The following is a 40,976-nucleotide window of genomic DNA, read 5'->3' as shown; positions in this document are numbered from 1 at the left end:
CCGACGCCATGAAGAAGGTCGGCAACGAGGGTGTCATCACCGTCGAGGAAGCCAAGTCGCTCGAGACCGAGCTCGACGTCGTCGAGGGCATGCAGTTCGACCGCGGCTACATCTCGCCCTACTTCGTCACCAACGCCGACAAGATGCGCGTTGAGATGGACGACGCCTACATCCTCATCAACGAGAAGAAGCTCTCCTCGCTGAACGAGCTGCTGCCGCTGCTCGAGGCCGTGGTGCAGACCGGCAAGCCGCTGGTCATCGTCGCCGAGGACGTCGAAGGCGAAGCGCTTGCCACCCTGGTCGTGAACCGTCTCCGTGGCGGCCTGAAGGTCGCGGCCGTCAAGGCTCCGGGCTTCGGCGATCGCCGCAAGGCCATGCTGCAGGACATCGCGATCCTGACCGGTGGCCAGGCGATCTCGGAAGATCTCGGCATCAAGCTCGAGAACGTCACGCTCAACATGCTCGGTCGCGCCAAGAAGGTGATGATCGACAAGGAGAACACCACGATCGTCAACGGCGCCGGCAAGAAGGCCGACATCGAAGCGCGCGTGTCGCAGATCAAGGCGCAGATCGAGGAAACCACCTCGGACTACGACCGTGAGAAGCTCCAGGAGCGTCTTGCCAAGCTCGCAGGCGGCGTCGCGGTGATCCGCGTCGGCGGCGCGACCGAGGTCGAGGTGAAGGAGCGCAAGGATCGCGTTGATGACGCGATGCATGCGACCCGCGCGGCGGTCGAGGAAGGCATCGTCCCGGGCGGCGGCGTCGCCCTGCTCCGTGCCTCCGAGCAGCTCAAGGGCCTGCGCACCAAGAACGACGACCAGAAGACCGGCGTCGAGATCGTGCGCAAGGCGCTCTCCGCGCCCGCTCGCCAGATCGCGATCAACGCCGGTGAAGATGGCTCCGTGATCGTCGGCAAGGTCCTCGAGAATAAGTCGTACGCCTACGGCTTCGACTCCCAGACCGGCGAATATGTTGACCTCGTCAAGAAGGGCATCATCGACCCGACCAAGGTGGTACGTACCGCGATCCAGAACGCAGCCTCGGTTGCGGCGCTCTTGATCACCACGGAAGCCATGGTCGCCGAGCTGCCCAAGAAGGGCGGCTCCGGTCCGGCGATGCCCCCGGGCGGCGGCATGGGCGGCATGGATTTCTGATCCAGCCATTCCGGCAAACGACAAAATGCGAAACCCCGGCAGCGATGCCGGGGTTTTGTTTTTCTTCGGTGGTCCCATCCCGGAGCAGCGCGGAGCCCGGAATGACAGTGGGGCTTCACCACACCTTCCCCAGCCGCTCCATGTGCGGTTCGCCGTGCTGGTCGAGCGACCAGAATATCCGCTTCACCTTGCCGACCAGATTGTCCATCGGCACGAATCCGATCGACGACATCACGCGGCTGTCACTCGAGTTGTCGCGATTGTCGCCGAGCACGAAGAAATGGCCCGGCGGCACGGTGTAGACGTCGGTGTCGTCGTAGTAGCCGTTGTCGACACAGTCCTGCGTCACGTAGGACGCGCCGTTCGGCAGCGTCTCGCGCCAGCGCTTGGCCTTCGCACCGTCATCCACGCCGCAGGTGGAGCCGGCGAATGCCTGCTTCAGAGCGACGCGCGTCACCGGGCGGTCATTGAGGATGAGTTGGCCCTGCCGCATCTGGATGCGATCACCGGGCAGCCCGACCACGCGCTTGACATAGTCGACCGCGGTGTCCTTTGGCGTCCGGAACACGACGACGTCACCATACTCGGGATCGGTGGCCCGGAAACGCCCGGAGATCCACGACGGCGCGAAGGGAAACGAATAACGGCCATAGCCATAGGCATATTTTGCAGCAAAGACGTAGTCGTCGACGACCAGCGTCGGCGTCATCGAGGCGGACGGGATGTTGAACGGCTGAAACAGGAAGATGCGAAACAGGAACGGCGGCGACCACAGCACCGGAATCAGGAGGATCAGGATGACGATCGCCTTCCATTCCCGCGCTTTGGCCTGCGGGTGGATGGTTTCCTGAAGAGTGGTCATGCGCCTGCCCTGATCAAGCCCGTAGTCGTCGCGAGATTACGCAACCCTCGCGCGTACGCTATCCCATAACTTGGTCGCGCCGCGCGCGGATCGCGTTCACGGGTCGCAATCAACCGCGCGCGAGATCGCTGAAGCAGCGGCGGATCCATTCGATGGTGAGCCGCGTCGCCGGATCGCGCTTGAGATGGTTCTGCACCAGCAGCCAGACGTCGCGGCGCCCAGGCAGCAGCGTGGCGCGCAGGCGGCGATCGCCGAGTAAGTCCGCGCAGACATGCTCCGGCAACACGCCGGCGGCCTGATGCGCGCGGATCAGGTTACGGATGACGCGAACGTTGTCGGTAACGCAGCGCGCGTGGGCTTGCTTCATACGCAGGAATTGCATCTCGGGAATGGCACCGAGTTCGTCCGGATAGGCGCACAGCACCGGCTCGCCTTCGGTCGTGACAGGCTCAAAATAATAGAGCTTGACGTCACCGAGCCTGGAGATCGCGAAGTCGCCCTTGTCGGGCTTGCGCAGCCGGATAGCGAGATCGGCTTCCCAGCGCGAGAACTTGACGTTCTCGCTCGAGGTGAGGAATTGCAGCGTCAGGCCGGAATTGGCGCGCAGGAAGTCGCTCGCGCGCGGCGACAGAACCTCCTCGGCAACCGTGTTGGTGGAGGCGATACGCAGGCGTCCCACCGGGCCTGCAAGAGTCTCGCCGACGCGACCGATCTCGGCGGCATGTGCGGCCATCGCCTCGACATGCGCCAGCACCGCCTCGCAACTCCGCGTCGGCCGGCGCTGGCCGTCCACCGCATCGAACAGCGGCACGCCGAGATCGCGCTGGATGCGCGCGAGCCTGCGGCCGACGGTGGTCTCGTCGATGCGCAGCCGCGCGCTGGCGCCGGCATAGGTGCCCTCGTCCCTGACCGCGGCGATGATGCGCAGATCGTCCCAGTTCATGGCGATGAGCCTAGCAGGCCCGACGGGCTCCTGCAAATTTGCAGCCATATGCTGCAATAGTCCTGCACATTGGCAGGCCGCCGCCGCGCTACTGTGGCGCCTCCGATATGCCTTAGGAAGGCCCGACCCGCATGACCGCCCCAAAAACCTTGCTTGAATTGTCCGGCGCCGATCTCACTCCGCCCAGGCTCGCCGATTCCTGCCTCGTGCTAATCGACATCCAGAACGAATATTGCGCCGGGCCGCTCGCCTTGCCGGACGCGGAGCCCGCAATCGCCGCCGCCGCGCGCCTGCTCGCCCGCGCGAGGGCGAGCGGCGCTGCGATCTTCCATATCGCGCACAAGGGACGTGCCGGCAGCCTGTTCGACCGCGAGGCCGCGCGCGGCGCGATCGTCAGGAACGTGGCGCCGCTCGCCAGCGAAGCCGTGATCGAAAAAGCGCTGCCGAACGCTTTTGCCGGCACCGACCTGCAAGTCCGGCTGGCCGCAACCGGACGCACGAACATCGTGCTGGCCGGTTTCATGACCCATATGTGCATCAGCTCGACCGCCCGCGCCGCGCTCGACCTCGGCCTGCGCACGACGATCGCAGCCGATGCCTGCGCCACACGCGATCTTCCCGACGGCCGCGGCGGAGCGCTCTCCGCAAGGATCATCCACGAGGTCGCCCTGGCCGAATTGTCGGACCGGTTTGCGATCATCGCACAAACCGAGACGTTGACCTGAAGGAGCGTAGGCGATGCTGCAACTCTATTTCTCACCGATGGCCTGCTCGCTTGCGAGCCGCATCGCGCTGATGGAAGCGGGCATCGAGGCCCGCTATCATCCGGTCCATCTCCAGACCAAGCAGGTCGTGGACGACGGCAGCGATTTCCTCGGCGTTTCCCCAAAGGGCGCGGTGCCGGTCCTGGTGCTGGAGAATGGCGAACGGCTGACCGAAAGCGCCGCGGTGCTGCAATACATCGCCGACCTAAAGCCGCAGGCGGGCCTTGCTCCCGCCTTCGGAAATCCCGACCGGTATCGGCTCCAGGAATGGCTCAGTTTCGTCGGGGCCGAGATCCACAAGGCGTTCCTGTTTCCAACCTTCTGGTACAAGGACGACGCCTCGCTCGCCAAGCCGCGTGCAAGGATAGCGCAGACATTATCGATGCCTGCCGCGCATCTGACGGACCGCGAATTCCTCGTCGGCGACAGCTTCACCGTCGCGGATGCCCATCTCACCTGGGCTTTGCTGTTGCTCCGTCCCGCGGGAATCGACGTCGCGCAATGGACATCGTTGTCGGCCTATCTCGCGCGCATGCAGGCGCGACCGGCCGTGCGGGACGCGATTGCGACCGAAATGGCCGTCCGCAAGACGTTGGCGGCGAGCCCGGCGTGACAGGATGTCACGGCCGGGAAATCTGAGCGGTGCTCCGGCAGGGCATTGATGTCGGCGCGGCATGCGCTAATCTGGAGGGATATTTTTCGACATTTCCTTTGGAAGGCATTCATGCGTGCTCTTTCCAGATTTTGCCCGGCCGGACTTTGCCTTGCCCTCCTGGCCTGCTGGCTTTCCGTTGCGCCGGCATCGGCGGAAACCCGCGTCGCCCTGGTGATCGGCAATGGCGCCTATGCCAGTACGGCGCAGCTTCCCAACCCGTCGCACGATGCCGAAGACGTCGCCGCCTCGCTCAAGCGCAGCGGCTTCGAGGTGCTCCAGGGCATCGACCTGCGCCAGGCTGACATGCAGGACCTCACCATCCGCTTCGCGCGCGCCGCGAGCAAAGCCGACGTCGCCATGTTCTACTACAGCGGCCATGCGATGCAGTACAACGGCGTGAACTATCTGATGCCTGTCGATGCCGTGCTGAGCGACGAAGCCGATTTGAAGCGCTTCGTGCGGGTGGACGACATCGTGAACGACCTGCAGCAGGCCAAGAACCTGCGCATCCTCATCCTCGATTCCTGCCGCGACAATCCGCTGGCCGAAACCTTGAAACGCTCCGCCGGCATGACGCGCGGCGCCTCGATCGGGCGGGGCCTGTCGAAAGTCGAAGCACCGCGCGGCACGATCGTGTCGTTCTCAACCCAGTCCGGGCAGACGGCGGCCGATGGCAGCGGCCGCAACAGCCCCTATACGACGGCGTTCCTGAAGCACATCGAGGAGCCGCAGGAGATCGGCGAAGTCTTTCGCGACATCAGCAGCGACGTCTACGATTCCAGCGGCAAGACCCAACTCCCGGAGCTGTCGCTGTCGATCATCGGCAAGTTCTACCTGAACGGACCGGTGTCGGTCACGGTGGCGCCGGCGGCGCCACAAGCCGCGCCCCGGGCTGACCCTTGCGCAGCAGCAGAAGCACACTGGAAGGCTGCCGACGGCATCGGCACGCTGGGCGCTTTCGAGGATCACCTCGCGAGATTCCCGAATTGCATCTTCGCCACGCTCGCCAAAGCTCGGATCGAGGGACTGAAGCAGAAGGTGGCGCTCGCGCCGTCAGGCAACGGCCGGAGCGGCGGAAGCAAGGATTTTGACGGCAGCTGGGACGTGACGTTGAACTGCTTGGCCACCGGCAAGGCGCAGGGCTTCACCAGACCTCTGGTCGCCACCGTCACGAACGGCGTGCTTCATGCCGAGGCGCAGGGTCCGGGCAACAACATCAACCGGCTCGAGATCGACGGCCAGATCCCGGCGGACGGCAAGACCACCTTGAGCGCGCGCGGCACGACGGGAGCGAGCGCGTACACGCTGAACAATCTCGCGCCCGGCTCGCCCTACGCCTTTACGGTCGATGCGCAGTTCGATCGCACCCGCGGCACCGGCAAGCGCAACGAGGCGCGGGCCTGCAATCTGGTTTTCGTCAAACGCTAGCTGCGCATCCCCGGCCGGTCACACGCCCGTCTGGCTGATGAACTTGGTGTTGAAATAACCCTCCATCGCCTCGGTGCCGCCCTCCGAGCCGTAGCCGGAATCCTTGATGCCGCCGAACGGCACTTCGGGCAGCGCCAGACCAAAACTGTTGATCGCCATCATGCCGGCTTCGACGGCCGAACCGATCGCGGCCGCCGTCTTGGCCGAGCTTGTGAAGGCGTAGGACGCCAGCCCGAACGGCAAGCGGTTGGCCTCCTCGACAACTTCGTCGAAGGATGAGAAGCGCGAAATCAGCGCGAGCGGGCCGAACGGCTCCTCGTTCATGGCGCGCGCATCCTTCGGCACGTCGCTCACCACGGTCGGCTCGAAGAAATGGCCCTTGTTGCCGACGCGTTTACCGCCGGTCTCGAGCTTTGCCCCTTTGCCGACGGCATCCTGCACCATGCCTTCGATGGCGGTGACGCGGCGCGGATTGGCAAGCGAGCCCATTTTGGAGTCGGGATCAAGGCCGTTGCCGACCTTGAAGGCCTTGGCGCTGTCGACAAAGGTGTCGACGAATTCACGGAACACGTCATCCTGGACCAGCATCCGCGTCGGCGAGATGCACACCTGCCCGGCATTGCGATATTTTGCCGTCGCCAGAATTTTCGCGGCCGATGCGACGTCGGCGTCCTTGAAAACGATCGCCGGCGCATGACCGCCGAGCTCCATGGTGGCACGCTTCATGTGCAGGCCCGCGAGCGCATTGAGCTGCTTGCCGACATGGGTCGAGCCCGTGAACGAGATCTTGCGGATCACCGGATGCGGAATGAGATATTCGGAGATCTCGGCAGGAATACCGTAGACCAGGTTGATGACGCCATCGGGCACGCCAGCGTCCGTAAACGCGCGGATCAGCTGTGCGGGCGAGGCCGGCGTCTCCTCCGGGGCCTTGACGATGATCGAGCAGCCGGCGCCGAGTGCGGCGGAGAGCTTGCGCACGACCTGGTTGATCGGAAAGTTCCAAGGCGTGAACGCCGCAACCGGGCCGACGGGCTCCTTGATCGCGAGCTGGTAGATGCCCGGGCCGCGCGCGGGGATCAGGCGGCCATAGGCGCGTTTGGCTTCCTCCGCAAACCACTCGATCACGTCGGCGGCGGCCATCGCCTCCATCTTGGCCTCGCCGAGCGTCTTGCCCTGCTCCATCGTGAGCAGCGGCGCGATCTCGTCATTGCGCTCGCGCATGATCGCGGCGGCCTTGCGCATGATGCGGCAGCGCTCGAAGGGAGCAACGTTTCGCCAGATCCTGAAGCCGGCGCTGGCTGCGGCGAGTGCCTCGTCGAGGTCGGACCGTCCGGCATGGGCGACGGTGCCGATCACCTCTTCAGTCGCGGGATTGCGGACCTCGATCACCTTGCCCGAATGGGCCGGTCGCCATTTGCCGCCAATGAAAAGCTGGGTGTTCGAATAGGCCAACGGATTCTCCTGTGGTCGCTTTTTTCTGCGTTAGGTCGGGATGGGAATAGCTCGGTCACAAATCGCGTCCGCCGCCTTTGTCATCTCCGGCCCCAGATAGGAGCGGAAGCGTGGCTCGGCGACCAGAGCGCCGAAATCGGCCATGCGTGTCACCCCACCGCCGGCCACAAAGAGGAATCGCCCGGCGATCTCGGCAAGGATGTCGAGGTGCCAGGCCGCCGTCGGATGCATGCAGAGCACGACCAGCCGCCCCTCGTCGCGCAGCTTGCGGAAGAAATCGAGCATGAAGCCGATATAGCCATCCTGCAGGTTGAACTGCGGTTCGTCGAACAGGTGAACCAGCGGCGTCCGGGTTGGCGACGGCGCCAGGAAGGCGGACGGAATGCGCTTCCGGAAGCGCCTAACCTGATAGGATTGGTGATAGTGGATCGCGAGCCGGTCGCGCTCGCGATATTTGACACCATGGATATCGGTGCCCGCGACCAGCACGCGCCCGGAGGTCGGGGCGTTCGAGCCCGTCATCATCTCGAACAAGGTCGTCTTGCCGGCGCCATTCGGGCCGACGACACCAACGATATCAGGTTCGTCCAGCGACAGGTTTGCCTGTAACGTGAATGTCGGTCGGCGGATCACGCGGCCCCGTGTATAGACCTTTCGAACGTCGTCGAGAACGAGCAGCGGTGCGGCCACTTATTGTACTCCCAGCAAGCACTGACGAAGCCCGCGGTCATCGCGCAAGGCCGCGGCCTCCCCGGTCCAGACGATCCGGCCGCGATCGATCACCGCGGCATGGTCTGCGACCGCCAGCGCGATCTCGGCGTTCTGCTCCACGACCAGCGAGGCAATGCCCTCGTCCTTCATGCGCAAGATCGTCGCGAGCACGTCGCCGACGATTTTCGGCGCCAATCCCTGACTCGGCTCGTCGAACAGCACCAATCCCGGCGAGCCGACCAGCGCGCGGGCGATCGCCACCATCTGCATTTCGCCGCCCGACAGGTTTTCGCAGTCGCGCTCCATGAGATATTCGAGCGGTGAGAAGATCGCAGCGGCCTCCTTGACGCTCCAGTGGCGAAAGCGCGTGCGCTTTTGCGCGATCGACAGGTTGCGCGCAACCGTCAATGTCGGACACAGCCGGCGGTCGTCGGGTACCCAGCCGATGCCGGCGCGCGCAATCTCGTGGGTCGGATCGCGCGTGACGTCGTGACCGTCGAAACAAACGGAGCCGCGGCGCGGACGCGTCAGCCCCAGAATCGAGCGGAGCATGGTCGTCTTGCCGGCGCCGTTAGGGCCGAGCAGCGCAAACACCTTGGCGTGCTCGATGGCAAGCGAGGCGCCGAACAGCGCCTGGGTCTCGCCGTAAAAGGTATCGACCGCGTCCACTTCGAGGATCATGCGAACTTCCCGAGATTGGAGCGCCGCACCCATTCGTTCTGCTGCAGTTCGTGTGGCGTTCCGCGCGCCACCACCTGGCCCCAATGGATGACCGAGATCCGGTCAGCCAACGAGAACAGGAACTCCATATCGTGCTCGATCGCGACGATGGTCAGCCGCCCCTTCAGGCGAGCAATCAGGGCTGCGAGCCGGTGCACCCCGTCGGAGCCGAGGCCGGAGGTCGGCTCGTCCAGGCACAGCACCCGGGGCGCCTGCGCCAGGGCGACCGCGATCTCCAGCGCGCGCCGGTCGCCATAGGACAGGTCCTTGGCGCGGATGTCGCCTTTGTCGGCAAGCCCGACTGCCGCCAGCGATTCAGAGGCCTTCGCGGCAAGCCGGCTGTCGCCCGCCGCTGCGCGCGCGACATCGTGGCCACGGGCGCGAAACTCGGGCAAGCCCATCATGACGTTGTCACGCGCGGAGAATTCGTCGAACAGTGTCATGATCTGAAACGAGCGGGCGATGCCCTTGGCGGCGATGCGGTGCGGGCTGAGGCCCGTGACATCCTCGCCGGCGAGCAGGACTCGACCACGATTCGGTTTCACCCGGCCGGTGAGGACATTGAAGAACGTGGTTTTGCCGGCACCGTTCGGGCCCATCACACCGTGAAACTCGCCCTCCGCAACCGCGAGATCGACGCTCTCCAGCACCACGCGGTCGCCGAAGCGGACATGAACGGCCGCGGCTTCGATCATGTTCATCGCCCGCTCCCGAACAGCAGCCGCATCGCCGAGGTACCGCGCTGCCGTAAGCCGCCGAGTGAGTGCTGCTGCAGGGCAGCGGATATCGCGCCGGCAATGCCTTCGGGGCGAAACAGCACGATGGCGATGAACAGCAGACCAAAATAGAGCATCCAGGCATTGGTCAGCGCACCGATCACGTCTCGGGCGGTGAGGAAGAGAAATACGCCAATCACCGGGCCCCAGAAGCTGACGAGGCCACCGCCGACGAGCGTCATCATCACGACGTAGCCGGATTGATGCAGGCTCATGACGTCGGGGAATGCGGCGAGCTGCGCCATGGCGAACAATCCGCCGGCAAACCCCGAGACGGCGGCCGACAGCGCAAAGATCGCGACTTTGTAGAGCCACACATTATAGCCGAGATGGCTCGCGCGAACTTCGCTCTGCCTGATCGCAGCGACCACGCGGCCATAGGGCGAGTGCACCAGCCTCCACAATGCGGCGGTGCCGACCGCAAAGACGGCGAGCACGAAATAGTAGAACGCGACATTGTCGGTGAGATCGAACGACACAAGCCCGAAATCGGCCGGCAACCGTTTGATCTTGAGAAGGCCGTCTTCGCCGCCGGTGATCCGGTGCGATTTGATCGCCAACGTCCAGAAGATCTGGCCGAAGGCAATCGTCATGAAGGCATAATAGATGCCGCGCCTGTGCGAGATGAACAGCGCCACCAGCACGCCGGCGAGACCTGCCGCCGCGGCCGCGGCAATCAGGCATATCCAGAGATTGGCGAGGATTCGAACTGACAGAGACCGAACGCGTAGGCGCCGATGCCGAAATAGGCACCATGACCGAACGACGGAAGTCCGGCGGTGCCCAGCACCAGGTTGAATGCGAGCGCATAGAGCGACCAGATCAGGATCTCGATCCCGAGATAGGGATAGAGCCCGATCCGCGTGATCCAGAGCGGCACCGTTGCAAGCACGAGCCAGAGCACCAGCATCGTCGGCGTCACGAGGCGCGCAGCGTCCGGTGAAGATTTTGGTCCCACAATCATTCCCTTTAGGCCTCGAGCACGCTTTTTTTGCCCCAGAGGCCGCGCGCGCGGAACGTCACGACGGCCACGAGCAAGATGTACATCGACAACAGCGACCATTCGGACGCGTAGGCGCCGGCAAGGCCGACACACAGTCCGACCAAAAGACCCGCCACGACCGCACCCCAAAAGCTGCCGACGCCCCCGAGCACGATCACCAGGAACGCAGGAATGACCGCATCGACGCCCATATGCGGGCGAATGCCCCAGATCGGCGCGACGATGATGCCCGCGATCGCGGCCAGCATCGTGCCGAACACGAAGACCAGCATCCGCAACCGCGACAGGTTGATGCCGAGCGCGCGAACGATCTCGCTGTCATGCGCGCCGGCCTTGACCGTCGCACCGAACGAGGTCTTTTCGATCAACAGCCAGACCAGGCCGATGACCCCGGCCGCGATGCCCGCTGCGTAGAAGCGATAGGTCGACCAGATCAGGTCGCCGAACAGGAAGCCGCCGTTGATGGCGGACGGCACCTGCAGCACGTAGTCGCGCGTGCCCCACACCAGGCGGATCATCTCTTCGATCACCATCGCGGCGCCGAAGGTCAGGAGCAGCCCGTAGAGCGGATCCTTGCCGTAAGTGCGCCGCATGCAGAGCTCGATCAGCATGCCGACCAGACTCACGATCACGGGAGCAATGATCAACGTCGCCGCATAGCGCCAGCCGAGCGGCAGCGCGAGCCACGCTTTCGCAAGTTCCATCGGCAATGGAGGGCGCGGCCCCGTGAGCTGCATGGCGACATAAGCCCCGAGCGCGAACAGGGAGCCGTGCGCGAGGTTGATCTGCTCCATCAGCCCGACGATGAGCATGAAGCCGAGTGCGATCAGCGCGAACAACAGGCCGAGCGTCAGGCCGTTGAGGAGATGCGGAAGAAGGTCGAACAAGGTTTTTGGCTCTCGCAACTGGCATGTGTCATCCGGGAGGCTGACGGTCCCGGAGGCGCGGCGCGCGAGATGCGCGCCGCTCGTTCTGCGATGTGACGCACCGTCTCTAGGAGTCGACGGTCGGCACCTGCTCGTAGGGGGTGAGCTTGCACTTGCCGGGTGCCGCATCATCGGCGGCCGATTTCGGCTCCGTCCAGCTGATGATCTCGAACAGATCGGTATTGTCGACCGGCTTGGCGTTGCGCCGCGCCAGATAGATCGTCTGCTGCATCTGGTGCGTCATCGGATCCATGTAGGCGTCGAAATGCTGCATGCGATCGGTCGCCGAGACCTTCAGGTTCTCGAGCTCCTTGATGATCTTGACGTTGTTGGTCGACCCTGCCCGCTCGATTGCACGCAGCAGTTCGCGCGTGGACATGTAGCCGTTGTAGGAGACGTTGCCCGGCACCGGGATCGGGCCGTCCTTGTTGGCGGCCTGCCACTTCTTGACGAATTCGGCGACACCTGGCAGCGGCAGCTTGTGATACCAGGTGGTGCCGAACACGCCGAACAGGCTGTCGGGCGCGCCCCACACATCGGGCCAGTCCTGCTGGTTGTTGATCCAGGCCGGCTTGCCGTCGAGCTTGAGCTGCGCCACCTGCTCGCGCAATGCCTTGATATCGTCGCCGCCAACTGCGGTCGCCACAACATCGGGCTTGGCCTGCTGGATCTTCAGCAGATAGGCAGTAAAGTCGCGCGTGTTCTGCGGCACCAGCAGATTGTCGAGGATCTTGCCACCGGCGCTCTCGACCTGCGTCCTGGTCGCGGCAGACGTCGTGTGACCCCAGACATAGTCGTTGGTCAGCAGCATCCAGTTCTTGCCGATGGAGTCCACCGCGTTCTTGACCGACGCCTTGGAAAAATTGGTGCCGTTGCCGTCCCATACGAATTTCACGCGCGAGCAGTTCTCCCCGGCTTCGCTGGGCGCGGAGGAATTGGTGTTCATGTAGATCACACCATATTTGCTAGCGACCTCTGTGATGGCGTTGGCGACGCCCGAATGCAGCGCGCCGATCAGGATGGTGCAGTCCTCGCGGGTGATGAAACGTTCCGCGACGCGGCTGCCCGTAGCTGGCGTCGTCTCGGTGTCCGCCGTGATGAACGTGACCTGGCGCCCGAGTACGCCCCCTTTGGCGTTGATCTCGTCGATCGCCATCTTGATGCCGCGGAAATCATCCTGGCCGCTGTTGCCGTATTGACCGCTGGCATCGCAGGTCAGGCCCAGCTTGATCGGTTTCGCGCCTTGCGCCCAGGCATGATTCTCCCGCCACGGCCCAAAGAAGCTTCCGGTGCCGCCGATGACACTCGCCATCAAGCCGCCCTTCAGAACGCTTCGCCGTGAGATCTGACGCCCTCTCATCGTGTCCTCCCGTTTCCGAAGTCTTTTGCTTCTTGTGGGATTAGAATATTCATTCCATATGTTATGTAAAGTAGAATATTTGATCCAAATGGTGAAATGCCGTTAAACAGGCGGCCGATCCGGAGATCCGACTCGATGAACAAGGCGGCTGGCGCCATGACTTATGACGAACTGCGCGGCGCGATCGCGCAGCGGCACCGGGCACTGTCCGGCCGGTTACAGCAGATCGCGGAGTTCGTGCTCGATCACCCGACTGATGTCGCACTCGGCACCGTGGCGGAGGTGGCGCAGCGCTCAGGGGTGCCGCCGTCGGCGATCGTTCGCTTCGCGCATGCGCTCGGGTTCGGCGGCTTCACCGAGATGCAGCAGGTGTTCCGCTCCCGTCTCGTCGCCGGCGTCGCGCCAAGCTACAAGGCGCGCCTCGCCCGCATGAAGAGCCAGGAGAAGTCAGTGCTCGGCCGCCAGCCGGCCGCGGTCTTGTCGCGTTTCGTGTCCGAAGCGCAATCATCGCTGGTCACGCTCAGCCAATCCGTCCATGCGCGCGAACTCGACGCCGCAACCGCGATCCTTGCCAAGGCACGTGACATCTATCTGCTCGGCCTGGGCGGCTCGTTCCCGGTTGCGATCCACCTCGCCTACGTGCTGCGCAAGCTCGGACGGCGCGTCGTCCTGCTCGACGGCCTTGGCGGCAGCATCCACGAGCAGTCGCACGCGGCGACATCAGACGACGCGCTGGTCGCGATCAGCTTCCGAAATTACTATCCGGATACGGCGCGCTTGTTTCCCGAACTCGTCGCGCGGGGCGTGCCCACGATTTCCATCACCGACAGCCTTTTGAGCCCGATCGTCGAGGGCGCGAGCGTCGTGTTCGAGATCCAGGACATGCCTGAGCCCGCGCTGCGTACGCTTGTCGCACCGATGTGCCTCGTGCAGGCGTTGGCGATCGGCCTCGACCTCGCCGCAGACTGACATTCACAACAGGAACAAGATCATGACATCGCATGACACCAACAAGCTTCTGGCAGGCAAAGTTGCACTGGTGACCGGCGCGGGGCGCGGGCTCGGCCGCGCTTTTGCAGAGAAGCTTGCCGCGCTCGGCGCTGACGTCGCCATCCACGGCATGCGCGAGAACGGGCCGGCCGAGTATGGCGAGGGCACCACCCTCACCGCGGTCGCCGTCGAGATCGGCCGCGAATTCGGCGTTCGCAGCCAGCGCGTGCTCGGCGATCTCACCAAGGGCGAGGACATCGCACGCGTCATCGCGGAGACCGAAGCGGCACTCGGCCCGATCGACATTCTCGTGCACAATGCCGGGGGCGATATCGCGGCCGGCGGCGGCAAGCCCGATCCGAACGATGCGGTGAATATCAAGGAGGCCGACGTGCGCGCGGTGCTGGAGCGCAATCTGCTCTCCACCATCCTGACATGCCAGGCGGTCGCGCGCGGCATGATGGAGCGCCGACGCGGCCGCATCGTGACGCTTGGCTCCGTCGCCGCTTTCAAGGGACGTACCCAAGGCTCGATCTATGCGGTCTCGAAGGCCGGCGTGGCCCATTACACGCGATGCCTGGCCGACCAACTCCGCCCCTACGACGTCGCCGTCAACTGCATCGCGCCCGGAGATACCCGCACCGGCCGCTTCCTCGGAACGCGTGCAGTCGACCCCGACAGAATGGTCGAGACCGGCACGCTCGACCGGATCGCAACCGTCGACGAGGTCGCGCGCGTTGTCGAATTCTTCGCAGGGCCCATGGGCGCCTTCGTTTCCGGTCAGGTGCTGCGGATCGACGGCGGCGGGCAGTGCTGGCCGGGCTAAAACGCACGCGCGAAGCGAAACAGAAAAGGGCCGCTGCAAGCGGCCCTTTTGCGTGATCTCGAATTGACTGAGCCTAGTCCACGCGCGCCAGCACCGCGAGCTTGCGGATGCCCTTGTTGCGGTAGGCGTCGAGGAACGCGTAATAATCCTTGAACGACACGCAGCCGTTGGAATCGCCGTTGGGCCCGAGCATGAAGGTATGCGCGAGCAGGCCGTCGCGGCCGTAGATCGCGCTCTCACCGCCAATCGGGGTCAGGCGCAGCGCAGGCACGCCGTGAAACAGCGCCTCGCGCGGTTTCAGCGTGTAGATATGCGGCGGCGTCACACCGCGCATGCGGACGCGCGAGGAGCGCGGGTCGTCGAGGTTGGAACCGAGGCCGGAATGCGCCTCGAGCTTGGTGCCGTCGGGCAAGTAAACCGTTTTAGCGGAGATGTCGTAGACCGCGGTGTCACGCTCATAGGGCGCCGAACCGCCGAGCATGGGGTTCTGCTCCCTCGGCGCGATGGAGGCGGTCACGCTGGCGTCGGCCGAGGCATAGGCGAGCAGCCCACCGGACGGCTCGCGCTTGCCCCAGAGCTTTTCCACCATCGACTGGCGCGGTCCGGTAATCGACATCACCGCAGCCTTGGCGCGATCGGCAATCGATTTTGGCTTCGCCTCAGGCGCCGGCACGATCTCGGCCGGATCTGCCGAGGCAAGCTGCAGCGGCGCGTCAGCGCCGCGCTTGGACTTCGCAGCGTCAGCGATCTTGGCGGGACCTGGCTTCAGGACTTCCGCGACCCTCGCGATCACGCTCGGCTTCGGCGCGTCCTTGGCTTCGGCGACCTTGGTTGCGGGCGCGGCGCTGGCCGCATTCGATGTCACGCCTTGGGTCGCAGCCGCGGCAAAGCGATCGTTGAACATCTCGCGCGAGATCGGCGCTGCCACCTGCAAGCGGTCGGGCAAGAGCGCAAAGGCCTCCTTGACGGCCTCACCGGCCTCGCGCAGCGCGACCCTGGGCGCCCGCTTGATCACGGGCTCGTCGTAGCCGCTGCTGCCGACGGTCGGATAGACGCTGGCGGCAAAGATGTTGCTGTAGATGGTCCAGCCGGCGCCAAGCACGACGCAGCCGATCACGGCGGCGCCAAGCACGTTTTGGGTGGTCATTTTCCGGGAAGGCTTCCGATAGGAATTGCTCGAGAATCCTTTGGACTTTCGTGCCGCGATGCCTTGCGCAGCGATACTCGTACTCATTCGCCTTGCGTCCAGAACGGTGTCACTCGGTCCCCCTTCGAAGCGCCGCTGGTCACGGTCCGGGAACAGCATCTCGCAGAGGGTCGGAGCGTCATTAAGGCCACTTTTAGTTAAATGCGGATTAAGTTCGGGCGGATGTGAGGCAACCCGTTCGGGTGTCCCATTTCGAGAAAAAAGCCCGCAGAACTACGGACTTAAGGGCGTCTGTTAACTATAATTCTCGGCGGGATTGGCGTTGCCGGCGACCGTCTCCGGCCGCATCTCTAAGGCCATCCAACCAAGTCGTTTTCGTGGTGTTCAATACCCGGAAGATAGCGGGGAAGCGTTGCGCGAGGCTGGTGCGCAAGCACCCTCTGCTCCGCAGCCGCAGCGCGGTTGTCAGCAGCTACACCGCGCACGCGAGCAGGTGCCCTGACCGAAAGTTGATCGCACCGCACTGGAAAAGGCCGCAGCGCGAAAATAGCTACGGCAACCGGCACTTTTCAGCAGCCTCTGCGTGTGATACGGTACCGTATCAAGATCGCCTTGAACTGTGCCGAGCACGCAAACGGAGGCTGGCATGAGAGAGTTCGTGCGCGCAGGGTTTTTCGCTCTGGCGGGGTCGTTTCTGTTGATCGGACACGCGATTGCCCAGCCTGCCGCCAATGTGGGCTGCACGGCGACGCCATCTGCTGCCGGTACGCAGACCTGGCGCTGCGACAACGGCATCACGATCGTTGCCGAAAGCGGTGCCAGATTTGAACTTAAGGACGCTAACCGCGACGGACATATAGACTCGGTGGAGTTGAGCAGCAAAGCGCTGCTGGTCGAGGTGCCCAAGAAGCCCGGCGGCAATCCCTTCAAGGTACTGACGCCGCAGGCGATCGCCGCGGTGCGCGGCACGAAATGGGCGGTCGATGTCGCAGAGGCCAAGACCTCCGTCTTCGTGGCTGACGGCCGTGTCGGCGTGAGCCGCAGGAATGGTGGGCGCAGCGTGGTATTAGACCGTGGCCAAGGCGTCGACGTGGAAGCCACAGGCCCGTTGACGGTCAAGACATGGGGCCAGCCGCGCGTCGACGCGTTGATGGCAAGACTTGGTCAGTAAGACTTGGCCAATGGTTCGGGTCACCTGGGCGCGGCGAACAGCATTTGGACGATAGAGAAATTGCAACACGACCACATGAGTAGCCGACGCGTTCAGATCCTGGTGGCACTCGTCCTCACCGCACTGTGGGGCGCGGGCATCTATGCCGGTCACGCCAACGGTCATCTGCGGTTTCTCGATCGCCTCGAGGCGACGCTGACGGATTGGCGGACGCAGGTCCGCGGCGTGCGGGTTCCGCCCGATCTCGTCACCATCGTCGCGATCGACGACACCGTCGTGAAGCGCGGCGGCAGCTATCCGCTGCCGCGCGCCGATCTCGCCCGCGTCGTCGACACCATCGTGCAGTTCAAGCCGAAGGTCGTCGCGATCGACCTGCTGCTGGTCGATCGCAGCGCTGCGATCGGCGACGCTACGCTGGCAAATACGCTGGCTACGGGTCCCATCGTCCTTGCCGCCGCAGCGATCTTCCCGTCCGCCAGCGAGACCGTGGAGACCAGCGGCCAAGGCCCCCTCGCCGCGCTGCCGCAGGCCGAGCGCTTCCTGCTGCCCTTGCCGGCGTTCGCCGATCATGCCGAGGTCGGCGTCGTCAATGTTGCGACCGGACAATCGGGCTCGCCGCTCTCGGTGCCGATGCTGTTCCGGACGAGCGACAAGGTCGAGCTGTCCTTTCCGTTGCGGGTCGCGGCGCGCGCGCTCGACAAGTCGCTGACGATCGCGCCGGACCATCTGATGCTCGGCGACCGCGCGGTGCCCACCGATGCCGACTTCGCGCTACCGATCACCTATTACGGCCCGCGCCGGACCATCCGCACCGTCAGCGCACAGAGCATCTTCGACGGCACGTTAAGTCGCGCGGCGATCGAGAACCGGATCGTCGTGATCGGGGCCTCGGTCGCCGGCGGCGGTGATTTTTACCCAACACCGTTCGATTCTCTAATGCCCGGCGTCGAAGTGGTCTCCACCGCGATCACCCATCTCGTCGCCGGGGACAGCATCGTGCGCGACCGCAAGGTCCACATCGCCGACGCGCTCATCGCGATCCTGCTGCCGGTGCTGCTGGTGGGCCTGCTCGCCTGGCGGCGCAGCGCGCTCGGCATCGTCGCCGCGGCCGCGGTGATGATCGCCTGGGCCGGGTTCAATCTGTTTGCGTTCACGCATGGCGTCTGGTTGAACGCCGCGACCACGCTCGCCGCGGCAGTGCCGCCGGTTGCGGTCTTTGCCGGCGTGCAATTGTGGGCGGGAGGCCGCCGCACGCAATATTTTGCCGCCAAGAGCCGGTCGCTCGCGCAATTCCAGGCGCCGGCCGTGCAGGAGTGGCTGGCGCGGGATCCGAATTTCCTGTCAACACCCGTCCGGCAGGACGCAGCAATGGTCTTCATCGATCTCTCCGGCTTCACGGCGCTGAGCGAGCGGATCGATCCGGGTGAACTCCAGGACATTCTGAAGGCGTTTCACGCGCTGATCGAGAAGACCGCGGTCGATTGCGGCGGCATGATCAGCGGCTTTCTCGGTGACGGCGCCATGATCCTGTTCGGCCTGCCCGGCGCGATGCCCGACGACGCCGCACGCGCGCTGAAATGCGCGATCGACCTGCACCGCGGCGTCGAACGCTGGATCGCGTGGTTGCCGCCCGCGATCAGGGATCAGCTCGGCTTCAAGATCGGCGCGCATTCCGGCCCGATCGTCGCCTCCCGCCTCGGCGAAAGCCATCAGCACATCACGGCGACGGGCGACACCGTCAACGTCGCGAGCCGGTTGATGGAGGTCGCTGCTAAAAACGGCGCGCGTCTCGCGCTCAGCGATACGCTGCTGGATGCGGCCGATTTCCAGGGCGCTCCCCACGGCGTTCTGTCGGGCCCCCTGCTCACGCAGGTCCGCGGCCGCTCCGGCGTCGTGAGCGTCTGGTTCTGGCGCGACCAGGACAGGCCGAACCAGGCCTCGACCAAGGCCGAGATGATCAACTGAACTTTCGTCGTCGTTCCGAGGAGAGCTACCGCGCTTCCGGCGGCGGCGAGCGGTCCAGCACGTCGCCCTTGGCGCCTTCGAGCAGATCGATGCTGTAAGTCTCGATCACGAGCGGGCCGCGCTTGCGCTGCAATTGCGCGACCTGCGTCACCTTGGCGAAGAGATCGTGGACGGCGGGATGGCCGTCAGAGCGCAGCTCGTCGACATAGATCAGCTTGCCCGCAAGCAGCTTTGGATCCGGCTCGGGCATGTTGGCCCAGCGGATGCGCTGGTTTTGCTGCGCCACGCAGCTGCCGCGCGGCAGATAGAAGGCGAGCCAGCCCGTCGTGCCGTAGTCCGGGGCAAGCACGCAGGTCGCGCCGTTGCGAGCTCGCACCGCTTCGATTTCGGCAGCGAGCTCGCGCCAGCCGACGCCGACGCTACGCACGGTCGCATCGCGGCGATAGCCGGACAGCCAGCCGGTATTGGCCTGCACGATCAGCGCGGCAAACATCACGATGCCGGTGGGTGCGGCCCAGCGCAGGCAGAAATCCACCAGGCGACGCTGCCGCGGCTTCCACTGCACCAGATTGGCGGCGGCCGCCGCCGCGATGACGAAAGGCGGGTAGACCGGCGCGAACCAGTTGGCCTCGACGCGGGCATGCAGCGAATGCCAGACGAAATAGGCGACGATGGTCCAGAACATCGTCTCGATCAGCACGCGCGAGGCCAGTGCGCCGGCCCGGCGCCAGGTCAGCGCGTGCAGCCCCATCGCGCCGAGGATGAACACCAGCGGGGTTGCGAACGCGATCTGGGTCGGAATCAGCTCGGCGATGAAGACCGGACGAAAATCCTCGATCCTGGCGCGCCCGAGCTGCTTTGCGAACGAGACCCATTGATGATCGGCATTCCAGAGGATCACCGGCGAGAACAACGCGAGCGCAACGAAACCGCCCAGATACGGCCAGGGCGAGAGAAACCAGTGCCGCAGTTTCGGCACGGCAGCGATCCAGATCAGGATCGCCAGCCCGAAGAACATCGCGGTGTATTTGGACAGGAGCGCCGCACCGACGGCTGCGCCGACCGCGAGCCACCAGATGCCGCGGCCGCTCTCCAGCACCTTGGCGAGAAAGAACAGCACGAAGCTGGAGGCAACCAGAAGCGGCGCATCGGGCGTGACAATCAGCGTGCCGACCGAGGCCAGCAGCGTTACATTGAGCAGGATGGCGCTGGTCGCGGCCACCCGCGCGCCGCCGATCAGGATCGCGGCGGAGCGATAGATCGCGTAGCTCATCGGCAGCGCGAGCAGGATCGAGACTAGGCGGACGCCGAGCTCGGTGTCGCCCGCGATCAGGGTCCCGGCGCGGATGACGTAGGCAACCATCGGCGGGTGGTCGTAATATCCCCCGGCGAGGTTCTGCGACCACATCCAGTAATAGGCTTCGTCGAAGGTGATCGGCGTGAACGCGGCTGCGACGAGCCGCAAGCCGACCAGCGCAAGGATCACCAGCGCCGTATTGCGGACGATCCGCGCGTCAGCCCCGCCCATGGTGAGCTATTTCTTGCGCCAGACGAACAGTCCGGACATCGCGTAGTTCCACACCACGCCCATCAGCGCCCCGGCCGCACCCGCAAGCCACCAGATCGGCTCCTGGTCGTAGACCGAGAAGGCGACGCCGACATTGGCGAGCAGGCCGACGCTGCACACGATGTAGAACGCGATCAGGCCGCGCAGCAGTGCAAAGCCCTTCAGCCGCTGGTCGCGGTAGGTGAGGAAGTTGTTGAGGACGAAATTGCTGGTCATTGCGACGATGGCGCCGGAGGCCTGCGCTTCCGCGAACGGCTCCTTGAACAGCTCGAGCGATATGAACAGGGTGGTGAGATGCACCACGAGGCCGATGCCGCCGACCATCGCGAACAGCAGGAAGCGTAACGAGACAGCATCGTTGGTGAACTTCGCCAGAACGAGGCCGAGAAAATCCAGCGCGACCATGGAATCGAGCTTGCTTTCGCCGTGCTGGCGCTCGCCGAACGTGTAGGGAATTTCGATGGCGCGCAAGGTGCCGTTAGCGCTTGCGACGAGGTCGAGCAGGATCTTGAAGCCGTGCACGGAAAGTTTCGGCGCGAGCTGCTCGAAGCGGTCGCGGCGAACCATGAAGAAGCCGCTCATGGGATCGGCGATCTCGACCCGCAGCGCTTTCCTGGCGAGTTCCGTTGCCAGCGCGCTGGCGCCGGCGCGCTGCTTGTTGAAGCCTTCGCTCTTGTAGCCCTCGATGTAGCGGCTGCCGACCACGAGTTCGGCCTGCCCGCTCGCGAGCAGCGACAGCATCTTCGGCAGTTGCGTCTCGTCGTGCTGGAGGTCGGCGTCGATCACGGCCGCATAGGGCGCGCTGGAGGCCAGGATGCCCTCGATGCAGGCCCCCGACAGGCCGCGGCGGCCGATACGGCGGACACAGCGCACGCGGCTATCGCGCTGGGCCAGCGCGCGCACGACGTCCCAGGTGCCATCAGGCGAATTATCGTCGACGAACACGACCTCCCAGGCGATGCCGGCCAGCACTGTCTCCAACCGCCGGTACAGCACCGTGACATTGTCGCGTTCGTTGAAGGTCGGGACGACGACCGACAATTCGGGCGCCGGCGAAGCCGCCCGTGGGTTATCGGAGCCCGGTCTGATCGCTTGATTCATGACGGCAGCGTATATCCGCCGCGTCCTGTGCTGCCAAGAACTTGCGCCAGCAAGCCGGGGTTTCTCTGGGGAGCGGCCCAAAAAGGGGTCCCAAAATGCCAACGACCCCGGAACGGCGGGCGGCGCGTACATCCGGCGCAGCCTGGGCTATTCCAAGGTCGTTCCAGCGCCGGAGTTTTTCGCTCAACGTCGCCGTTAGAAGCTAAATGGGAACGGCAACGCCGCTTTACAAGGGGCGAAAGAGGCCTTTTTCACGCCCTTATTGGTTCGGGACTTCCTTGATCACCGGCCCTCGCGGCACGGGCGCGGCAGGAGCCGCCGGCGCCGCAGCCCCGGCCGGCTCGGCCTTCGCAGGCTTGGGCGGCTTGCCGTACTGGCCGATCGGCCCAAAGACGACGGCGACCGCAAGCACAATCGCCGCGACGATCGCGCCCAAAATGCCCCCCACCGACTCAGACGACATGGAAACCCATCCCTGTTCCAGATGCGCCCAGTGATACCATGGATGAGCGCGCTGCCGGAAGGGCTTGCCGGACGCACCGGTTCAATGGGCTATTTCTGCGGCGGCTTGTGCTTGACGAAGGCCGTCACGATGTCCTTCTGCGCCGCCTCCACCGCCCTGTTCGCGGTCGCGAGATGGGCGCCGGCATCAATATCCGGATATTGCGCGGTGAGATAATCGAGCAGTGCCACCCGGTAGTATTGTCGCTCCGACGGACAGGCTCCGGCGACGGAGCGGCCAAAATCCTGTTCCGACAGGCCCTGATTGCCGACGCGCGAATATTCCCGCGCCAGGCAATGCCAATAATCGTCGCGGCCCTGCGTGGCGAGCTTCTGCGCACCCTTGGCATCGTCATCGTCGGCCATAACTGAAGATATCATGGCAGCAGATGTCATCATGACGAGCGCCGCTCCCACCATCAGCATCCGCATCTTGTTCTCCTTTTTTCGCAGATCCTATCGCGAGCTTAGACGGGACGTCGCAACTGGCCAATCACAACTGGTTTGATTAGGATGGAGGCCCTCCGCCCGCATCCGAGATCCTCCCGTGGCCAAAGCAAAAACCGCGTCCAAAAAATCCGGCAACATCTTCATCGGCATCGGCGGCTGGACCTTCGAGCCATGGCGCGGGGTGTTCTATCCGGAGAAGCTCACGCAAGCCAAGGAGCTGTCCTACGCCGCCTCGAAGCTGACCTCGATCGAGATCAACGGGACTTATTACGGCTCGCAGAAACCGGAGAGCTTTCGCAAATGGGCGAGCGAGGTGCCTGATGGTTTCGTGTTCTCGGTGAAGGGGCCGCGCTTCGCCACCAACCGGCGCGTGCTGGCCGAGGCCGGGGATTCCATCAAGCGTTTCTATGATTCCGGCGTGCTGGAACTCGGCGATCATCTTGGGCCAGTGCTGTGGCAGTTTGCGCCGACCAAAAAATTCGACGGCGCCGATTTCGGAAAATTCCTCGAGCTGTTGCCGCGCAAGCTCGAGGGACGCGCGCTGCGCCACGTCGTCGAGGTCCGTCACGACAGTTTCTGCACGTCGGATTTCGTCGCGCTGATCCGCGAATTCGAGACGCCCGTCGTGTTCGCCGAGCACGGCAAATATCCGGCGATCGCCGACGTCGCCGGCGATTTCGTCTATGCCCGGCTGCAGAAGGGCAATGACGAGATCAAGACCTGCTATCCGCCGAAGCAGCTCGATGCCTGGGCCAAGCGCTTTCAGGACTGGGCCGAGGGAAGCGAACCCGACGACCTGCCGAAGGTCGACAAGGCTAAGCCGAAGAAGGAGCCGCGCGACGTGTTCGCCTATGTCATCCACGAGGGCAAGGTGCGCGCGCCGGCCGGCGCGATGGAGCTGATCGCGCGGGTGAGTTGACGTGTCGCTAAAGGTGTCTCATGGCAAAGGCAAAAAAGCTCTTCACCATCGGCTATGAGCAGACGCCGCCGAAGGCAGTGCTCGACGAGCTGGAGCAATCCGGCGTCAAGCTCGTCGTCGACGTGCGCGCGGTGACGTCATCGCGCCGGCCCGGCTTTTCCAAGAGGCAGCTCGCCGCAGGCCTCGATGAACGCGGCATCGCCTATGTCCATCTGGCAGCGCTCGGCACGCCCAAGGAAGGCCGCCTCGCCGCCCGCAGCGGGCAATACGATGTACTGGAGAAGGTTTTCTCAAAGCACCTGAAGACGCCGGAGGCCAGGGAGCAGATGGACGAGCTCTCGGCGCTGGTGAAGAAAGCCGGTCCCGTCTGCCTGCTTTGCTACGAGCGCGACCACACCCATTGCCACCGCCAGATGATCGCGGAGATCATCGAGGAGCGCGATGGGGTAACGGTGAAGAATTTGGCGGGACGGCAGGCCTGAACGACTCTCTCCGTCATGGCCGGGCCTGTCCCGGCCATCCACGCCTTGCCACACAGCACGAAGAACGTGGATGCCCGGGCCTTCGCGTCGCCGAAGCGGCTTCGGCCGCGCAGGCGGGACAAGCCCGGGCATGACGATGGAATAGAGAGCTAACCCTCCCCATCAAGCCTCAACGTCCCTTCCATCATCTGCACGCAGCTGCCGCCGACATGGGCGGAGACGATCTTGCCGTCCTGCTTGCGCACGCGCGTCTGCAGGACACTGGGCCGGCCCATGTCAAAGCCCTGGCCGACCGTGAGCCTCAACTCGCCGTCGCGCCTGGGATCGAGATCGGCGAACAGCGCGGCGGCTGCGACGGTTGCGCTGCCGGTCGCGGGATCCTCGGTGAGGCCGCTGGCGCCGCGCATGAACATGCGCGCCTGGCGCTCACATGGCGCCTCCGCTGCGGGCACGTCACGGGTATAAAACCACACCGAGCGGGCGCCATCGCGTGGCAATATCTTGCCATAGACCGCGGCATCCGGCCGGGCCAGCTTCAGCGCCTCGCGCGAATGCAGCTCCATCACGAGAAACGCGTTTCCGACGGTGACGACGTGCGCTGCGTGGTTGTCGGTCTTGATGTCATCCGCGCCGAGCGAGATGCAACTCGCGGCTTCAGCAGGTGACAGTGGCGCATACCGCGCCAGCGGCTGCGGCGCGGTCAGCTCCGTTCTGACCACCCGGCCCTGCTCCCGCACGATCTCGACCGGCACGAGCCCCGCCTTCTCCTCGAACAGCAGGCGCGGTTTCGGCTCCTTCGCCAGCGACCCCAGCACGAAGGCTGTGCCGACATTGGGATGACCGGCAAAGGCGATCTCCAACACCGGCGTGAAGATGCGCACTTCGGCGTCGTTGGCCTTATCGCGCGGCGGCAGTACGAAGGTCGTCTCCGAATAGTTGAACTCGGTCGCGATCGCCTGCATCTGCTGCGTGGAGAGCCCGCCGGCATCCAGCACCACGGCGAGCTGGTTGCCGCCGAAGGCGCGGTCGGTGAACACGTCGACGGTGATGTAGCGGCGCTGCATCTTCGCTTCCTCTTCACGCAAGCGCAGCCGCGGTCGGCTGCATCGCCGGCACTCTACAAGCCGGCGACATCGCCCGTCATGCCCCAAAATAGAGTGCAATCGGAGCAATCGCGGTGACGCGTCGGAAGCCGAGAAGCGGCTTCCACCGTGCAAGTCCCAAAAGCTACCAAGGATATTTCATCACGCGCCTTCAACGACACGCGAGCCGCTTCAACGAAACGCGACTCACAAGTGAAGGCGCAGGCGGCGGCCCTCACCCCAGTTGAAACACCGCTACCTTCTGCTCATAGCCGCGCACCTCGACCTCGCCGAGCGCGACCGCATCGCTGCCGTCCTCGCCCAGCGCCTCGCGGACGGTCGCGGAGATCAGGAGCTGCGAGCCGAACTCCTTGTTCAGCGCCTCCAGCCGGGAGGCGAAGTTCACGGTGTCTCCGATGACAGTGTATTCCTTGCGCCGGGGCGAGCCGATATTGCCGGCGACGACCTCGCCGAAATGGATGCCGATTCCGATTCTGAGCGGCCAGCTCGTCTGCGCGTTGATGCGCTCCATCGCGGTCAGCATCTCGCGGCCCGCGGCGACCGCGCGGTGCGCGGCGTCGGAGGTCTCCAGCGGCGCGCCGAACAGGGCCAGAAAGCCGTCGCCCAAAAACTTGTTCACGATGCCTCCCTCGCGGTCGAGAATGTCGACCAGGACGGCGAAGGCGCCGTCGAGCCGGTCGACCACCTCCTGCGGCGTGCGCGACTGCGCGCCGGCGGTGAAGCCGCGGAAATCGACGAACATCACGGCGACGCGGCGGAGGTCGCCGGCGGCGCTCGTCCCCGCCGCCATCAGCCGCTCCACCACCTGTGGCGACACGTGCTGACCGAACAGGTTGGTTACCCGGTCGCGCGCGGTCGCTGCGGCAATGCTCGCCGCGAACTGGCGGCGGAGCTGCGCACCGACCGCGCCTGCAAGCACGCCGCAGATCAGGATGATGGTGCTTCGCACCGCGTGGAAATAGATCTGCGGCTCGCCGCTCCCGCTGGCGGGATCGAAGATCAGCGCCACAGCGAGCAACTCACCCGCAGCGACGAAGCCGGTGAAGGTGGACAGCCAGAAGTCGAGCCGCAGGGTCGAGAGGATGACGAAAATGAAATAGATCAGCGGCACGACGAAGCCGAGCGCTTGGCTCGCGCCCATGCTGCGGATCTGCAGGATCAGGATGACGGTCGGCAACGAGGTCTCGATCAGCGCGCCGATATAGCGTCGGATCACCGGCAAATCGCGGTCGAGCTTGAGGTTTCGCCTGATCTGGCTGTGGACCCAGACCTCGAACAGGATGAAGCCGGTCAGGAGACCATAGACCTCGGCAAGCCCCTCCGTGCCCCGCCAGACCCGCTGCACCACGGAGGAATTGACGAGGTAGATCGCGGTGAGGAACACGACGATGACGCAGCCCGTCGTGATCAGCGCCCTCACCCGCACGAGCTCGGTGCGCAGCACCTCGCGCGTCAGCTCGCGCTCGAAGTCTTCGGACATCACGGCATGCTGCCGGGCCTTCTTGCTCGCAAAACTGACCATTCCGCCCCCTTGATTCCAGGGGCATCTTGCCTCAATCCAGCGTGCGGCGGAAGCGCGTCACGGCGATGGTCATGGCGAGCAGCATCAGGACCGCCAGCGCCAATGCATCGAAACGCAAATTTTGCATGCTCGCGCCCTTCAGCATGATGGCGCGGACGATGCGCAAATAATGCGTCAGCGGCAGGCACTCACCGACATATTGCGCCCAGGCCGGCATCCCGGCGAATGGGAACATGAAGCCGGACAGCAAGATGCTCGGCAGGAAGAACATCATCGACATCTGCATCGCCTGGAGCTGGTTCTGCACCAGCGTCGAGATCGTGTACCCGATCGCCAGATTGGTCGTGATGAAGAGCGTCGAGAGCAGCGCCAGCAGGAACAGATTGCCGAGCACCGGCACGCCGAACAGGCCGACCCCGATGCCAATAATGAGAAACGCCTGCACGAACCCGACCAGCACGTAGGGAATGATCTTGCCGAACATCACCTCGACCGGCTTGATCGGCATCGACAGCAGGCTCTCCATCGTGCCGCGCTCGACCTCGCGCGTGACCGAGAGCGCGGTGAAGATCAGCATGGTCATGGTCAGGATGGTGCCGACGAGGCCCGGCACGATGTTGAGGCTCGAGGCGGCGGCGGGGTTGTAGCGGGCGTGCGCGCGGATCTCGAACGGCATCTCCGGGGGATCTCCGATGTAGAGATCGTGCTTGAGTGCGGTCTGCACGACCATGCCGAGCGAGCCGATCGCCGCGCTCGCCGCCACTGGATCGGTGGCGTCGGCCGCGACCAGCAGCGCCGGCTTATCGCCGCGCCGCACTGCCCGCTCGAAGCCGCGCGGGATCTCGACGCCGAACAGAACCTTGCCGGATTTCAGGAGATTGTCGAAATCTTCGACGTCGTGGACTTCGTAGAGAAAGCGGAAATAGGCGGTGTTCTCCAGCGCCTTCAGGATCGAGCGCGCGAGATCGGAATCCTCCTGAAGCAGCACCGCGCTCGGCAGATTGTGCGGCGTGGTGTTGATGGCATAGCCGAACAAGAGCAGCTGCATCACAGGCAGCATCACGATCATCGCAAATGACACGCGGTCGCGCTTGAGCTGGATGAACTCCTTGATCAGCATCGCATAGGAGCGCCTCCAGAAGCCGAAGCGCTCCCGGATCGCGTGCTGGGGTTCAGGATGATCGACCGCGCTCATTGGAAATTGTCCTTGGAACGGCTCATCAATTCGATAAACACGTCTTCCAGTGACGGCGATGATTTGTGCCAATGCAGTCCGCTTTTTTCGCGCCACGGCGCGATGCGGGCCTCGAGCGCGGCGACGTCGCGGCCGGAGACGTGCAGCGACGTGCCGAACGGCGCCACCATGTCGATTCCCGGCTTGCCGGTAAGCGCAGCCGTGAGCTCGTTCAGGTCCTCGCCCGTCACGGTGTAGGTCGTCAACGCGGATTTCGCGATCACCTCGTCCACGGTGCCATGCACGAGCAGATGGCCATAGGCGATATAAGCGATCTCGTGACAGCGCTCGGCCTCGTCCATGTAGTGGGTCGAGACCAGCACGGTGAGACCGTCGGCCGCGAGTGCATGAATCTCGTTCCAGAAATCGCGCCGCGCTTTGGGATCGACGCCGGCGGTCGGCTCGTCGAGCAGCAGCAGTTTCGGACTGGGCAATGTGCAGGCACCTAGCGCCAACCGCTGCTTCCAGCCGCCGGAGAGCTCGCCCGCGAGCTGTTCCTCGCGCCCCGCGAGCCCGATCCGCTTGATCATGTCGCGCGCGGCGCCGCGCGCGTCGGCAAGGCCGTAGAGCCGCGCGACGAATTCGAGATTCTCGCGCACCGACAGGTCCTGATACAGGCTGAACCGCTGGGTCATGTAGCCGACCTGGCGCTTGATCTTTTCGGCGTCCTTCAGGATGTCGTAGCCGAGGCAGGTGCCCTCGCCGCTGTCGGGTGTGAGCAGGCCGCAGAGGATGCGGATGGTCGTCGTCTTGCCGGAGCCGTTCGGCCCGAGGAAGCCGTAGATCGAGCCGCGTTTCACCTGCATCGACAGATCGTGCACGACCTCCCGGCCGCCGAACGACTTGGTCAGGCCCTTGACGTCGATCGCGATGCCATTGCCGCTCATCGTTTGTCCGCCACCGGAGTTTTTGGATTGAGATAGACGTCGATCGGCTGTCCGACGCGCAAGGCGTCGGGACGCGAAGGCCGCGCCTGGATCAGATAGACGAGCTTGTTGCGCTCCTCGAGGCTGTAAATGACAGGCGGCGTGTATTCGGCCGAGGTTGCGATGAAATAGATCTTTGCGGTGAGATCGGCGGCGCAATTGTCGCACGCGATCCGCACCGTATCGCCGATCGCAAGCTTCGGCAGCTCGGTCTCCGGCACGAAGAAGCGCAGCTTCATGTTGCCGGGGGGCATGATCGCGAGCACCGGCCGCTGCGCCGCCACCATCTCGCCCTCGCGAAAATAGATCTGCTGGATGGTACCGGCGACCGGCGCAAAGCCCTTGCGCCGCGCCATCCGCGTCTCCGAGGTCGCCACCCGTGCCTCGGCGACGCGCAAGGCGGAGACCGCCGAGTCGAGATTGGCCTGCGTGCCCGAGCCGGTCTTGCTCAGCGAAGCCGCGCGATCGTAGGTTTGCTGCGCATTCGCCAGCGTCGCCTTGTTCTGATTGAGATCGGCAAGCTGGAGATCGTCGTCGACGGAATAGAGGTGATCGCCGACCTTGACCTGATCGCCCTCGCGGACATTGAGCTTCGTCACGCGACCCGCCTCGTCTGGGCTAACGAAGATCATGTCAGCCTCGACCCAGCCCTGGAAGCCGGGATCACGCTTGTCCTTGCAACCGGCAAGCCCGGTCGCGAGGACCGCGATCAATGCGAGTACAGAAATTGCTTGCGACGGCCTCATGTCGTGCTCCGTTCGCCAAAAATCAAATCGAGATGAACGCGCAGCATGTCCTGCGCGTCGAGCGGCGCGTGCCGCGCAAACAGGCTCTGCCAGATCACCGCGATCATCGCGGGTGCGACCAGGATCTGCGGATAGTGCGCCAGGTTCTTCTGGCGGATCTCGCCGCGGGCGATGCCGAGCTCGATCAGGGCGCGCATGGCGGAGATGCCGCGCGAGACGACCTCGCGGTAGTAGAAGTCGGCCACGGAGGGAAACCGCGGCCCCTCGGCCACGATCAGGCGCACGAGATCGCCGCGCCTGGTGCCGATGACCTCCTTCAGGAAGTTACTCGCAAACGCCTCGACCAGATCGCGCACCGAGCCCGCCGGTGGCGGCAATGCCGTCAACCGGGTCACGACAGGCACGATCACCGTCCGGACCAGCTCCTCGAACATCGATTCCTTGTCCTTGAAGTGCAGGTAGATGGTGCCCTTGGCGACACCCGCACGCTTCGCGATGTCGTCGAGCCGCGTCGCGGCAAAGCCCCGCGCGATGAATTCCTCCATCGCGGCATCCACGATCGCCGCGCGCCGCTCCGCCGCGCGCGTGGCACGGCTCGACGCGGGCACCGCGTCCTCGCCAGCGTGTGAATTGGCCTTCGCGTTCGCGCGAGCTGCGGGCGGCGTGGCGGCTTTGGCGGGTTTCCTGGTCATCAATCTGGTATGACTGACCAGTCAGTCATAGTCAAGACAGCGCTGCGGACCCAATCTGGTCCACAAATTAGTATTGACTAATTCATTAGCGGCGGCTAATCTAATTCTATGATCGAAGCCGCCCCAAATCCCGTTACCACCGTCATGCGCGCCCTCGCGGACCCGACGCGACGCGCCGTCTTCGAACGCGTGTTCGAGAGCACGGAGATCAGCGTCGCTGAACTCACGCGGGGAAGTGGCGTGACGCAAGGCGCGATCTCGCAACATTTGAAGTCCCTCAAGCAGGCCGGCCTCGTCGCCGAGCGTGCCGAGGGCCGCAACGTCTATTACCGTGCCGCGCCGCAAGGCCTCGAACCGCTGGTCTCCTGGATGGACCATTACGGCGTGTTCTGGCGCGAGCGCTTCCAGAACCTGCGTGACCTCTTGAAGGAGATCGACCCGTGAGTGCTGTTGAATTGAAAGCCGAGACAAAAGACATCGTCATCGACGAGGTGCTCCCTCATGCGCCGGAGACGATCTGGAAGGCGCTGACCAGCGCCCAGCTGATCGCGCGCTGGCTGATGCCGCCGACCGGTTTCGAGGCCGTCGAAGGCAACACTTTCACCTACCAGACCACGCCGGGCGGCGCATGGGATGGTGTCATCCATTGCCGGGTCCTGGAAGTCATGCCGAACCGCCGCCTCGTCTACGCCTGGAAGGGCGGCGATGAGCGGAACATTGGCTACGGCGCGCCGCTCGACACCGTCGTGACGTGGTCCCTCACCCCGGTCGAGGACGGCACGCGGATCCGTCTGGTTCATGCGGGCTTCGTCTTGCCCAGGAACGAATCGGCCTACACGGGCATGAGCGGCGGCTGGAAGAAGGTCGTCCGCCAGCTCGACGAGATCAGCGGCGAAGACAAGTAAGGAGTAATCGCATGACCAAGCCCTATACCGGCGGCTGCGCCTGCGGCGCGATCCGCTATTCGATTGCCGGTGAGCCGCTGTTCAGCAATCACTGCCAGTGCCGGGACTGCCAGCGCGAAAGCGGCAGCGCCCACGGCTCGTACATGACATTCGCACGCGACGGCGTCACGGTGACGGGCGAGGCAAAGCATTGGGACATGGTCGCCAACAGCGGCAACGTGAAGACGCGCGGTTTCTGCACACAGTGCGGCGTGCCTGTGTACATGACCTTCGCGGCACAGCCCGACGTCTTCACGATCCGCGCCGCAAGCCTCGACGAGCCCGCCCGCTACAAGCCGCAGGCGGTCACTTTCGCCGCGCGCGGACATCACTGGGATCGTCTTGACCCTGACCTGCCCAAATTCGCGGGCATGCCGCCGGGGTGAGGCATCGCAGGTGGAAGCGCGCGCAAGACCGCGCGCGTTCACGTCAACTATGAAACTTCAACCCGTCGACGATCTTGTCGATCACCTTGCGCTCCGCGCGCATCGCGAGACCGACGAGATTGAGATCGGTGCGCGCCACTGCCCTCACCACCTCGCGGTTGGCCGCATCATGAGTGGTCTTGAACATGTCCTCGGTATAGACCGCCGGCTTGACGTTGCGCGTCAGGGCCCGATCGAGCGCGCGCGTCAATGCGGGACCGTCGGCCCCATAGATCAGGATCGGCTGACCGATCAGCGCGTGATATTTCGTGCCCGACGCGTCCTCATAGGGCTCGCCGATGCATTCCGGAAAGGCCGCGGCGATGCCGCTGGTGAGGAAGGCCGCGACGTTGAGCTTCTGCCAGGCTTGAAGATCGGTACGAATCACGATGGCGATCTTGGTATCGAACTGCATGCAACTCCCCGACTGTCATTCCGGATTCGATGCTACGCACGATCGGAATGACTGCAACAGGAATCAACCCTTGGCGTCGCAGGCCCAGGCGCGGATCACGCATTCCTTGCCGCCGTATTTGTAGCATTCGCGCGTGGCGGCATTGAGCGTGGTCGAGATCTTCGGCTTGACGGCATAGCCATAGGCGCCGCAGGGATTGGAAAGATCGACCGACATCGCGGCGCAGGCGCGCTTCATCGTCACGGTCGTGCAATCGCCCTTGCACTGCTTCTGCGCCGCCGCACGGGCTTCGTGCTCGGCGCCATAATCAAAGGCCTGGCCGTAAGCGCCGCACTTGCCGACCGCAAATGCACCGGCGGCATGCGCATCCGTGATATGGCGAGCGCCCGCGATGCAGACGGACAGCGCAAAGAAAAACATCGCGCAACGGCGCGCGACGACGTTCGAAGCCATGGAAAAACCCCTCCCCCCAAGGCAGGTGAAGGTGACTGTAAGCGGCGGTTGTTTCCAGATGGTGAACGGGGCGTTGAATTGAGGCCTGGGCGGCGCGGTAGGTGGGCAAAGCGACGCGTGCCTACCAATCAAACACCACCGTGTCGAGGGATGGTGGGCACGGCGCTGCGCGCCTTTGCCTACCCTACGAACCGCTATCCCCGCCGTGCCGCTTCCAATGCCTGCGGCGTGTCGATGTCGAGGAAGGCGCTCTCGCCGTCGACCGGCACTTCGGCGACGGCCTCGGTGTGCTTGGCGATCAGATGGCGCGCGCCGACATCGCCGTCGAGCGTCATCAACTCCTTGAAGAAGCGGCGCGACCACAGCACAGGGTTGCCGCGGCGACCTTCGCTGACGGGCACGACGATGAGATTGCCGCGGTCCGGTGCGAACGCGTCGATGAGACGGTCGATCAGGCCGGCGTCGATCAGCGGCATGTCGCCGAGGCAGACCACGGCGCCGTCGGACGCCTCGGGAACGGCCGCGATGCCCGCCTTGACCGAGCTTGCGATGCCGCCGGCAAAATCCGGATTTTTGACAAAACGCACCTTCAGGCCCTGCAAGGCTTGTTCGATCAGCTCGGTCTGATGGCCGGTGACGACGATCACCTCGGACGCCTTGGAGGCCAGCGCCTGCTCGGTCGCTATTCGCACCAGCTTCTTGCCATCGAGCTCGGCCAGTAGCTTGTTCGGCCCACCCATCCGGGTCGAGCGGCCTGCTGCGAGCACGATGACCGCGACCTGGTTGTTGCCCTCGATCTCCGGTTTTGCGCGCGGCTGCGGGCGCGTGACGATCTCCATCAGGAGGCCGCCAACACCCATGCCCATCAGCTCGGACCGCGTCACCTTGATGCCCGCGAGCAGCCGCATCAGCACCCAGTCAAAGCCGTTCTCGACCGGCGAGCGCGCGCAGCCGGGCGCGCCCAGCACCGGCACGGCGCCGGCCCGGGCAATCAGCAGCAGGTTGCCGGGATCCACCGGCATGCCGAAATGCTCGATCTCGCCGCCGATGCCGGTCACGGCCGCAGGGATCACGTCGCGGCGGTCGGCGATCGCGGATGCACCGAACACGATCACGAGCTCGGCGCCAAGTCCCAGCAGTTCCTTGATCGCAGCCGACAGCGCCTGCTCCTCATGCGGAACCCGCCGCTCCGCGATGATGCCGGCTCCGGCTGGCGCCAGCCGCTCGGCGGTGACCCGCAACGTCTTGTCGATCACCTTGGAGGACAGGCCGGGCAGCAGCGTCGAGACCACGCCGACGCGCTTGATGACGTAAGGCGCGATCTTCAGAACGTCGCGACCCGCGGCCTTCACCGCGGCATCACGCAAGTTTCCTTTGACGCCGAACGGGATGATCTTGACGGTGCCGACCATCTCGCCCTCGACCACCGGCTTGTAGGCGGAGAGCGTGGCAAAGGTAATGGCCTCGTCGATATTGTTGATGCGGTCCACCGCGGCGCGATCGATCACCAGCACGCCTGGCTGCGCGGCGAACAGATTGGCCCGGCCGGTGAAGGCGCGCTCGACATGGATGCCCTCGCCGCCGACCGCGAGCGCGATGCTGGCGGCAGCGATGTCCTCGGAGACATCGCCCTCCTCCATCCGCACCACCACAACGTCCTTGATGCCGGCGCGCTCCAGCGCCTCGACCTCGGCCGGGCCGATCGTCGTGCCCTTTTTCAGCACCAGCGGTCCCTGGCGCAGGGTGTGGACGGTCACCCCGCCGATCGCATCCCTGGGACTCGCCGGGCCGAACTTCATGCGGCTTCTTCTTTTTCTTTGGGCGGCAGGCGAAGCACCGCCGTGATCTCGGCCATGATCGAGACCGCGATCTCGGACGGCGAGACCGCGCCGATCGCAAGCCCGATCGGCGCGTGGATGCGCGCGATGTCAGCCTCCTTGGCGCCTTGCGCCCGCAGCCGGTCGCCGCGCTTGGCGTGCGTCTTCCGCGATCCGAGCGCGCCGATATAGAAGCAGTTGCGCTCGAAGGCGTGCAGCAGCGCGGGATCGTCGATCTTGGGATCGTGCGTTACCGCGACGAAGGCCGTGTAGGCGTCGACGTTGAGCAGCGGCAGCGCCGTGTCGGGCCATTCCGCGACCAGTGGAACGTCGGGGAAGCGCTCGGGGCTCGCAAAGGCCGTGCGCGGATCGACCACGGTGACGTCGTAGCCGAGCGAGCGCGCCAGCGGTGCCAGGGCCTGGCTGATATGGACGGCGCCGACGATGACGAGCTTTGCGGTCGGCGCATAGACGTTGAGGAAAAGCTTCTTGCCGCCGGCTTCGACGCTGGCGCTTTTGCCCATGCGAAGCTGCTTGTCGAGCTCGGCGCCTAATGGATCCTTGGCAAAATCCTTGGCCTTCACCAGGCGCTGCTCACCACTCTCGGTGTCGGTGACCAAAATCACCGCGCGGCGCGCGGCGCGCTCGGTATTGAGTTCGTGCAGGATCTCGAGCTTCACGGCTAGCCGACTTTCTCGACGAAGACGCGGATGGTGCCGCCGCAGGACAGCCCGACATTCCAGGCAGTCTCGTCGGCAACCCCAAACTCCAGCATCCTGGGCTTGCCGCTCTGGATCACATCCATGGCCTCCGTGACCACGGCGCCCTCGACGCAGCCGCCGGAGACGGACCCCAGGAACGTGCCCTCGTCGTTGATGACTAGGCTCGAGCCCGCCGGACGCGGTGCCGAGCCCCAGGTCTCGACCACGGTGGCGAGCGCGACGCCACGGCCGGCCTTCTGCCAGTCCTCCGCCGCCTTCAGAATATCCTCGTCGCGATCGAGCATGGCTACCTCTCAGGCTGCGGAGCGGATCAAGCTGCGGTGATGCGGCGGCAGCGGCCGGGAGAGCGTGGTGATCAGCTCCTGGATCGAGCTCAAATTATGTACCGGACGGAATTCGTCAACGTGCGGCAGCATCATTTTGATGCCCTGGGCCTTGGCCTCGAAGCCGCCAAACCGCAGCAGCGGGTTGAGCCAGATCAGCCGCCGGCAGGAACGGTGCAGCCGGTCCATCTCGAAGGCGAGCTTGGAATCGGCTTCCCGCTCCAGCCCGTCGGAGATCAGCAGCACGATGGCGCCCTGGCTCAGCACGCGCCGCGCCCACAATTTGTTGAAATTGTGCAGGGAGGCCGAGATCCGCGTGCCGCCGGCCCAGTCCTCGACCGAGGCCGAGCAGCTCGCCAGCGCCTCGTCGGGGTCGCGCTGGCGCAGCGCCCGGGTCACGTTGGTGAGGCGAGTGCCGAATAGGAACACCGAGACACGTTTTCGCGCGTCCCCTATGGCATGCAGGAAATGCAGGAACAGGCGGGTGTACTCGCTCATCGAACCCGAGATGTCGAGCAGCGCGACGATCGGCGCCGGTTTCTCGATCCGCCCGAGGCGATGGATGTCGATGATGTCGCCACCGGTGCGCAAGGACGCGCGTAAGGTGCGGCGCAAATCAAGACGAAGCCCGCGCGCATCAGGCCGGTGCCGGCGCGTCAATAGCTCGGCCTGCGGCAGCCGCATCCGCTCGACAGCGCGGAGCGCTTCGGTGATCTCGGCCGCGCTCATCTGAGCGAAATCCTTCTTCTGAAGGATTTCCTTGTCGGAGACCGACAGGCGCAAATCCTGCTCCTGGTGCTGCGGCGTCTCCGTCATGCGCGGCTGCGACATCGCCTCCTGGACGCGGCGGGAGCCGGCCTGCGGCTTCTTCTTGGCCTGCTCCGGCAGCGGCACCGAATCCAGCATGTGCTTCCACTCTTCCGACGCCCGGAAGAACAGGTTGAAGGCCTGTTTGAAGATCAGCGCATGCTCGTGGCGCTTGACGAAGATCGCCTCCAGGGTGGTGAAGACGTCGGCGCGGTGGCCGATGTCGATCACCTCAAGCGCGCTCATGGCATCGATGACCGCACCCGGCCCAACCGGCATGCCGGCCGAACGCAGCGCGCGGGCGAAGCCCACGATGTTGTCGGCGAACTGCTCGGTCTGCTCAGGCGCAAGGTGGTTGATGGCCATGGTCTTTCCTCGCTCCGTCATTCCGGGGCGTCGCGAAGCGACGAACCCGGAATCCAGAGATTGTGGCGCGAGATTCTCAGGTGCGCAATTGCGCACCAGAGTTCACGCTCCCGCGCGCCCCGGAATGACAAGTTACTCGCTCGTCGCGTCCTTCAGCACCTTCTGCAAGGTGTCGCCCTGCATCCGCGTGATGTCGTCCTGGTATTTGAGCAGCGCGCCCAGCGTGTCGCCGACCACTTGCGGGGTCAGCGAGCGGGCGTCGAGCTCCGACAGCGCAGTGGCCCAGTCGATGGTCTCGGCAACGCCCGGCGATTTGTAGAAATCCTGATTGCGTAGCGCCTGGACGAAGCGCACGACCTGCTGCGACAGTTTCGCGGAGATGCCCGGCACGCGCGACTTGACAATCGCGAGCTCACGATCGGCATCGGGATAATCGACCCAGTGATAGAGACAGCGCCGCTTCAGCGCGTCGTGGATTTCGCGGGTGCGGTTGGAGGTGATGATCACGATCGGCGGATGCGGCGCCTTCACGGTGCCGAATTCGGGAATCGTCACCTGGAAGTCGCTGAGGATTTCGAGCAGATATGCCTCGAACGCCTCGTCGGCGCGGTCGAGCTCGTCGATCAAGAGCACCGGCGGTCCCGCAACGTCGGGCTCCAGCGCCTGCAGCAGCGGCCGCTTGATCATGTAGCGGTCGGCGAAGATATCGGAGGAGAGCTGATCGCGATCGGTGTCGCCGGCGGCTTCCGCCATCCGGATCGCGATCATCTGCGCGGCGCTATTCCATTCGTAGACCGCCGAGGAAACGTCGAGGCCTTCGTAACACTGCAGGCGGATCAGCTTCCGCCCCAAGGCCGCCGACAGCACTTTTGCGATCTCGGTCTTGCCGACGCCGGCTTCGCCTTCCAGAAATAGCGGCCGGCCCATGCGCAGCGACAGATAGGTCACCGTGGCCAGCGATCGCTCGGCGAGATAGCCGCGCGACGTCAGGAGTTCGAGCATCGAATCGACCGATGCCGGCAATACAACTGAAGTATTGGCACCGGACGTATTGGCCGCTGAGGTCATGAAAAAGCCAGTCTCGCTACGCCCTCACCGGGGACAAGTTTGGGCCGAGGCGTGAGGATCACTCACTCCTTGGCGTTGGCGGCGTCGAGGGCGCGCCGCGTCAGCACGCCGATAAGATGCGCGCGGTATTCGGCGCTGCCATGGATGTCGCTGTTGAGGCCGTCCGCCGGCACCTCGATGCCGTCAAGCGCCTTCGCGGCGAAGCGCTTCTTCAAAGCTTCCTCGAATGCGGTGACACGGAACACGCCTTCGGAGCCGGCGCCGGTGACCGCGACCCGCACGTCGGAGGGACGCCGCGCCACGAACACGCCGACCAGCGCGTAACGCGAGGCCTGGTTGCGGAACTTGATATAGGCCGCCTTCTTCGGCAGCGGGAACATCACCTTGGTGATGATCTCGTCGGCTTCGAGCGCCGTCGTGAACAGGCCCTGGAAAAACTCCTCCGCCTTGAGGCGGCGCTTGTTGGTGACGATGGTGGCGCCGAGCGCAAGCACGGCAGCCGGATAGTCCGCTGTCGGGTCGTTGTTGGCGAGCGAGCCGCCGATCGTGCCCTTGTGGCGCACGGCGGGATCGCCGATCTGGCCGGCCAGGTTCGCGAGCGCCGGGATCGCCTCGCCGACGATGGCGGAGCTTGCGACCTCGGCATGCCTGGCGGTGGCACCGATCACGAGCGCGCGGCCCTTCATCTCGATCGTGTTGAGCCCATCGATATGGGAGAGGTCGACCAGATGCGGCGGGCTGGCGAGGCGCTGCTTCATGACGGGAATCAGCGTGTGGCCGCCGGCGATCACCTTGGCATCTTCGTTCTTCACCAGGAGGTTGGCGGCCTGCCGAATGGTCCCGGGGCGATGGTATTTGAAATCGTACATCTGAATGTCCTGATCGCAGAGTGCGCGCGAGGTTTACGCGAGATCGGATTTCGCCATCGCCTTGGCGCCGGCGGAGATCGAGGTGACGATGTTCTGGTAGCCGGTGCAGCGGCAGAGATTGCCTTCCAGCTCCTCGCGGATGGTGTGGTCGTCGAGCTCGTTGCCCTTGCGATGGACGATGTCGATCGCGGTCATGATCATGCCGGGCGTGCAGAAGCCGCACTGCAGGCCATGGTGTTCGCGGAAGGCCTCCTGCATCGGATGCAGCGGCGCGCCGTCGGCGGCCAGGCCCTCGATCGTCTTGACCTCGTGGCCATCGGCCATCACGGCGAGCGTGGTGCAGGACTTCACGGCCTTGCCGTCCAGATGCACGACGCAAGCGCCGCACTGCGAGGTGTCGCAGCCGACATGGGTGCCGGTGAGCCGCAGATTCTCGCGCAGGAACTGCACCAGCAGGGTGCGGGGATCGACGTTGGCCGTGACAGGATTGCCGTTCACGATGAGGGAGATTTTTGCCATAAACACTCTCTATCAGCGCCCCGACGGGTCCCGTCGAAGCGGTTCTTATAATTATTCCAACCCATCATATGGGCCATTATGCCCCGGGGCAACATCACCGGGAATGCAAGGCGCCATGACAAAACGCGATATGCCGAAAGGCGCAATGCTTGAGGTGTTGGCCTTCAGCCCTGTACCGCCTTGGCGAAGTTCGCGAAAAATTCGTCGGCCAGTTTCTTGGCGGCGCCGTTGATCAGGCGCTGGCCGAGCTGCGCCAACTTGCCGCCGATCTGCGCCTCGACCTCGTAGGACAAAAGCGTGCCGCCGTCCTTCTCCGCAAGCTTGACCACGGCGCCACCCTTGGCGAAGCCGGCCACCCCGCCCTCGCCTTCGCCGGAGATCTTGTAGCCGTTCGGCGGGTCGAGATCGGACAGTGTGACCTTGCCCTTGAAGCGCGCCGACACCGGACCGACCTTCATTTTCGCCGTCGCGCGAAAGCCGCCATCGTCGGTCTTCTCCAGCTCCTCGCAGCCGGGGATGCAGGCCTTCAGCACCTCGGCATCGTTGAGCTTGGCCCACACGGCCTCGCGCGGCGCCGCAAGCTGGACTTCGCCGTTCATCGTCATGGCCATTGGGTGCCTCCCGGGATACCGAACTTGGATCGCGCAACTATAATGCAGCTCAAGTACCGCACGGAGGCGGCAAAAGAAAGGGTGGCCCTCGGTCACGTGCAATGCATATTCGCAACTGCAAAAAGCTTGCGCCGCCGGTTTGGGATTGGCACAGGCGGGTCATGGTGGTTAGGTCCCGCACAATATGAGCACATCCCTCTCCCCCCTGCTCGCGCCGATGCTGTCGAGCGTGGCCATGCGCGCGGTCTGCGACGACCGGTCGACCCTTCAGAACATGCTCGATTTCGAGGCAGCCCTCGCCCGAGCCGAGGCGGCCACGGGTGTGATTCCCGCGTCCGCGGTGGGCCCGATCGAAGCCGCGTGCAAGGCCGATACCTTTGACATGGCTGCGCTGGCCGAGGCCGCGACTCGATCCGGCAATCTCGCGATCCCCCTGGTCAAGACTCTGACCGCCAATGTCGGCAAGGGCGACGCCGAGGCCGCACGCTACGTGCATTGGGGCGCGACCAGCCAGGACGTCATCGACAGCGCGACCATGCTCACGCTTCGCGCCGGCATCGATGCATTGGACGCCGATCTCAGCAGCGCCATCAAGGGCTTTGCCGCACTGGCGCGCAATCACCGCAACACGGTAATGGTGGCGCGAACCTGGCTCCAGCACGCCCTGCCGATGCCGTTCGGACTGAAGGCCGCCGAATATGCCGCAAGCCTTGCCCGCGCCCGCTGCCGCCTCAGGCGGCTGCGCCGCGAGGGCCTCGCACTGCAATTCGGCGGCGCGGCCGGCACGCTTGCGGCACTTGGCGACAAGGGGCTCGTCGTTTCAGAACGGCTGGCGCAGGAGCTGAACCTGCCATTGCCAGAAGCCCCCTGGCACACCCACCGTGACCGCATCGCGGAAGCCGCATCAGCCTTCGCGATTCTCGCCGGAAGCTGCGGCAAGATCGCGCGCGACGTCTCGCTGCTGATGCAGACCGACGTCGCAGAGGCGTTCGAGCCCGCCGGGGAAGGCCGCGGCGGCTCCTCGACCATGCCGCACAAGCGCAACCCGGTGGCAGCCGCAAGCGCGCTCGGCTGCGCGACCATGGCGCCTCAGCTCGCAGCGACGATTTTTGCCGCACAGGTGCAGGACCACGAACGCAGCGCCGGTCCCTGGCACGCGGAATGGCCGACGCTGCCGCAATTGATGCTGGTCACCTCCGGCGCGCTTGCCGCCATCGTCGACATCGCCGAGGGTCTCGATGTCAATGCCGCGCGCATGCGCAGCAATCTCGATGCGACGCACGGGCTGATCATGGCGGAAGCGGTTACCTTTGCGCTGGCGGAGACGATCGGCAAGAGCGATGCGCATCATCTGATCGAGGCCGCGAGCAAGCGCGCGGTCGCCGAGAAGAAGCATCTGCGCGAGGTGCTCGCAGCCGATTCGCATGTCACTGCGCATCTTTCGCCGGAAAAAATTGCGGCGTTGCTCGAGCCGATGGCCTATCAAGGCGCTTCCCAAGCCCTGATCGACCGCCTGCTCGACAGCCTCGAACGCGAAT

45 protein-coding genes (1 of these 45 running past the window's edge) are annotated in these 40,976 nt (G+C 64.7%); 14 read left to right on the top strand and 31 right to left on the bottom strand.

Features of this window, described 5'->3' with window-relative positions; genetic code table 11:
- Nucleotides 1-1,154, top strand: a 1,154-nt coding sequence (gene groL / locus IVB13_RS31665) for a chaperonin GroEL (RefSeq protein WP_247491239.1), incomplete at its 5' end; no start/stop codon positions are given.
- A 115-nt stretch (nucleotides 1,155-1,269) separates the two neighbouring features.
- On the opposite strand, the gene lepB is transcribed toward groL, so the two are convergent.
- Together lepB and IVB13_RS31655 are read right to left on the bottom strand one after the other, a co-directional pair.
- A complete protein-coding gene (lepB, locus tag IVB13_RS31660) occupies nucleotides 1,270-2,016 on the bottom strand; it encodes a signal peptidase I (RefSeq protein WP_247455028.1) in 747 nt (248 codons plus the stop codon).
- A 109-nt stretch (nucleotides 2,017-2,125) separates the two neighbouring features.
- A complete protein-coding gene (locus IVB13_RS31655) occupies nucleotides 2,126-2,959 on the bottom strand; it encodes a LysR family transcriptional regulator (RefSeq protein ID WP_247491237.1) in 834 nt (277 codons plus the stop codon).
- Between the two features lie 131 nt (nucleotides 2,960-3,090).
- Here IVB13_RS31655 and IVB13_RS31650 point away from each other — a divergent pair, with 131 nt between their 5' ends.
- From IVB13_RS31650 to IVB13_RS31640, 3 genes are all read left to right on the top strand, one after another.
- Nucleotides 3,091-3,684, top strand: a complete 594-nt coding sequence (locus IVB13_RS31650) for a cysteine hydrolase family protein (RefSeq protein WP_204511618.1) — start codon at nucleotides 3,091-3,093, stop codon at nucleotides 3,682-3,684.
- Between the two features lie 13 nt (nucleotides 3,685-3,697).
- Nucleotides 3,698-4,336, top strand: a complete 639-nt coding sequence (locus tag IVB13_RS31645; RefSeq protein WP_247491235.1) for a glutathione binding-like protein — start codon at nucleotides 3,698-3,700, stop codon at nucleotides 4,334-4,336.
- Between the two features lie 111 nt (nucleotides 4,337-4,447).
- Nucleotides 4,448-5,806 (top strand): caspase family protein, encoded by a 1,359-nt coding sequence (locus IVB13_RS31640; protein WP_204511619.1) that lies wholly within the window; start codon nucleotides 4,448-4,450, stop codon nucleotides 5,804-5,806.
- An 18-nt stretch (nucleotides 5,807-5,824) separates the two neighbouring features.
- Here IVB13_RS31640 and IVB13_RS31635 read toward each other — a convergent pair whose 3' ends face one another.
- The 8 genes from IVB13_RS31635 to IVB13_RS31605 form a co-directional block, all read right to left on the bottom strand.
- On the bottom strand, nucleotides 5,825-7,261 hold the full coding sequence (locus IVB13_RS31635; RefSeq protein ID WP_247455032.1) for an NAD-dependent succinate-semialdehyde dehydrogenase: 1,437 nt from the start codon (nucleotides 7,259-7,261) through the stop codon (nucleotides 5,825-5,827).
- A 30-nt stretch (nucleotides 7,262-7,291) separates the two neighbouring features.
- Nucleotides 7,292-7,951, bottom strand: coding sequence for an ATP-binding cassette domain-containing protein (locus IVB13_RS31630; RefSeq protein WP_247455034.1), 660 nt, complete (start codon nucleotides 7,949-7,951; stop codon nucleotides 7,292-7,294).
- Nucleotides 7,952-8,653: an ABC transporter ATP-binding protein gene (locus tag IVB13_RS31625; RefSeq protein WP_018455615.1), complete on the bottom strand. Its 702-nt coding sequence runs from the start codon at nucleotides 8,651-8,653 to the stop codon at nucleotides 7,952-7,954.
- Nucleotides 8,650-9,393 (bottom strand): ABC transporter ATP-binding protein, encoded by a 744-nt coding sequence (locus IVB13_RS31620; protein WP_247406962.1) that lies wholly within the window; start codon nucleotides 9,391-9,393, stop codon nucleotides 8,650-8,652. The genes IVB13_RS31625 and IVB13_RS31620 overlap by 4 nt, the downstream gene beginning before the upstream one ends.
- Nucleotides 9,390-10,145 carry a branched-chain amino acid ABC transporter permease gene (locus IVB13_RS31615; RefSeq protein ID WP_346732290.1) on the bottom strand — a complete coding sequence of 252 codons (756 nt, stop codon included), beginning with the start codon at nucleotides 10,143-10,145 and terminating at the stop codon, nucleotides 9,390-9,392. The genes IVB13_RS31620 and IVB13_RS31615 overlap by 4 nt, the downstream gene beginning before the upstream one ends.
- Nucleotides 10,145-10,426, bottom strand: coding sequence for a hypothetical protein (locus IVB13_RS40515; protein WP_346732289.1), 282 nt, complete (start codon nucleotides 10,424-10,426; stop codon nucleotides 10,145-10,147). Before IVB13_RS40515 ends, IVB13_RS31615 begins: the two co-directional genes overlap by 1 nt.
- A gap of 11 nt (nucleotides 10,427-10,437) precedes the next feature.
- Nucleotides 10,438-11,358: a branched-chain amino acid ABC transporter permease gene (locus IVB13_RS31610; protein ID WP_085351081.1), complete on the bottom strand. Its 921-nt coding sequence runs from the start codon at nucleotides 11,356-11,358 to the stop codon at nucleotides 10,438-10,440.
- Nucleotides 11,359-11,464: 106 nt separating this feature from the next.
- The gene (locus tag IVB13_RS31605) at nucleotides 11,465-12,757 is read right to left on the bottom strand and encodes an ABC transporter substrate-binding protein (RefSeq protein WP_247491233.1); all 1,293 of its coding nucleotides are present in this window, start codon (nucleotides 12,755-12,757) and stop codon (nucleotides 11,465-11,467) included.
- Nucleotides 12,758-12,892: 135 nt separating this feature from the next.
- Between IVB13_RS31605 and IVB13_RS31600 the strand changes: the two genes are divergently transcribed.
- A complete protein-coding gene (locus IVB13_RS31600) occupies nucleotides 12,893-13,726 on the top strand; it encodes a MurR/RpiR family transcriptional regulator (protein WP_018455610.1) in 834 nt (277 codons plus the stop codon).
- Nucleotides 13,727-13,748: 22 nt separating this feature from the next.
- Nucleotides 13,749-14,573 (top strand): SDR family NAD(P)-dependent oxidoreductase, encoded by an 825-nt coding sequence (locus IVB13_RS31595; RefSeq protein ID WP_247368117.1) that lies wholly within the window; start codon nucleotides 13,749-13,751, stop codon nucleotides 14,571-14,573.
- 73 nt (nucleotides 14,574-14,646) lie between these two features.
- Here the strand turns inward: IVB13_RS31595 and IVB13_RS31590 are convergent, their stop codons facing one another.
- Complete coding sequence (locus IVB13_RS31590) at nucleotides 14,647-15,720, bottom strand: DUF2778 domain-containing protein (protein ID WP_247368119.1); 1,074 nt, start codon at nucleotides 15,718-15,720, stop codon at nucleotides 14,647-14,649.
- A gap of 646 nt (nucleotides 15,721-16,366) precedes the next feature.
- Between IVB13_RS31590 and IVB13_RS31585 the strand changes: the two genes are divergently transcribed.
- The gene (locus tag IVB13_RS31585; RefSeq protein ID WP_026232987.1) at nucleotides 16,367-16,891 is read left to right on the top strand and encodes a FecR domain-containing protein; all 525 of its coding nucleotides are present in this window, start codon (nucleotides 16,367-16,369) and stop codon (nucleotides 16,889-16,891) included.
- 75 nt (nucleotides 16,892-16,966) lie between these two features.
- The gene (locus IVB13_RS31580; RefSeq protein WP_085385043.1) at nucleotides 16,967-18,856 is read left to right on the top strand and encodes an adenylate/guanylate cyclase domain-containing protein; all 1,890 of its coding nucleotides are present in this window, start codon (nucleotides 16,967-16,969) and stop codon (nucleotides 18,854-18,856) included.
- A gap of 25 nt (nucleotides 18,857-18,881) precedes the next feature.
- Here the strand turns inward: IVB13_RS31580 and IVB13_RS31575 are convergent, their stop codons facing one another.
- From IVB13_RS31575 to IVB13_RS31560, 4 genes are all read right to left on the bottom strand, one after another.
- Entirely contained in the window at nucleotides 18,882-20,384 is a 1,503-nt protein-coding gene (locus IVB13_RS31575) for a glycosyltransferase family 39 protein (protein ID WP_085351077.1), read from the bottom strand.
- 6 nt (nucleotides 20,385-20,390) lie between these two features.
- The gene (locus IVB13_RS31570; RefSeq protein WP_026232986.1) at nucleotides 20,391-21,524 is read right to left on the bottom strand and encodes a glycosyltransferase family 2 protein; all 1,134 of its coding nucleotides are present in this window, start codon (nucleotides 21,522-21,524) and stop codon (nucleotides 20,391-20,393) included.
- Between the two features lie 259 nt (nucleotides 21,525-21,783).
- Nucleotides 21,784-21,987 (bottom strand): hypothetical protein, encoded by a 204-nt coding sequence (locus IVB13_RS31565; RefSeq protein WP_026232985.1) that lies wholly within the window; start codon nucleotides 21,985-21,987, stop codon nucleotides 21,784-21,786.
- Between the two features lie 89 nt (nucleotides 21,988-22,076).
- Nucleotides 22,077-22,457, bottom strand: coding sequence for a hypothetical protein (locus tag IVB13_RS31560; protein ID WP_026232984.1), 381 nt, complete (start codon nucleotides 22,455-22,457; stop codon nucleotides 22,077-22,079).
- 115 nt (nucleotides 22,458-22,572) lie between these two features.
- Between IVB13_RS31560 and IVB13_RS31555 the strand changes: the two genes are divergently transcribed.
- Both IVB13_RS31555 and IVB13_RS31550 read left to right on the top strand, forming a co-directional pair.
- The gene (locus IVB13_RS31555; RefSeq protein WP_085385045.1) at nucleotides 22,573-23,394 is read left to right on the top strand and encodes a DUF72 domain-containing protein; all 822 of its coding nucleotides are present in this window, start codon (nucleotides 22,573-22,575) and stop codon (nucleotides 23,392-23,394) included.
- 20 nt (nucleotides 23,395-23,414) lie between these two features.
- Entirely contained in the window at nucleotides 23,415-23,876 is a 462-nt protein-coding gene (locus tag IVB13_RS31550; protein WP_018455600.1) for a DUF488 domain-containing protein, read from the top strand.
- A 149-nt stretch (nucleotides 23,877-24,025) separates the two neighbouring features.
- Here the strand turns inward: IVB13_RS31550 and IVB13_RS31545 are convergent, their stop codons facing one another.
- The 6 genes from IVB13_RS31545 to IVB13_RS31520 all read right to left on the bottom strand — a co-directional run bounded on the left by IVB13_RS31545 (nucleotide 24,026) and on the right by IVB13_RS31520 (nucleotide 30,099).
- Nucleotides 24,026-24,940 carry a PhzF family phenazine biosynthesis protein gene (locus IVB13_RS31545; protein ID WP_247491231.1) on the bottom strand — a complete coding sequence of 305 codons (915 nt, stop codon included), beginning with the start codon at nucleotides 24,938-24,940 and terminating at the stop codon, nucleotides 24,026-24,028.
- 253 nt (nucleotides 24,941-25,193) lie between these two features.
- On the bottom strand, nucleotides 25,194-26,501 hold the full coding sequence (locus IVB13_RS31540; protein ID WP_247491229.1) for an adenylate/guanylate cyclase domain-containing protein: 1,308 nt from the start codon (nucleotides 26,499-26,501) through the stop codon (nucleotides 25,194-25,196).
- A 31-nt stretch (nucleotides 26,502-26,532) separates the two neighbouring features.
- Nucleotides 26,533-27,696, bottom strand: a complete 1,164-nt coding sequence (locus IVB13_RS31535; RefSeq protein ID WP_018455596.1) for an ABC transporter permease — start codon at nucleotides 27,694-27,696, stop codon at nucleotides 26,533-26,535.
- On the bottom strand, nucleotides 27,693-28,622 hold the full coding sequence (locus IVB13_RS31530) for an ABC transporter ATP-binding protein (protein WP_247491226.1): 930 nt from the start codon (nucleotides 28,620-28,622) through the stop codon (nucleotides 27,693-27,695). Before IVB13_RS31530 ends, IVB13_RS31535 begins: the two co-directional genes overlap by 4 nt.
- Complete coding sequence (locus tag IVB13_RS31525; RefSeq protein WP_247491224.1) at nucleotides 28,619-29,407, bottom strand: efflux RND transporter periplasmic adaptor subunit; 789 nt, start codon at nucleotides 29,405-29,407, stop codon at nucleotides 28,619-28,621. Before IVB13_RS31525 ends, IVB13_RS31530 begins: the two co-directional genes overlap by 4 nt.
- A complete protein-coding gene (locus IVB13_RS31520) occupies nucleotides 29,404-30,099 on the bottom strand; it encodes a TetR/AcrR family transcriptional regulator (RefSeq protein WP_085351068.1) in 696 nt (231 codons plus the stop codon). The genes IVB13_RS31525 and IVB13_RS31520 overlap by 4 nt, the downstream gene beginning before the upstream one ends.
- 108 nt (nucleotides 30,100-30,207) lie before the next feature.
- On the opposite strand from IVB13_RS31520, the gene IVB13_RS31515 reads away from it, so the two are divergent.
- From IVB13_RS31515 to IVB13_RS31505, 3 genes are read left to right on the top strand one after another with little or no spacing between them, the layout of a single operon-like run.
- Complete coding sequence (locus tag IVB13_RS31515) at nucleotides 30,208-30,543, top strand: metalloregulator ArsR/SmtB family transcription factor (protein WP_085351067.1); 336 nt, start codon at nucleotides 30,208-30,210, stop codon at nucleotides 30,541-30,543.
- On the top strand, nucleotides 30,540-31,004 hold the full coding sequence (locus IVB13_RS31510) for an SRPBCC domain-containing protein (RefSeq protein WP_085351066.1): 465 nt from the start codon (nucleotides 30,540-30,542) through the stop codon (nucleotides 31,002-31,004). The genes IVB13_RS31515 and IVB13_RS31510 overlap by 4 nt, the downstream gene beginning before the upstream one ends.
- 11 nt (nucleotides 31,005-31,015) lie before the next feature.
- Complete coding sequence (locus IVB13_RS31505; RefSeq protein ID WP_018455590.1) at nucleotides 31,016-31,429, top strand: GFA family protein; 414 nt, start codon at nucleotides 31,016-31,018, stop codon at nucleotides 31,427-31,429.
- 43 nt (nucleotides 31,430-31,472) lie between these two features.
- Here the strand turns inward: IVB13_RS31505 and IVB13_RS31500 are convergent, their stop codons facing one another.
- From IVB13_RS31500 to IVB13_RS31455, 10 genes are all read right to left on the bottom strand, one after another.
- Nucleotides 31,473-31,883, bottom strand: a complete 411-nt coding sequence (locus tag IVB13_RS31500; protein WP_018455589.1) for a DUF2000 family protein — start codon at nucleotides 31,881-31,883, stop codon at nucleotides 31,473-31,475.
- A gap of 63 nt (nucleotides 31,884-31,946) precedes the next feature.
- Nucleotides 31,947-32,336, bottom strand: a complete 390-nt coding sequence (locus tag IVB13_RS31495) for a DUF4189 domain-containing protein (RefSeq protein WP_018455588.1) — start codon at nucleotides 32,334-32,336, stop codon at nucleotides 31,947-31,949.
- A 194-nt stretch (nucleotides 32,337-32,530) separates the two neighbouring features.
- Nucleotides 32,531-34,135 (bottom strand): molybdopterin-binding/glycosyltransferase family 2 protein, encoded by a 1,605-nt coding sequence (locus IVB13_RS31490; RefSeq protein WP_018455587.1) that lies wholly within the window; start codon nucleotides 34,133-34,135, stop codon nucleotides 32,531-32,533.
- Nucleotides 34,132-34,833: an XdhC family protein gene (locus tag IVB13_RS31485; protein ID WP_018455586.1), complete on the bottom strand. Its 702-nt coding sequence runs from the start codon at nucleotides 34,831-34,833 to the stop codon at nucleotides 34,132-34,134. The genes IVB13_RS31490 and IVB13_RS31485 overlap by 4 nt, the downstream gene beginning before the upstream one ends.
- Nucleotides 34,834-34,835: 2 nt before the next feature.
- Nucleotides 34,836-35,159, bottom strand: coding sequence for an XdhC family protein (locus IVB13_RS31480; RefSeq protein ID WP_007602422.1), 324 nt, complete (start codon nucleotides 35,157-35,159; stop codon nucleotides 34,836-34,838).
- A gap of 9 nt (nucleotides 35,160-35,168) precedes the next feature.
- On the bottom strand, nucleotides 35,169-36,371 hold the full coding sequence (locus IVB13_RS31475) for a VWA domain-containing protein (protein ID WP_085361694.1): 1,203 nt from the start codon (nucleotides 36,369-36,371) through the stop codon (nucleotides 35,169-35,171).
- A gap of 132 nt (nucleotides 36,372-36,503) precedes the next feature.
- Nucleotides 36,504-37,439 carry a MoxR family ATPase gene (locus tag IVB13_RS31470; RefSeq protein WP_026232979.1) on the bottom strand — a complete coding sequence of 312 codons (936 nt, stop codon included), beginning with the start codon at nucleotides 37,437-37,439 and terminating at the stop codon, nucleotides 36,504-36,506.
- Between the two features lie 62 nt (nucleotides 37,440-37,501).
- The gene (locus IVB13_RS31465; protein ID WP_247491222.1) at nucleotides 37,502-38,308 is read right to left on the bottom strand and encodes a xanthine dehydrogenase family protein subunit M; all 807 of its coding nucleotides are present in this window, start codon (nucleotides 38,306-38,308) and stop codon (nucleotides 37,502-37,504) included.
- 33 nt (nucleotides 38,309-38,341) lie between these two features.
- Complete coding sequence (locus tag IVB13_RS31460; protein ID WP_007602418.1) at nucleotides 38,342-38,827, bottom strand: (2Fe-2S)-binding protein; 486 nt, start codon at nucleotides 38,825-38,827, stop codon at nucleotides 38,342-38,344.
- 164 nt (nucleotides 38,828-38,991) lie between these two features.
- Nucleotides 38,992-39,438, bottom strand: coding sequence for a carbon monoxide dehydrogenase subunit G (locus IVB13_RS31455; protein ID WP_018455582.1), 447 nt, complete (start codon nucleotides 39,436-39,438; stop codon nucleotides 38,992-38,994).
- Between the two features lie 184 nt (nucleotides 39,439-39,622).
- Between IVB13_RS31455 and IVB13_RS31450 the strand changes: the two genes are divergently transcribed.
- Nucleotides 39,623-40,976 carry the 5' portion of a 3-carboxy-cis,cis-muconate cycloisomerase gene (locus IVB13_RS31450; RefSeq protein WP_247491220.1) on the top strand. The gene runs 2 nt beyond the window's last position, so the window shows 1,354 of its 1,356 coding nt (coding positions 1-1,354); it begins with the start codon at nucleotides 39,623-39,625; the stop codon is cut by the window's right edge — 1 of its three bases falls inside, at nucleotide 40,976.

This window comes from Bradyrhizobium sp. 17, assembly GCF_023073515.1.
In the GTDB taxonomy this organism is placed as follows: Bacteria; Pseudomonadota; Alphaproteobacteria; order Rhizobiales; family Xanthobacteraceae; genus Bradyrhizobium; species Bradyrhizobium canariense_D.
The sequence above is the reverse complement of the archived record's forward strand: the minus strand, read 5'-3'. Positions and strand labels throughout refer to the sequence as shown.

What these genes read in the sequence shown, in the direction of transcription:
- lepB (WP_247455028.1), bottom strand. Translation starts at nt 2,016, where the DNA reads ATGACCACTCTTCAGGAAACCATCCACCCGCAGGCCAAAGCGCGGGAA.
- IVB13_RS31655 (WP_247491237.1), bottom strand. Translation starts at nt 2,959, where the DNA reads ATGAACTGGGACGATCTGCGCATCATCGCCGCGGTCAGGGACGAGGGC.
- IVB13_RS31650 (WP_204511618.1), top strand. Translation starts at nt 3,091, where the DNA reads ATGACCGCCCCAAAAACCTTGCTTGAATTGTCCGGCGCCGATCTCACT.
- IVB13_RS31645 (WP_247491235.1), top strand. Translation starts at nt 3,698, where the DNA reads ATGCTGCAACTCTATTTCTCACCGATGGCCTGCTCGCTTGCGAGCCGC.
- IVB13_RS31640 (WP_204511619.1), top strand. Translation starts at nt 4,448, where the DNA reads ATGCGTGCTCTTTCCAGATTTTGCCCGGCCGGACTTTGCCTTGCCCTC.
- IVB13_RS31625 (WP_018455615.1), bottom strand. Translation starts at nt 8,653, where the DNA reads ATGATCCTCGAAGTGGACGCGGTCGATACCTTTTACGGCGAGACCCAG.
- IVB13_RS31620 (WP_247406962.1), bottom strand. Translation starts at nt 9,393, where the DNA reads ATGAACATGATCGAAGCCGCGGCCGTTCATGTCCGCTTCGGCGACCGC.
- IVB13_RS31605 (WP_247491233.1), bottom strand. Translation starts at nt 12,757, where the DNA reads ATGAGAGGGCGTCAGATCTCACGGCGAAGCGTTCTGAAGGGCGGCTTG.
- IVB13_RS31600 (WP_018455610.1), top strand. Translation starts at nt 12,893, where the DNA reads ATGAACAAGGCGGCTGGCGCCATGACTTATGACGAACTGCGCGGCGCG.
- IVB13_RS31595 (WP_247368117.1), top strand. Translation starts at nt 13,749, where the DNA reads ATGACATCGCATGACACCAACAAGCTTCTGGCAGGCAAAGTTGCACTG.
- IVB13_RS31590 (WP_247368119.1), bottom strand. Translation starts at nt 15,720, where the DNA reads ATGACCACCCAAAACGTGCTTGGCGCCGCCGTGATCGGCTGCGTCGTG.
- IVB13_RS31585 (WP_026232987.1), top strand. Translation starts at nt 16,367, where the DNA reads ATGAGAGAGTTCGTGCGCGCAGGGTTTTTCGCTCTGGCGGGGTCGTTT.
- IVB13_RS31580 (WP_085385043.1), top strand. Translation starts at nt 16,967, where the DNA reads ATGAGTAGCCGACGCGTTCAGATCCTGGTGGCACTCGTCCTCACCGCA.
- IVB13_RS31575 (WP_085351077.1), bottom strand. Translation starts at nt 20,384, where the DNA reads ATGGGCGGGGCTGACGCGCGGATCGTCCGCAATACGGCGCTGGTGATC.
- IVB13_RS31570 (WP_026232986.1), bottom strand. Translation starts at nt 21,524, where the DNA reads ATGAATCAAGCGATCAGACCGGGCTCCGATAACCCACGGGCGGCTTCG.
- IVB13_RS31565 (WP_026232985.1), bottom strand. Translation starts at nt 21,987, where the DNA reads ATGTCGTCTGAGTCGGTGGGGGGCATTTTGGGCGCGATCGTCGCGGCG.
- IVB13_RS31560 (WP_026232984.1), bottom strand. Translation starts at nt 22,457, where the DNA reads ATGCGGATGCTGATGGTGGGAGCGGCGCTCGTCATGATGACATCTGCT.
- IVB13_RS31550 (WP_018455600.1), top strand. Translation starts at nt 23,415, where the DNA reads ATGGCAAAGGCAAAAAAGCTCTTCACCATCGGCTATGAGCAGACGCCG.
- IVB13_RS31545 (WP_247491231.1), bottom strand. Translation starts at nt 24,940, where the DNA reads ATGCAGCGCCGCTACATCACCGTCGACGTGTTCACCGACCGCGCCTTC.
- IVB13_RS31540 (WP_247491229.1), bottom strand. Translation starts at nt 26,501, where the DNA reads ATGGTCAGTTTTGCGAGCAAGAAGGCCCGGCAGCATGCCGTGATGTCC.
- IVB13_RS31535 (WP_018455596.1), bottom strand. Translation starts at nt 27,696, where the DNA reads ATGAGCGCGGTCGATCATCCTGAACCCCAGCACGCGATCCGGGAGCGC.
- IVB13_RS31530 (WP_247491226.1), bottom strand. Translation starts at nt 28,622, where the DNA reads ATGAGCGGCAATGGCATCGCGATCGACGTCAAGGGCCTGACCAAGTCG.
- IVB13_RS31525 (WP_247491224.1), bottom strand. Translation starts at nt 29,407, where the DNA reads ATGAGGCCGTCGCAAGCAATTTCTGTACTCGCATTGATCGCGGTCCTC.
- IVB13_RS31520 (WP_085351068.1), bottom strand. Translation starts at nt 30,099, where the DNA reads ATGACCAGGAAACCCGCCAAAGCCGCCACGCCGCCCGCAGCTCGCGCG.
- IVB13_RS31515 (WP_085351067.1), top strand. Translation starts at nt 30,208, where the DNA reads ATGATCGAAGCCGCCCCAAATCCCGTTACCACCGTCATGCGCGCCCTC.
- IVB13_RS31505 (WP_018455590.1), top strand. Translation starts at nt 31,016, where the DNA reads ATGACCAAGCCCTATACCGGCGGCTGCGCCTGCGGCGCGATCCGCTAT.
- IVB13_RS31500 (WP_018455589.1), bottom strand. Translation starts at nt 31,883, where the DNA reads ATGCAGTTCGATACCAAGATCGCCATCGTGATTCGTACCGATCTTCAA.
- IVB13_RS31495 (WP_018455588.1), bottom strand. Translation starts at nt 32,336, where the DNA reads ATGGCTTCGAACGTCGTCGCGCGCCGTTGCGCGATGTTTTTCTTTGCG.
- IVB13_RS31490 (WP_018455587.1), bottom strand. Translation starts at nt 34,135, where the DNA reads ATGAAGTTCGGCCCGGCGAGTCCCAGGGATGCGATCGGCGGGGTGACC.
- IVB13_RS31480 (WP_007602422.1), bottom strand. Translation starts at nt 35,159, where the DNA reads ATGCTCGATCGCGACGAGGATATTCTGAAGGCGGCGGAGGACTGGCAG.
- IVB13_RS31475 (WP_085361694.1), bottom strand. Translation starts at nt 36,371, where the DNA reads ATGGCCATCAACCACCTTGCGCCTGAGCAGACCGAGCAGTTCGCCGAC.
- IVB13_RS31470 (WP_026232979.1), bottom strand. Translation starts at nt 37,439, where the DNA reads ATGACCTCAGCGGCCAATACGTCCGGTGCCAATACTTCAGTTGTATTG.
- IVB13_RS31465 (WP_247491222.1), bottom strand. Translation starts at nt 38,308, where the DNA reads ATGTACGATTTCAAATACCATCGCCCCGGGACCATTCGGCAGGCCGCC.
- IVB13_RS31460 (WP_007602418.1), bottom strand. Translation starts at nt 38,827, where the DNA reads ATGGCAAAAATCTCCCTCATCGTGAACGGCAATCCTGTCACGGCCAAC.
- IVB13_RS31455 (WP_018455582.1), bottom strand. Translation starts at nt 39,438, where the DNA reads ATGGCCATGACGATGAACGGCGAAGTCCAGCTTGCGGCGCCGCGCGAG.